The organism is Streptomyces sp. NPDC041124 (genome assembly GCF_055592385.1).
Window position 1 is genome coordinate 286,128 of record NZ_JBVIYR010000007.1, and the last position, 56,120, is coordinate 342,247.

Here is a 56,120-nt window from a genome sequence, read left to right on the forward strand (position 1 = left end):
CCTGGTGGTCCAGGCCCTCCTCGTGCTCCTGGAAGGAGGCGGAGAGGTGGAAGATCGGCTTGCCGTGCTGGACCGCGACCACGCGCCGCGTGGTGAAGGAGCGGCCGTCCCGGATCCGGTCGACGGTGTAGACGATCGGGGCGCCCGGGTCGCCGATGCGCAGGAAGTACGCGTGCAGCGAGTGGGCGGGCCGGTCCGCCGGGACGGTCCGTCCCGCGGCGACCAGGGCCTGTGCCGCCACCTGCCCGCCGAAGACCCGGGGGACGGCGGAGGCGCGGGACTGGCCGCGGAAGATGTTCTCCTCGATCTGCTCGAGGTCGAGCAGATCGAGGAGTTCCTGAAGTGCCTGACTCATGGAATCAGTTGTATACGGCAGGGATTTCCGGGACCTTACAGGCCCATGTCCTTGGCGATGATCGACTTCATGATCTCGCTGGTGCCGCCGTAGATGCGGTTGACGCGGTTGTCCGCGTACAGACGGGCGATCGGGTACTCGTTCATGTAGCCGTAGCCGCCGTGCAGCTGGAGGCAGCGGTCGATGACACGGTGGGCGACCTCGGTGCAGAACAGCTTCGCGGAGGCGGCCTCGGCGGGGGTGAGCTCGCCGGCGTCCAGGGCCTCGGTGGCGCGGTCGGCGACGGCCTCGGCGGCGTCCACCTCGGCCTGGCAGGCGGCCAGCTCGAACTTGGTGTTCTGGAAGTGGGCGACCGGCTTGCCGAAGACGGTGCGCTCCTGCACGTAACTCTTGGCGAACCGGACGGCGGCCTTGGCCTGCGCGTAGGCGCCGAAGGCGATGCCCCAGCGCTCGGAGGCCAGGTTGTGGCCGAGGTAGTAGAAGCCCTTGTTCTCCTCGCCGAGCAGGTCCTCGACGGGCACCTTGACGTCGACGAAGGCCAGCTCGGCGGTGTCGGAGGTCTTCAGACCGAGCTTGTCGAGCTTGCGGCCGACGGAGTAGCCCTCGGACTTGGTGTCGACGGCGAACAGGGAGATGCCGTGACGGCGGTCCTCGGCCGTGGGGGCGGCGGTGCGGGCGCAGACGATCACCTTGTCGGCGTGGACGCCGCCGGTGATGAAGGTCTTGGCGCCGTTGAGGACGTAGTGGGTGCCGTCCTCGCTGAGCTTGGCGGTGGTCTTCATGCCCGCGAGGTCGGAGCCGGTGCCCGGCTCGGTCATCGCGATGGCCCACATCTCCTCGCCGGAGACGAACTTCGGCAGGAAGCGCTTCTTCTGCTCGTCGGTGGCGAGCATCTTGATGTACGGCAGGGCGAGCAGCACGTGCACGCCGGAGCCGCCGAACTGGACGCCCGCGCGGGCGGTCTCCTCGTAGAGGACCGCCTCGAACTTGTGGGTGTCCAGGCCCGCACCGCCGAACTCCTCCGGCACGCTGATGCCGAAGATGCCCAGCTCACCGAGCTTGTAGTAGAAGTCGCGCGGCGCCTGGCCCGCCGCGAACCACTCGTCGTAGACGGGCACGACCTCGGCCTCGATGAAGGCCCGGATGGTCTCCCGGAACGCCTCGTGATCCTCGTTGAAAACCGTACGGCGCACCGCCGCCACCTCCGCGTACCCTAGGCATGTCTAAGCGCTTGCTCAGACAAAGATACCGGCGAGTATCCACAGGCGTCCAGAGTGCGGCCCCCGCGACCCCCGTAACGCTCGTCACGCTCGTCACGCCGCGGGCGCCGCCCCCGCCGCGTCGAACGCGCCCCGCGCCATCCGGTGCAGCAGCCCGGCCGTCGTCGCCCGGCCGGGGAGGGCGCCCGGGCGGGCCAGGTGCGGGGTGGAGTTGAGCAGGCCGAACACCGAGTGCACGGCCGAGCGGGCGGCCGGTTCGGCCAGCTGCGGATAGAGCGCGCGGACCACCTCCACCCACAGCTCCACGTACTGCCGCTGCAGCTGGCGGACCAGCTTGCGGTCGCTGTCCCGGAGGCGGTCCAGCTCACGGTCGTGCAGGGTGATCAGGGGACGGTCGTCGAGCGCGAAGTCGATGTGCCCCTCGATCAGCGAGTCGAGGACCGCCTCCGGGGCCGGCCCGTCCCCGGCCTCCTTCAGGCGCTGCTTCGCGCCGGTCAGCAGCTGGCCGCTGATCCCCACCAGCAACTCCGCGAGCATCGCGTCCTTGCCCGCGAAGTGCCGGTAGAGCCCGGGCCCGCTGATGCCGACCGCCGCGCCTATCTCGTCGACCCCGACGCCGTGGAAGCCGCGCTCGGCGAAGAGCCGGGCGGCCTCCTTGAGGATCTGTTCGCGGCGGGTGGGGGCGTCGGTTCTGGTGGCCATGAAGACGATTCTAGACAGGGAGGTTAGCGGTCGTTAACCTGGAGGAAATGCGTTAACGCTCATTAACAAGGTGAGGGGACCCGCAGGATGCACGAGGCACCGGAGCTTCACAGCGCGGCAGATCCCGCGTCGGAGTCCTTTCGGGCCAACGAGGAGGCGCACCGCGCCCTCGTCGGGGAGCTGCGCGGCAAGCTGGCCGCGGCGGCGCTCGGCGGCGGCGAGCGGGCGCGGGCACGGCACACGGCGCGCGGGAAACTGCTCCCGCGCGACCGCGTGGACACGCTCCTCGACCCCGGCTCGCCCTTCCTGGAGCTGGCCCCGCTGGCGGCCGACGGGATGTACGAGGGGCAGGCCCCGGCGGCCGGGGTGATCGCCGGGATCGGCCGGGTCTCCGGCCGGGAGTGCGTGGTCGTGGCCAACGACGCCACCGTCAAGGGCGGCACGTACTACCCGATGACGGTGAAGAAGCACCTGCGCGCGCAGGAGGTGGCCCTCGACAACCGGCTGCCCTGTGTCTACCTGGTGGACTCGGGCGGCGCGTTCCTGCCGATGCAGGACGAGGTGTTCCCGGACCGGGACCACTTCGGGCGGATCTTCTACAACCAGGCCCGGATGTCCGGCGCCGGCATCCCGCAGATCGCGGCGGTCCTCGGCTCCTGCACGGCGGGCGGGGCGTACGTCCCGGCGATGAGCGACGAGGCGGTGATCGTCCGGAACCAGGGCACCATCTTCCTCGGCGGCCCGCCGCTGGTGAAGGCCGCCACCGGTGAGGTGGTGACGGCGGAGGAGCTGGGCGGCGGCGAGGTCCACTCCCGGGTCTCCGGCGTGACCGACCACCTCGCGGAGGACGACGCGCACGCGCTCAGGATCGTGCGCACCATCGTCTCCACCCTCCCCGCGCGGGGTTCCCTCCCCTGGAGCGTCGGGCCGGCCGTCGAGCCCAAGGTGGACGCGGCGGGGCTGTACGGGGCGGTGCCGGTCGACTCCCGCACCCCCTACGACGTGCGGGAGATCATCGCGCGGATCACCGACGGCTCCCGCTTCGCCGAGTTCAAGCCGGAGTTCGGGCAGACCCTGGTCACCGGCTTCGCGCGGATCCACGGCCACCCGGTGGGGATCGTCGCCAACAACGGCATCCTGTTCTCCGAGTCCGCCCAGAAGGGCGCCCACTTCATCGAGCTGTGCGACCAGCGCGGCATCCCGCTGCTGTTCCTGCAGAACATCTCGGGCTTCATGGTCGGCCGGGACTACGAGGCGGGCGGCATCGCCAAGCACGGCGCCAAGATGGTCACCGCGGTCGCCTGCACCCGCGTGCCGAAGCTGACGGTGGTGGTCGGCGGGTCCTACGGGGCGGGCAACTACTCGATGTGCGGGCGGGCGTACTCGCCGCGCTTCCTGTGGATGTGGCCCAACGCGAAGATCTCCGTGATGGGCGGCGAGCAGGCCGCCTCCGTCCTCGCCACCGTCAAACGGGACCAGCTCGAAGGGCGCGGCGAGGAGTGGCCGGCCGAGGACGAGGACGCCTTCAAGGCCCCGATCCGCGCCCAGTACGAGCGTCAGGGGAACGCCTACTACGCGACGGCCCGCCTCTGGGACGACGGCGTGATCGACCCGATGGACACCCGGCAGGTGCTGGGCCTGGCCCTGACCGCGTGCGCCAACGCGCCCCTGGGTGACCCCCAGTTCGGCGTCTTCCGGATGTGAGGGGACCCCTGACGATGACAGAGCAGATGTTCGAGACGGTGCTGGTGGCCAACCGGGGCGAGATCGCGGTCCGCGTCATCCGCACCCTGCGGTCGATGGGCGTGCGCTCGGTGGCCGTGTACTCCGACGCGGACGCCGACGCCCGGCACGTACGGGAGGCCGACACGGCGGTGCGGATCGGGCCCGCGGCCGCCTCCGAGAGCTACCTGTCGGTGGAGCGGCTGCTGGAGGCCGCCGCCCGCACCGGCGCGCAGGCGGTCCACCCCGGGTACGGCTTCCTGGCCGAGAACGCGGGCTTCGCGCGGGCGTGCGCCGAGGCGGGGCTGGTGTTCATCGGGCCCCCGGCGGACGCCATCGCGCTGATGGGCGACAAGATCCGCGCCAAGGAGACGGTGAAGGCGGCCGGCGTGCCGGTCGTGCCCGGCTCCAGCGGCAGCGGACTGACCGACGAGCAGCTCGCCGAGGCCGCCCGGGAGATCGGCGTGCCGGTGCTGCTGAAGCCGTCCGCGGGCGGTGGCGGCAAGGGCATGCGGCTGGTGCGGGACGCCTCGCTGCTGGCCGACGAGATCGCCGCCGCGCGCCGCGAGGCCCGCGCCTCCTTCGGTGACGACACGCTGCTCGTCGAGCGGTGGATCGACCGGCCCCGGCACATCGAGATCCAGGTGCTGGCCGACGGGCACGGGGGCGTGGTCCACCTCGGCGAGCGCGAGTGCTCCCTCCAGCGGCGCCACCAGAAGATCATCGAGGAGGCGCCCAGTGTGCTCCTCGACGAGGAGACCCGGGCCGCGATGGGCGAGGCGGCGGTCCAGGCGGCCCGCTCCTGCGGCTACCGGGGCGCGGGCACGGTGGAGTTCATCGTCCCGGGCAACGACCCCTCCTCGTACTACTTCATGGAGATGAACACCCGCCTCCAGGTGGAACACCCGGTCACCGAACTGGTCACGGGACTCGACCTGGTGGAGTGGCAGCTGCGGGTGGCGGCGGGCGAGCCGCTGGCGTTCGGGCAGGACGACGTCCGGCTCACCGGGCACGCGGTCGAGGCCCGCATCTGCGCCGAGGACCCGGCCCGGGGCTTCCTCCCCTCCGGGGGCACGGTGCTGAGACTGCGCGAGCCGCAGGGCGACGGGGTGCGCACCGACTCCGGGCTGAGCGAGGGCACGGAGGTCGGCAGCCTCTACGACCCGATGCTCTCCAAGGTGATCGCGTACGGACCCGACCGGGCGACCGCGCTGCGCAAGCTCCGGGCGGCCCTGGCGGAGACGGTCACGCTGGGCGTGCAGACCAACGCGGGGTTCCTGCGGCGGCTGCTGGCCCATCCGGCGGTGGTGAGCGGCGACATGGACACCGGGCTGGTGGAGCGCGAGGCGCAGGGCCTGGTGCCGGCCGAGGTCCCCGGCGAGGTGTACGAGGCCGCGGCGGCCGTGCGCCTGGAGGCGCTGCGTCCGCGCGGCGACGGCTGGACGGACCCCTTCTCGGTGCCGGACGGCTGGCGCATGGGCGGCACCCCGAAACCGGCCGCCTTCCACCTGCGCGTCACGGACCCGGTGGAGCACATCCCGTGCGGCGCCCACACGGTCACCGACGACCAGGTGGCGGTGACGCTGGACGGCGTCCGGCACACCTTCCACCGCGCCGCCGACTGGATCGGCCGGGACGGCGACGCCTGGCACGTGCGGGACCACGACCCGGTCGCCGCGTCCCTCACCCGGGCGGGCCAGGCGGGCGCCGACTCGCTGACCGCGCCGATGCCGGGCACCGTGACGGTGGTGAAGGTGGCCGTCGGCGACGAGGTGGCCGCCGGACAGAGCCTGCTGGTGGTGGAGGCGATGAAGATGGAGCACGTCATCTCCGCCCCGCACGCCGGCACGGTCACCGAGCTGGACGTGGCCCCGGGCACGACGGTCGCCATGGACCAGGTGCTCGCGGTCATCGCACCCGTGGAGGAGGAGACGGCGTGAACACTCCGGAACCGGGCCTGCCCATGGTCGTACCGGCGGCGGGACTGCCCGCTCGGGTGCGGATCCACGAGGTGGGTGCCCGCGACGGCCTGCAGAACGAGAAGGCGACCGTCCCGACGGCCGTGAAGACGGAGTTCGTCCGCCGTCTGGCCTCCACCGGTCTGACCACCATCGAGGCGACCAGCTTCGTGCACCCCACATGGGTGCCCCAGCTCGCGGACGCCGAGGAGCTGTACCCTTCCGTCGCGGACCTGCCCGTCGAGCTGCCGGTGCTGGTGCCGAACGAGCGGGGACTGGACCGTGCGCTGGCGCTCGGCGCCCGGCGGGTCGCGGTGTTCGCCAGCGCCACGGAGTCCTTCGCCCGGGCCAACCTCAACCGCACGGTGGACGAGGCGCTGGCCATGTTCGAGCCGGTGGTGAGCCGGGCGAAGGCGGCGGACGTGCACGTCCGCGGCTACCTCTCGATGTGCTTCGGCGACCCGTGGGAGGGCGCGGTCCCCGTCCCGCAGGTGGTGCGGGTGTGCCGGGCCCTGCTGGACATGGGCTGCGACGAACTGAGCCTGGGCGACACCATCGGGGTGGCCACCCCGGGCCATGTGACGGCCCTGCTCACCGCGCTTACCGCGGCGGACGTGCCCGTCTCCGCGCTGGGCGTGCACTTCCACGACACCTACGGGCAGGCCCTGTCCAACACGCTGGCCGCGCTCCAGCAGGGCGTCACCACGGTCGACGCCTCCGCCGGCGGTCTGGGCGGCTGCCCGTACGCGAAGTCCGCCACCGGCAATCTCGCCACCGAAGACCTCGTGTGGATGCTGCGTGGCCTCGGCATCGACACCGGGGTCGACCTCGGCCGTCTGGTCGCCACAAGCGTCTGGATGGCCGCCCACCTGGGCCGAACCAGCCCGTCCCGCACCGTCCGAGCCCTCTCCCACCAGGAGTCGTGAACGACCATGGACCACAAGCTCTCCCCCGAACTGGAAGAACTCCGCCGCACGGTCGAGGAGTTCGCCCACGACGTGGTGGCACCGAAGATCGGTGACTTCTACGAGCGGCACGAGTTCCCGTACGAGATAGTGCGGGAGATGGGCCGCATGGGCCTGTTCGGCCTGCCGTTCCCGGAGGAGTACGGCGGCATGGGCGGCGACTACTTCGCCCTCGGCGTGGCCCTGGAGGAACTGGCCCGGGTCGACTCCTCGGTGGCCATCACGCTGGAGGCGGGCGTCTCGCTGGGCGCGATGCCGCTGCACCTGTTCGGCACCGAGGAGCAGAAGCGCGAGTGGCTCCCCCGGCTGTGCTCGGGCGAGATCCTGGGCGCGTTCGGCCTGACCGAGCCGGACGGCGGCAGCGACGCGGGCGCGACCCGTACGACGGCGCGGCTGGACGAGTCGACGAACGAGTGGGTCATCAACGGCACCAAGTGCTTCATCACCAACTCGGGCACCGACATCACGGGCCTGGTCACGGTCACCGCGGTCACCGGCCGCAAGCCGGACGGCAAGCCGCTGATCTCCGCGATCATCGTCCCGTCGGGGACGCCGGGCTTCACGGTCGCGGCGCCGTACTCGAAGGTCGGCTGGAACGCCTCGGACACGCGTGAGCTGTCCTTCGCCGACGTCCGGGTCCCGGCCGCCAACCTGCTCGGCGAAGAGGGCCGCGGCTACGCCCAGTTCCTGCGCATCCTGGACGAGGGCCGGATCGCCATCGCCGCGCTGGGCACGGGCCTGGCGCAGGGCTGTGTCGACGAGTCGGTGAAGTACGCCAAGGAGCGGCACGCGTTCGGGCGGCCGATCGGTGCCAACCAGGCGATCCAGTTCAAGATCGCCGACATGGAGATGAAGGCCCACACGTCCCGCCTCGCCTGGCGGGACGCGGCGAGCCGGCTGGTGGCGGGCGAGCCCTTCAAGAGGGAGGCGGCGCTGGCCAAGCTGTACTCGTCGACGGTCGCCGTGGACAACGCCCGCGACGCCACCCAGATCCATGGCGGCTACGGCTTCATGAACGAGTACCCGGTGGCCCGCATGTGGCGGGACTCCAAGATCCTGGAGATCGGCGAGGGCACGAGCGAGGTCCAGCGCATGCTGATCGCACGGGAGTTGGGCCTGTCGGGCTGAGCCCCGGACGGCCGGCCCGCACCCGCCGCGGGTCGGCCGGCCGTCCGCTCGGCGAGGGCGCCGGACAGGGCCGGTCACACCGTGGATCCGGACGGCCACGGAGCGAGGCCGTCGGTAGGCTGAAGGCATGGACTACACGAGGATGCGCGCGATCGCCGAGCAGCTCGGGGCCCACGCCGAGCAGCTGGAAGGTGCCTGGAGCGTCGAGATCGGCCCATCGGGTCCGATACTGGCCATGATGTGCCCGTCGAAGCGGCACGAGGGCATCGTCCGACGCATCTGCAAGCAGCTGGACGAGCAGCTCCTCACCACCCACCCGGGCTACGCCTGCGCGAACGGCCCCGAGATCGAGCACCCCGCGATCGGTCGCATGCGACGCCCGGACGCCGTCGTCATCCCCGAGTCCGTTCTCGACGAGGAAGGCCTCGCCGTCGACGCGACGCAGGTCCTGGCGGTCATCGAGATCGTCTCCCCGTCCAACCCGAACAACGACTACGGCGACAAGCTCGCCGAGTACCCCGCGATGGGCATCCCCCGCTACCTGATCGTCGATCCCCGCACTGGCACGATCGAGGTGCATTCGGCCCCGTGCGGTAACCGTTACAGCGTCAAGGAGCCGTACATCTTCGGTGATTCGGTCCCGTTCGGCCCGTGGACGGTGGACACCGCCGCCTTCACCCGTTACGGCAGGGACCGGGGCGCCTTCCCTTCGACGTGAAGCGCCGCGTGACCCTGATCACGGTGCGGGAGGGGCCTTCACGGGGGATGCATTCCGGGCGCCCTCTGGACAGATCATGAGGTTAGGCTAACCTAAGGCTGTTTCCGGCCCAGGGAGCCGTCACCGCGCACCCATCGGCTCCGCACGCATGAAAGCAGACCGACCCATGTCGAACGCCAGAACCGCCCGCCTCTCCCGTCGTGGACTGCTCGCCGCCGGCGGCGTCCTCGGACTCGGCGCCGCGCTCGCGGCCTGTGGTGACGACAGCGCGAAAAGCGGCGACTCGGGGTCGAAGGACGGAGCGGCGTCCGGCCCCTGGAGCTTCAAGGACGACCGCGGCACCACGGTGAAGCTGGACAAGAAGCCCGCGAACATCGTCGCGTTCACCGGTGTCGCCGCCGCGCTGTACGACTACGGCGTGCAGGTCAAGGGTGTCTTCGGGCCGACGGAGACCAAGGACGGCAAGGCCGACGTCCAGGCCGGCGACATGGACATCAGCAAGGTGACCATCCTCGGCAACGTCTGGGACCAGTTCAACGTCGAGAAGTACGCGACGCTCGCGCCCGACGTCCTGATCTCCACGATGTTCGACGACGCCGGCACCCTCTGGTACGTCCCCGAGGCGTCCAAGGACAAGATCGCCAAGCTCGCCCCGAGCGTCGGTATCTCCGTCTACGACCGTCAGCTGACCGGCCCGCTCCAGCGGATGTGGGAACTGGCGGAGTCGCTCGGCGCCGACATGAAGGCCGCCAAGGTCACCGACGCCAAGAAGCGCTTCGAGGAGGCCTCGGAGCGGCTGCGCAAGGCCGTCAAGGCCAACCCCGGCATCAAGGTGCTGGTCGGCTCGGCGAGCCCCGAGCTCTTCTACGTCTCCGGCACCAACCTCTCCGTCGACCTGGAGTACTTCAAGGCCCTCGGCGTGGACTTCGTCGAGCCGACCGAGGAGGCCAAGAAGGCCACCGGCGGCTGGTTCGAGAGCCTCAGCTGGGAGAACGTCGACAAGCACAAGGCGGACGTCATCATGATGGACGACCGCACCTCCGCCATCCAGCCCGCCGACATCACCGAGGCGACCTGGAAGGAACTGCCCGCGGTCAAGGCCGGCCAGGTCATCGCCCGGTCCACCGAGCCGATCCTGTCCTACGACAAGTGCGTCGCGCCGGTCGAGGCGCTCGCCGAGGCCATCGAGAAGGCCAAGAAGGTCAGCTGACCCTCCCCGACAGAACCCTCCTGCCCCGGAGCCATACGTGACCACTGCCGTAGCCGCCCCGTTCCGCTTCTTCTCCCTCCAGGTCGCAGCGACGAGGCGGCTCGGCCCGTCCCTGGTCCGGGTCACCTTCACCGGCCCCGAACTGCGCGACTTCCACTCCGACGGGCACGACCAGTCCCTGTCGCTGTTCCTGCCCCACCCGGGGCAGAGCGAGCCGGTCGTGCCGCTCGAACGCGGTGACGACTGGTGGCAGGGCTGGCGTGAACTGCCCGACGACGTCCGGGCGGTGATGCGTTCGTACACCCTGAGGGCGTCGCGCGCCGACGCCCTGGGGTGCACCACCGAGGTCGACATCGACTTCGTGCTGCACGGTGTCGCCGAGGAGGGCGGCACGTCCGCCGAGGCCGGTCCGGCCTCCCGCTGGGCCTCCCGCGCGACGGCCGGTGACCGGGTCCTGCTGCTCGGTCCCGCGATCGGCGACAACCGCGCGATCCGCTTCCGTCCGCCCGAGGACACCGACCTGGTGCTCCTGTGGGCCGACGAGACCGCCCTGCCCGCCACCGCCGCCGTCCTCGAGGCGCTCCCCGCCGGTCTGCGGGCCCGGGTGTGGCTGGAGGTGCCGCACGCGGGTGACGTGCAGGACCTGCCGACCGCCGCCGACGCGGAGATCACCTGGTTCGTCCGGGACGCCGCGGCGGCGGGCGCGGACGCCTCCCCGATGGCGCTGGAGGTCCTGCGCGCCGCCGAACTCCCGCACGCCGAGCGGCCGTACGTCTGGATCGCCGGTGAGTCCGGCTGTGTGAAGCAGCTGCGGCGCCACTTCGTCGGTGAGCGGGGTGTCGACCGCCGGCGCGTGACGTTCGTGGGCTACTGGCGACGCGGTCTGACGGAGGAGCAGTTGCGCGAACAGGGTTGACGTGTAAGGGAGTTGGCGTCACGTCAACCCCGTGACCGAGTGACCACGGTCACGGTCGAACGCGGAATACCTTCACTTGGCTCAGGTTAGGCTAACCTAAGTCACGCACTGGCCCGCTCCCCGCACCGGCCCGTCCCACCGGAGGACCCCCACATGCGCTCGCACCTGCTCAACGACACCACCGCGGAGCACTACCGCCGCTCCGTGACCGAGGGAGTCGAGCGGGTGGCGGCCAAACTCGCCACCGCAGAGAGGCCGTTCACCGGCGTCACGGCCGACGGCCTCGCCCCCCGCATCGACGCGATCGACCTCGACCGGCCCCTGCACGACACCACCGCGGTGCTGGACGAACTGGAGGACGTCTACCTCCGGGACGCGATCTACTTCCACCACCCCCGCTACCTCGCCCACCTCAACTGCCCGGTCGTCATCCCGGCCCTGCTCGGCGAGGCGGTGCTCTCCGCCGTCAACTCCTCCCTGGACACCTGGGACCAGTCGGCCGGCGGCACCCTCATCGAGCGCAAGCTCATCGACTGGACGACCCGCCGCATCGGCCTCGGCTCCGCCGCCGACGGCGTGTTCACCTCCGGCGGCAGCCAGTCCAACCTCCAGGCGCTGCTGCTGGCCCGTGAGGAGGCCAAGACCGACGACCTGGCGAGACTGCGCGTCTTCGCCTCCGAGGTGAGCCACTTCAGCGTGCAGAAGTCCGCGAAACTGCTCGGCCTCGGGCCCGACGCCGTGGTGTCGATCCCCGTCGACCACGACAAGCGGATGCAGACCGTCGCCCTCGCCCGCGAGCTGGAGCGCTGCACCGAGGCGGGCCTGGTCCCCATGTCCGTCGTCGCCACCGCCGGCACCACCGACTTCGGCTCCATCGACCCGCTGCCCGAGATCGCCGCACTGTGCGAGCGGTACGGCGCCTGGATGCACGTCGACGCCGCCTACGGCTGCGGTCTGCTCGCCTCACTGAGGTACCGCGACCGCATCGACGGCATCGAGCGCGCCGACTCCGTCACCGTCGACTACCACAAGTCCTTCTTCCAGCCGGTCAGTTCGTCGGCCGTACTGGTCCGCGACACCGCCACGCTGCGACACGCCACCTACCACGCCGAGTACCTCAACCCGCGCCGCACGGTGGCCGAGCGCATCCCCAACCAGGTCGACAAGTCCCTGCAGACCACCCGCCGCTTCGACGCCCTCAAACTGTGGATGACCCTGCGCGTGATGGGCGCCGACGGCATCGGCCGCCTCTTCGACGAGGTGTGCGACCTGGCCGCGGAGGGCTGGAAGCTGCTCGCCGCCGACCCGCGCTTCGACGTCGTGGTCGCGCCCCGCCTCTCCACCCTCGTCTTCCGCTACGTCCCGGCGGCCGTCACCGACCCCGCCGAGATCGACCGCGCCAACCTCCACGCCCGCAAGGCCCTGTTCGCCTCCGGTGACGCGGTCGTCGCGGGCACCAAGGTGGCCGGACGCCACTACCTGAAGTTCACCCTGCTGAACCCCGAGACCACGACGGCCGACATCTCCGCCGTCCTCGACCTGATCGCCGGCCACGCCGAGCAGTACCTGGGAGAGTCCCTTGACCGCGCTTGCTGAAGCCCCGGACACCACCTACGACTTCGTGGGCATCGGGCTGGGCCCCTTCAATCTCGGCCTCGCCTGCCTCACCGAGCCGATCGCCGAACTGAACGGCGTCTTCCTGGAGTCCAAGCCGGACTTCGCCTGGCACGCCGGGATGTTCCTCGACGGCGCGCACCTCCAGACGCCGTTCATGTCGGACCTGGTCACCCTCGCCGACCCCACGTCCCCCTACTCCTTCCTCAACTACCTGAAGGAGAAGGGCCGCCTGTACTCGTTCTACATACGCGAGAACTTCTACCCGCTGCGGGTGGAGTACGACGACTACTGCCGCTGGGCCGCCGCCAAGCTCGGCAGCATCCGCTTCGGCACGACGGTCACCGAGGTGACGTACGACGAGGCCGACGGCCTGTACGCGGTGGCGACGGCGGCCGGGCGGACGTACCGCGCCCGGCACCTGGTGCTCGGCACCGGCACCGTGCCGTATCTCCCCGAGCCCTGCCGCGGACTGGACGGCGACCTCTTCCACACCGCGCAGTACATGCACCGCAAGGCGGAGCTGCAGAAGAAGAAGTCGGTCACGGTCGTCGGCAGCGGGCAGAGCGCCGCCGAGATCTACTACGAGCTGCTCTCCGAGATCGACGTCCACGGCTACCAGCTCAACTGGGTCACCCGCTCCCCGCGGTTCTTCCCGCTGGAGTACACCAAGCTGACCCTGGAGATGACGTCCCCGGACTACATCGACTACTTCCGTGCCCTGCCCGAGCAGACCCGCTACCGGCTGGAGAAGCAGCAGAAGGGCCTGTTCAAGGGCATCAACTCGGAACTGATCGACGCGATCTTCGACCTGCTGTACCAGAAGGACGTCGAGAGCGGCGACCGGCCGGTCCCCACCAGGCTGCTCACCAACTCGTCCCTGAACACGGCCCGGTACGAGGACGGTGCCTACACGCTCGGCTTCCACCAGGACGAGCAGGACAAGGACTTCGAGATCCGCACCGAGGGCCTGGTCCTGGCCACCGGCTACCACTACGAGCCGCCGGCGTTCCTCGACCCGGTCCGCGACCGGATCCGCTTCGACGGCCACGGCCGCTTCGACGTCGCCCGCAACTACGCCATCGACGTCACCGGCCGGGGCGTCTTCCTGCAGAACGCGGGCGTCCACACCCACAGCGTCACCAGCCCCGACCTGGGCATGGGCCCGTACCGCAACACCTCCATCATCCGTGAGCTGCTGGGCACCGAGTACTACCCGGTCGAGAAGAGCATCGCGTTCCAGGAGTTCTCCGTATGAGCATCGGTACGTTCACCGTCCGCCCCCTGGACCCGCCGAAGGACGCCGGGCTGCTGCACCGCTGGGTCACCGACCCCAAGGCGGCGTACTGGATGATGCAGGACGCGACGCTCCAGGACGTGGAGCGCGAGTACCTGCGCATCGCCGCCGAGGAGCACCACCACGCCTTCATCGGCCTGCACGACGGCGCACCCGCGTTCCTGATGGAGACGTACGACCCCCGGTACGTCGAACTCGCCGGCCTGTACGACCCCGAGCCCGGCGATGTCGGCATGCACTTCCTGGTCGCCCCCACCGACCGCCCCGTCCACGGCTTCACCCGGGCCGTCATCACGGCCGTGATGGAGGAGCTGTTCGCCGACCCCGCCACCCGGCGGGTCGTGGTCGAACCGGACGTCGGCAACAAGGCCGTGCACGCGCTCAACGAGGCCGTGGGCTTCGTCCCCGAACGGGAGATCGACAAGCCGGAGAAGCGCGCGCTGCTGAGCTTCTGCACGCGCGAACAGTTCGAGGCCACCCGAGGAGCATCCGCATGACCCCGTCCGACGCCGTGGCGCACCTGTCCCCCCACCGCTGGGCGCGGGCCAACCGCCTGCTGATCCGCAAGGCACTCGCCGAGTTCGCCCACGAGCGGCTCATCACGCCGCAGGCCGCCGGCGACGGCCGGTACGCCGTCCACAGCGACGACGGCCGGACCCGGTACACCTTCACGGCCACGCGGCGCGCCCTGGACCACTGGGCGGTCGACGCCGACTCGATCACCCGCCACCGCGACGACGCCGAACTCGACCTCGCCGCCCTGGACTTCTTCGTCGAGCTGCGGAAGTCCCTGGGCCTGAGCGACGAGATCCTGCCGGTCTACCTGGAGGAGATCTCCTCCACCCTCTCCGGCACCTGCTACAAGCTCACCAAGCCGCAGGTGCCGGCCGGTGAGCTGATCGACGCGGGCTTCCAGGCCGTCGAGACCGGCATGACCGAGGGCCACCCCTGCTTCGTCGCCAACAACGGGCGGCTCGGCTTCGGCGTCCACGAGTACCACGCGTACGCGCCGGAGACGGCGACCCCGGTGAAGCTGGTGTGGCTGGCCGCCCACCGCTCGCGGGCCGCGTTCACGGCGGGCGTGGGCATCGAGTACGAGTCGTTCGTGCGGCAGGAACTGGGCGAGGAGACCGTCGAGGGGTTCCACGCGATCCTGCGTGCGCAGGACCTCGACCCCGCCGACTACCTCCTCATCCCCGTCCACCCCTGGCAGTGGTGGAACAAGCTGTCCGTCACCTTCGCCGCCGAGGTCGCCCGCCGGCACCTGGTCTGCCTGGGCGAGGGCGACGACGAGTACCTGGCCCAGCAGTCCATCCGCACCTTCTTCAACCGGTCGCACCCCGGGAAGCACTACGTGAAGACGGCCCTGTCCGTCCTCAACATGGGCTTCATGAGGGGCCTGTCCGCCGCCTACATGGAGGCGACCCCGGCGATCAACGACTGGCTGGCACAGCTCGTCGAGAGCGACCCGGTGCTGCGGGCCACGGGTCTGTCGATCATCCGCGAGCGGGCCGCCGTGGGCTACCGGCACCTGGAGTACGAGCAGGCCACGGACCGCTACTCGCCGTACCGCAAGATGCTGGCCGCGCTGTGGCGGGAGAGCCCGGTGCCGTCCCTGGAGGACGGCGAGTCCCTGGCCACCATGGCCTCACTGGTCCACGTCGACCACGAGGGCACCTCCGTCGCGGCGGCGCTGATCGCCCGCTCCGGACTCGCCCCGGCCGAGTGGCTGCGCCACTACCTGCGCGCGTACTACGTGCCGCTGCTGCACAGCTTCTACGCCTACGACCTGGTGTACATGCCGCACGGCGAGAACGTGATCCTCGTGCTGGCGGACGGCGTGGTGCGGCGCGCGATCTACAAGGACATCGCCGAGGAGATCGCGGTGATGGACCCCGACGCGGTGCTGCCGCCGGAGGTCGCCCGCATCCGGGTGGAGGTGCCGGACGACACGAAGCTGCTGTCGGTCTTCACGGACGTCTTCGACTGCTTCTTCCGCTTCCTGGCCGCGAACCTGGCCGAGGAGGGCGTCCTGGACGAGGACGGCTTCTGGCGCACGGTCGCGGAGGTCACCCGCGAGTACCAGGCGTCGGTGCCCGGACTGGCCGACAAGTTCGCCCGGTACGACATGTTCGCGCCGGAGTTCGCCCTGTCCTGCCTGAACCGCCTCCAGCTGCGCGACAACAGGCAGATGGTCGACCTGGCGGACCCCTCCGGCGCCCTCCAGCTGATCGGCACCCTGAAGAACCCCCTCGCCCGGTTCTGACCCACGAACGCGCGGGCACCCCGGAGTACGGTCCTCCGGGGTGCCCGCCGCTGTGCGCACCCCAAAGCCCCGCGGTCCGGTGGAACAATCACCCCATGGCGGAAATCATCCAGAAGGACGGTACGTGGACCTTCGACGGGGAGGCACTGCGGCTGACTCCCGGCCGGGACAAGAACGTCGGCCTGCTGCGCAGGACCCTGGGTGAACTGGTGCTGCCCCTCGCCGCGTTATCGGGGATATCGTTCGAACAGGGCAAGAAGGCGGGGCGGCTCAGGCTGCGGCTGCGCGACGGCGCCGACCCGCTGCTGCAGGCGACGGGCGGCCGGCTCACCGAGCCGCACGATCCCTACCAGCTGATCGTCGACTCCGACCGGTACGGCGTGGCCGAGTACTTCACGGAGGAGGTCCGCACCGCCCTGCTGCTGGACCAGGTCCCCTCCGACCCGGTCGCCGAGTACCTGCTGCCCGGCCCGTCCGTGCCGCTGTCCGTCTCCGCCGGGGACGGCACGGTGAGCTTCGACGGCGAGCGGGTCCGGCTGGAGTGGAACTGGAAGACGGAGGACGCCAAGGCCGCCGCCGGCAGCCGCACCCTGGCGGTGACGGACCTGACCGCCGTGGAGTGGCAGCCCGCGGCCGGACTGGAGAACGGGCACCTGCGCTTCCATGTGCGGCACGCCCCGACCAAGGCCCCGGCCAAGTACGACCCCCACTCGGTGGAGCTGTGGGGCTTCAAGAAGGACCCGCTGATGGCGCTGGTCGCCGCCGCCGTCCAGGCCCGCCTGCCGCACCCGGCCGGCCCCGCCGGCGAACCGGAACCGGAGGCCGGTCGGCAGCCGGCCCCCCGCCCCGCGGGGGACGACCACGACGCGCTGCTGCGGCGGCTGCGGGAGCTGGGTGAACTGCACCGGTCGGGGGTCCTCACGGACGAGGAGTTCACCCTCGCCAAACAGGCGATCCTCAAGCGCCTGTAGCACCCGACCGCCCCGGCCTGCCCGATATCGGGCACGATTCTTGCGCATCGGCCTCCGGAACCTCAAAATCATCGGGTGCACGAGGAACTTGTCGATCATCTGGCGCGCTCCACGCCCCTCAGCCGGGGCGAGGCGCTGCGGGTGATCCAGGACGTGCTCGCCTACTTCGACGAGACGACCGAGGAATACGTCCGTCGCCGCCACCGCGAGCTCCAGGCCCAGGGCCTGGTGAACGCGACGATCTTCGAACGGATCGAGGCGGACCTCAGATACCGAGCGGTGGCGCCGCCCGAGCTCTCGCTCCGGCAGCTGCGCCGCATCGTCTACGGCTAGGAACATACCCACATGTGCGGAATCGTCGGATACATCGGCAGGCGTGAGGTCGCGCCCCTGCTGCTCGAGGGCCTGCAGCGCCTGGAGTACCGCGGCTACGACTCGGCGGGCATCGCCGTCACGTCCCCGAAGACGGCCGGCCTGAAGATGGTCAAGGCCAAGGGCCGGGTGCGCGACCTGGAGGCCAAGGTCCCCGCGCGCTTCAAGGGCACGACCGGCATCGCCCACACCCGCTGGGCCACCCACGGCGCCCCCTCCGACGTGAACGCCCACCCGCACCTGGACGCCGGCGGCAAGGTCGCCGTCGTCCACAACGGCATCATCGACAACGCCGGCGACCTGCGCCGCAAGCTGGAGGCGGACGGCGTCGAGTTCCTCTCCGAGACGGACACCGAGGTCCTCACCCACCTCATCGCCCGTTCGCAGGCGGAGAAGCTCGAGGACAAGGTCCGCGAGACCGTGCGCCTCATCGAGGGCACCTACGGCATCGCCGTGCTGCACGCCGACTTCCCCGACCGCATCGTCGTGGCCCGCAACGGCTCGCCGGTCGTCCTCGGCATCGGCGAGAAGGAGATGTTCGTCGCCTCCGACATCGCCGCGCTGGTCGCCCACACCCGGCAGATAGTCACGCTGGACGACGGCGAGATGGCCACCCTCAAGGCGGACGACTTCCGCACCTACACCACCGAGGGCACCCGTACGACCGCCGAGCCGACCACCGTGGAGTGGGAGGCGGCCTCGTACGACATGGGCGGCCACGACACCTACATGCACAAGGAGATCCACGAGCAGGCCGAGGCCGTGGACCGCGTGCTGCGCGGCCGGATCGACGACCGCTTCTCCACCGTGCACCTCGGCGGCCTCAACCTGGACGCCCGCGAGGCGCGCCGGATCCGCCGCGTGAAGATCCTCGGCTGCGGCACCTCGTACCACGCCGGCATGATCGGCGCGCAGATGATCGAGGAGCTGGCGCGCATCCCCGCCGACGCCGAACCGGCCTCGGAGTTCCGCTACCGCAACGCGGTCGTCGACCCCGACACCCTCTACGTCGCGGTCTCGCAGTCCGGTGAGACGTACGACGTGCTGGCGGCCGTGCAGGAGCTGAAGCGCAAGGGCGCGCGGGTGCTGGGCGTGGTCAACGTGGTCGGCTCCGCCATCGCCCGCGAGGCGGACGGCGGCGTCTACGTGCACGCCGGTCCCGAGGTGTGCGTGGTGTCCACCAAGTGCTTCACCAACACCACGGTCGCCTTCGCCCTGCTCGCCCTGCACCTGGGCCGCACCCGCGACCTGTCGGTCAGCGACGGCAAGCGGATCATCGAGGGCCTGCGCCGCCTCCCGGGTCAGATCGCCGAGATCATGGAGCAGGAGGAGGAGATCAAGAAGCTGGCCCAGCAGTACGCCGACGCCCGCTCGATGCTCTTCATCGGCCGCGTCCGGGGTTACCCGGTGGCGCGCGAGGCCTCCCTGAAGCTCAAGGAGGTCTCCTACATCCACGCCGAGGCCTACCCCGCCTCCGAGCTCAAGCACGGCCCGCTGGCCCTGATCGAGCCGGCCCTGCCCACGGTCGCCATCGTCCCGGACGACGACCTGCTGGAGAAGAACCGCGCGGCCCTGGAGGAGATCAAGGCCCGCAGCGGCCAGATCCTCGCCGTCGCCCACCAGCACCAGGAGAAGGCCGACCACACGCTCCTCGTCCCCAAGAACGAGGACGAGCTCGACCCCATCCTGATGGGCATCCCCCTCCAACTCCTCGCCTACCACACGGCGCTGGCCCTCGGCAGGGACATCGACAAGCCCCGCAACCTCGCCAAGTCGGTGACGGTGGAGTAGCCCCCGGGGACCCACGCTGCTCCGCTCCGGCACGGGGCGGAGCGGCTCCTCCGCGGACACCGCGCCGTACCGGCATGCGGCTCCGCCGCCCGGTGAACACCGGGCGGCGGACACACCTCGGGGGCGCGGGGAACTGCGCGACAAGCCCCCACCCACCCGCACGGGCCGTGCCACCGGAACGGGCCCCCCGTGTCGCCGGTCGACACGGGGGGCCCGCACCCATCAGCTCACGGAATGACCACGACCGGCCGCTGCGCCCGCTTCGCCAGCCTCCCGGCGACGGAGCCGAAGAGCCGCCCCACGAGCCCGTGGGTGGAGCCCACGACGATCGCGTCGGCTTCGTACTCCCGCCCCACCTCTTCGAGTTCGTGGCAGATGTCCCCGCCACGCTCGACCAGGATCCACGGGACCTCGCTCAGATAGTCCGCACAGGCGAGCTCCAGCCCGAGCACCTCCGTGCGGTGGTCCGGGACGTCCACGAAGACCGGGGGCTCACAGCCCGCCCAGACCGTCGTGGGCAGCCGGTTGGCGACGTGGACGATGATCAGGCCCGAGCCGGAGCGCCGCGCCATGCCGATGGCGTACGCGAGGGCCCGTTCGCTTGAGGTGGACCCGTCGAAGCCGACGACGACCCCGTGCCGGAACGCCGGGTCGCAGGGATGACGTGAGTCCTCCGCCGCCAGGGGTTCGGCCGCCGTGGGGTCGGCGACCGGCCGCTTGCGGTCCGCGGGTTCGAAGAATTCGTGACCGGCCATGGCTGTCTCGGAGTGGTGATCCTTCTGGGGGACGACAGTGTGCGGCGGAGCTGTGTCCGGGAATGGTCTTCCCGACCCCATACCCCCAAGGGTACGGCGGCACGCCTCCTTGGCCCAGACCCCGCGCATACCGGCAGGCGGGTTCCCCGGAGCATGCACGAGGGGGCGTGGGTCACGCAATGGTTGCTGCCCTGTACAGCTGGTTTGCGCGGGCCTCACCGGGCAGGGAGAGTGGGGGGCTTCCGGGCCGGCGCCCCGCAGCCCGCGGGGCCGTCCGGCCCGTCCCGCGGTGACCGGGGGGCGGGCCACGCGTTGACCCCGTGAGCCACACACAGGGAGCACCTCATGTCCGGAGCCGGTCCCAGCCCCGCCCGGGACCGTGCGGCGCCGCCCGCCCGGGACCCCGCGGGGGACGTGGTGCGCCGGGCGGCGTTCAGCTGCCTGCTCGTGCCGGTGGTCCTGCTGTGGTGCGGCTCCTCCCCGGCGGAGGCGGCCGGTGTGGCGTTCGGCCTGGCGGCCGTCACGGGCGCCTGCGGGCTGCTGATGCGCCGCTCCCGGCGGATCGCCGCGCCGCGGCCGGCCGGGGAGCCGGGGCGGGCGGCGCCGCGCCCGTGCCGGGTCCCGGGCGGGCCGGGCGGGGCATGGCGCGGACACACCGGTCGGCTGACCGGTTTCCGCGCCCGCGACCGCATCTTTTCAGCCAACTTCCGGACGGGGTACGCCCCCTGTCCTGCCCACCCCCCATCCCCCGTCCGACCTGCGTGAAAGGGCTCCCACGAGCCGCGCGCGCCCTACGGGGATTGGCCACCGCGACGAGGCGCACTTCCCTGCACGCTCCGCGAGTGCAACCCTTCGTGATCGAATGCTTCACGCCAAGTTGCCAAGTCGACAATCTGCCGGGTGGCGAACCGGCCACCCGGGCGCAACTGGACGCAGTAGATTCGATCTTGACTGTCGTACGGCGGGGGACTCGTGCAGGACCGAGGGGAAACGTGCAGGAGCGACACAACCGAGGAGCCGCGACCACCGAGGGGGGCTTAGCAGTAATGAGCCACGACGCCACCGCCGCGCCGGAAGCCGCGGCCCGGAAACTGTCCGGGCGACGCCGCAAGGAGATCGTCGCGGTGCTGCTGTTCAGCGGCGGCCCCATCTTCGAGAGTTCCATACCGCTGTCGGTGTTCGGGGTTGACCGCCAGGACGCCGGCGTACCGCGGTACCGCCTCCTGGTGTGCGGAGGCGAGGACGGCCCGCTGCGGACCACAGGGGGCCTGGAACTCACCGCGCCACATGGCCTGGAGGCGATATCCCGGGCGGGCACCGTCGTGGTGCCGGCCTGGCGTTCCATCACCTCGCCCCCACCGCAGGACGCGCTCGACGCGCTGCGCCGGGCCCACGAGGAGGGCGCCCGCATCGTCGGGCTGTGCACCGGCGCCTTCGTCCTCGCGGCGGCGGGCCTGCTGGACGGCCGCCCGGCCACCACCCACTGGATGTACGCGCCGACGCTGGCGAAACGCTACCCGTCGGTGCACGTCGATCCGCGGGAACTCTTCGTGGACGACGGCGACGTGCTGACGTCGGCGGGCACCGCGGCCGGCATCGACCTGTGCCTGCACATCGTGCGCACGGACCACGGCAACGAGGCGGCCGGCGCCCTCGCCCGGCGCCTGGTGGTCCCCCCGCGCCGCAGCGGCGGCCAGGAGCGCTACCTCGACCGGTCTTTACCGGAGGAGATCGGCGCCGACCCGCTCGCCGAGGTCGTCGCCTGGGCGCTGGAGCACCTCCACGAGCAGTTCGACGTGGAGACGCTGGCGGCACGCGCGTACATGAGCCGCCGTACGTTCGACCGCCGTTTCCGCTCGCTGACCGGCAGCGCTCCGCTGCAGTGGCTGATCACCCAGCGGGTGCTCCAGGCGCAGCGGCTGCTGGAGACGTCGGACTACTCGGTGGACGAGGTGGCCGGCCGCTGCGGTTTCCGCTCGCCGGTGGCCCTGCGCGGCCACTTCCGGCGCCAGCTGGGCTCGTCCCCGGCCGCCTACCGGGCCGCCTACCGGGCGCGGCGCCCCCAGGCCGAACGGAACCACGACAGCGAGGCCGCCGCGCACGGCCAGGGGCCCGTCCCCTCCGGCCAGCCGGGACACGCCGGGAGTGCGGTGCCGCCGGCACCGCACCAGGACAGTCCGCTGCCGCACCAGTCCCGTCGCCCGGCGGCGGTCGGCGTGGGTGCGTCCCTGACGGCCCCCGCCTTCCCGGGCCAGCGCAGCGCGCCGTGAGCTGACGACCGGCGGCGGACGGGCCGGAGGCCACCGGTGGCCTCCGGCCCGTCCCGCCCCCACGGGCAGGCGCTTCACCACCGGGTCCCGGGCCGCACCGCGCCCCGTATGGTGAGACACATGAACGATCGCATGGTGTGGATCGACTGCGAGATGACCGGCCTCTCGCTGTCGGACGACGCGCTCATCGAAGTGGCCGCCCTCGTCACCGACTCCGAGCTGAACGTGCTCGGCGAGGGCGTGGACATCGTCATCCGCCCGCCGGAGCGGGCCCTGGAGACGATGCCGGAGGTGGTGCGGGAGATGCACACCGCGTCCGGTCTGCTCGCCGAACTGGAGGGCGGCACGACGCTGGAGGACGCCGAGCAGCGGGTCCTCGCCTATGTGCGGGAGCACGTCAAGGAGCCCGGCAAGGCGCCCCTGTGCGGCAACTCCGTCGGCACCGACCGCGGTTTCCTGCTGCGGGACATGCCGACCCTGGAGGACTACCTGCACTACCGCATCGTGGACGTCTCCAGCATCAAGGAGCTGGCCCGCCGCTGGTACCCGAGGGCGTACTTCAACAGCCCCGAGAAGAACGGCAACCACCGCGCGCTCGCCGACATCCGCGAGTCCATCGCGGAACTGCGCTACTACCGCGAGGCCGTCTTCGTACCGCAGCCGGGACCCGACTCGGACACCGCGAAGAAGATCGCCGCCAAGCACGTCCTGCCTGCTCAGTAGGGCACCGGGGGGTCCCGGGAGGCCCCCGCCGAAAGGTGTGCGCGAGCACCCCTTCGGACCCTGTACACTTTTTCTCGGCCGGTCGGAGAAGTCACTGACCTCGACCGACAAGGCCATGGTGGGTGTAGCTCAGCTGGTAGAGCACCTGGTTGTGGTCCAGGATGTCGCGGGTTCAAGTCCCGTCACTCACCCTCACCAGTCAGCCGGTGATTCCGTACAGGGATCACCGGCTGAACTCGTCTCCGGGGCCGTGCGCGGCGCGCGGGGCCTGCGCCCCGCGCGCACCCTCACGACGAGGCGCGGTCCACCAGTTCCGTGGCCAGCACCATCTGGCGGCGCTCCAGGCCCCGCGACACGGACGGGCGGCGGTCGGCGACCTCGGTGAGCAGCAGGTCGATCATCGCGCGGCCCATCTCCTGTATCGGCTGGCGCACGCTCGTCAGCGGCGGGTCCATGTGACGGGCGATCGCGGAGTCGTCGTACCCGACCAGCGCCACGTCGTCGGGGATACGGCGGCCCGCCTCGCGCAGCGCCTGCCGGGCACCGGCCGCGGTGACGTCCGAGGCGGCGAAGACGGCGTCCAGGTCGGGGCGGCGCTCCAGCAGGGCCGCCATCGCACGCCGGCCGCCCTCCTCGGAGAAGTCCCCCGGCTCGATCAGCAGGTCGTCCACCTCGTGGCCCGCGTCGCGCAGGGCGTCGCGGTACCCGTCGATACGCCGCTGGGCGCCGTACACGTCGAGGCGGCCGGTGATGTGGGCGATGGTGCGCCGGCCCCGGCCGATGAGGTGCTCGACGGCCTGACGGGCGCCGCCGTAGTTGTCGGAGTCCACCGAGGCGAGCGTCTCCGCCGCCGAGCGGGGGCCGCTGATCACCGCGGGGATCTCCAGCTGGGACAGCATGTCGGGCAGCGGGTCGTCGGCGTGCACCGAGACCAGCAGCACCCCGTCCACCCGGTGCGCGGCCAGGTACTGGGCGAGCCGCTGCCGCTCCCGGTCACTGCCGGCGAAGATCAGCAGCAGCTGCATCTCGGTGTCGGCCAGCGCGGCGCCGACACCGCGGAGGATGTCGGAGAAGTACGGCTCGGCGAAGAACCGGGTCTCCGGCTCGGGCACCACCAGGGCGATCGCGTCGGTACGGTTCGCCGCCAGCGCGCGGGCCGCCGTGTTCGGGACGTAACCGAGCTCGGCGACCGCCGCCTCCACGACCGCGCGCGTGGCGTCGCTCACCCGGGGCGAGCCGTTGATCACCCGGGACACCGTGCCCCGACCGACCCCGGCGCGCGCGGCCACCTCTTCGAGGGTGGGCCGGCCGCCGCTCCGGCCCCGCGCTCCGTGGCTTGCCATCGGCCCCGCCTTCCTTCGTCCGTCCCACCGGCCTGGAATCTAACAGCCCCGGCAGTGGCGGTGACGGCCGCGTCGAGGACACTGTGCGGACCGAGCCGTTCCGCGGACGGTCCCCCGGCGTCAAGTTAACGGGCAGATAACTGAACGCACTTTGCCGCGTCTGTTCCCTTGACACCCCCGCCCGGACCCGCGACTCTTCAACACATCACTTGTGGGAGCGCTCCCACGGTACCTGACACATACACAACCCGCACGTTCCCCGCCCGAGCCGCAATGCGTTCAACAAGGGTCCAACAGAGCCGTTGGCCGGGGGGTCGGCACGTCAGGGCAACAGGAGGACGCAATGCGAGCACGTACCCTCCCCCTCTCCCGTCAGCGGTCGGGCGGGGGGAAGCCCATCGCCCGCAAGGCACTGGCCATCGCGGCCGTTGTCTCGCTGGGCACCGGGCTGCTGGCCGGCTGTGCCGACGACGGCGGAGACGACTCCGATTCCTCGTCGGGCGGCGGCGAGGGGAAGACCACGATCACCCTGGGCCTCTTCGGGACCATGGGCTTCAAGGAAGCCGGCCTCTACGCCGAGTACGAGAAGCTCAACCCCGACATCAAGATCGCCGAGAACGTCGTCGAGCGCAACGAGAACTACTACCCGGCGCTCCTGAACCACCTGACCACCAACAGCGGCCTCCAGGACGTCCAGGCCGTCGAAGTCGGCAACATCGCCGAGATCGTGGGCACCCAGGCGGCCAAGCTCGAGGACCTCTCCAAGGCCCCGGGGGTGAAGAAGGAGAACTGGCTGGAGTGGAAGTGGGAGCAGGCCACCACCAAGGACGGCCAGACCGTCGCCCTGGGCACCGACGTCGGCCCGATGGCGATCTGCTACCGCAAGGACCTCTTCGAGAAGGCCGGACTGCCCAGCGACCGCACGGAGGTCGCGAAGCTGTGGGCCGGCGACTGGAAGAAGTTCGTCCAGGTCGGCGAGGACTACAAGAAGAAGGGCCCCAAGGGCACCACCTTCCTCGACTCCCCCGGCGGTCTGATCAACGCGATCCTCAGCAGTGAGGAGGAGAAGTTCTACGACGCCTCCGGCGAGGTCATCTACAAGACCAACCCGGCCGTCAAGAACGCCTTCGACCTGACCGCCGAGGCCGCCGAGAAGGGCCTGGTCGGCGCCCAGACGCAGTTCCAGCCGGCCTGGGACCAGACGATCGCCAACAACAAGTTCGCCGCGATGGCCTGCCCGCCGTGGATGCTCGGCTACATCAAGGGCAAGTCGCAGCCCGACGCCGCCGGCAAGTGGGACGTGGCCGTGGCCCCCAAGTCCGGCAACTGGGGCGGCTCCTTCCTGAGCGTGCCGAAGAACGGCAAGAACGTCGACGAGGCCAAGAAGCTGGTGGCCTGGCTGACCGCGCCCGAGCAGCAGGCGAAGCTGTTCAAGGTGCAGGGCAGCTTCCCCAGCGCCCAGGCCGCGTTCGACAGCCCGGAGGTGACCGGTGCGAAGAACGACATGACCGGTGACGCCCCGATCGGCACGATCTTCTCCGAGGCCGCCCAGCAGATCCCGGTCCAGGTCATCGGCCCGAAGGACCAGATCATCCAGCAGGGCCTGACGGACAACGGCGTCATCCTGGTGACGAAGGGCAAGTCCGCCAAGGAGGCCTGGGAGACGGCCACCAAGACCATCGACAACAACCTGGACAAGTGACCCGCATGGCCACCCGCTCCGACACCGCCGCGTCCCCCGTCAAGGGGGGCGCGGCCCCGGGCCGTCCGCAGGGCGGCTCCTCCACGGACAAGGAAGCCAAGCGCCGGGCCAAGCTGTCCCGCCGCTGGCAGCGTGACGCGCGCTGGAGCCCGTACGCCTTCGTCTCGCCGTTCTTCCTGCTGTTCGCCGCCTTCGGCCTGTTCCCGCTGATCTGGACCGGCTGGGCCTCGCTGCACCAGGTGGAACTGACCGCCCCGACCGACATGAACTGGGTCGGGCTGAAGAACTACACCCGGATCTTCGACGACGACTTCTTCTGGAACGCGGCGCAGAACACACTGACCATCGGCATCATCTCGACCGTGCCGCAGCTGATGATCGCGATGGGCATCGCGCACATCCTCAACTACAAGCTGCGCGCCTCGACCTTCTACCGGGTCGCGATGCTCGCCCCGTACGCCACCTCGATCGCCGCCGCCACCCTGGTGTTCGTGCTGCTCTACGGGCGTGACTACGGCATGATCAACTGGGCGCTGGACGCGGTCGGGATCGACCCGATCGCCTGGCAGGACGACAAGTGGCCCGGCCAGATAGCCGTGTCGACCATCATCATCTGGCGCTGGACCGGCTACAACGCGCTGATCTACCTGGCCGCGATGCAGGCGATCCCGCAGGACCTGTACGAGTCGGCGGCGCTGGACGGTGCCAGCCGCTGGAAGCAGTTCCTCCACGTGACGCTGCCGTCGCTGCGCCCGACGATCCTGTTCACCGTGGTCGTCTCGACGATCGGCGCCAGCCAGGTCTTCGGCGAACCGCTGCTGTTCGACCCCAACAAGGGCGCCTCGGGCGGCGCGGAGCACCAGTTCCAGACGCTCGGCCTCTACCTGTACGAGCAGGGCTGGGTGAACCAGCACCTGGGCCGTGCCTCGGCGATCGCCTGGACGATGTTCGCGATCCTGATCGTCATCGGCATCATCAACCACGTCATCTCGCGCCGGCTGCGCGCCAGCAGTTAAGGAGTTGTGGCCGTGACGACGACTGTGACGCCCCCCGAGACAACACCCGTCCACAAGCAGAAGCAGAAGCGCTCGCGTCTGCCCAAGTCCGCGCGGGCGGGCGGCACGCTGCACGGCGGTCCGATCGCGTACGCGATCCTGATCGTGTTCACGCTCGTGTCGCTGTTCCCGCTGGTCTGGACGGCGATCGCCGCGTCCCGGGACAACCAGCGCCTGGCGCAGACGCCGCCGCCGTTCTGGTTCGGCTCGAACCTGTTCAAGAACCTGGAGATCGCCTGGACCGAGGCCAACCTCGGTGAGGCGTTCCTCAACACCACGATCGTGGCGGGCACCTCCGCGGTGACCATCGTCGTGCTGTCGACGGTCGCCGGGTTCGCCTTCGCCAAGCTGCGCTTCAAGGGCCGCAACGCCCTGATGCTGATCGTCATCGGCACGATGATGATCCCGCCGCAACTCAGCATCATCCCGCTGTACATGATGGTCGCCAAGCTCGACTGGACCGACCAGCTGCAGGCGGTCATCTTCCCGTCGCTGGTGAGCGCGTTCGGCGTGTTCTTCATGCGGCAGTACCTGCTCCAGGCGCTGCCGGACGAGGTCATCGAGGCGGCCAGGGTGGACGGCGCGGGCAGCTGGCGCGTGATCTGGCACGTGGTGTTCCCGGCCGCGCGGCCGGCCATGGCGGTGCTCGGCATGCTGATGTTCGTGCAGGCCTGGAACGACTTCCTGTGGCCGTTCCTGGTGCTGACCCAGACCGGCAGTCCGACCGTGCAGGTCGCGGTCGCGGGCCTGGGCCGCGGCTACACCCCGGACCAGTCCCTGATCATGGCGGGTGCGCTGCTGGGTACGCTGCCCCTGCTGCTGGTCTTCGCGATCTTCGGCAAGCAGATCGTCGGCGGCATCATGCAGGGTGCCGTCAAGGGCTGACGCCCGCGTCCGACCCCTGGGGGCCGGGTCACCGCCGCCTCGGCCCCACTCTCCCCCTCTCCCCCTCCCCCTCTCCCCCTCTGTCTTTCCGTACTCGTCGGTCTTCCACGACCTCCTATGGGAGCGCTTCCATGTCTGACTCCGCAACGCCGGCGACCCCGGTGACCTTTCCGCCCGCCTTCCTCTGGGGCGCCGCGACGTCCGCGTACCAGATCGAGGGAGCGGTGCGGGAGGACGGGCGTACGCCTTCCATCTGGGACACCTTCAGCCACACCCCGGGCAAGACCATCGGCGGCGACACCGGTGACATCGCTGTCGACCACTACCACCGCTACCGCGACGACGTGGCCCTGATGGCTGACCTGAACCTGGGCGCCTACCGCTTCTCCGTGTCCTGGTCCCGGGTGCAGCCGACCGGGCGCGGCCCGGCCGTGCAGCGCGGTCTGGACTTCTACCGCAAGCTGGTCGACGAGCTGCTGGACAAGGGCATCAAGCCGGCCGTCACCCTCTACCACTGGGACCTGCCGCAGGAGCTGGAGGACGCGGGCGGCTGGCCCGAGCGCGACACCGCCTACCGTTTCGCGGAGTACGCGCAGATCGTGGGCGAGGCGCTCGGCGACCGCGTGGAGAACTGGATCACGCTGAACGAGCCGTGGTGCAGCGCCTTCCTGGGCTACGCCTCCGGTGTGCACGCGCCCGGCCGCACCGACCCGGTGGCCGCGCTGAGGGCCGCCCACCACCTGAACCTGGCACACGGCCTGGGCACCAAGGCGCTGCGCTCGGTGATGCCGGCCCGCAACCAGATCTCGCTCAGCCTCAACACCTCGGTCGTGCGGCCCCTTTCGCCGAGCGACCCGGCGGACCGGGCGGCGGCGCGCAAGATCGACGACCTGTCCGGCGGCATCTTCCACGGCCCGATCCTGCACGGCTCCTACCCGGAGACCCTGCTGGAGGCGACCTCCTCGCTCACCGACTGGTCCTTCATCGAGGACGGCGACCTGGACCTGATCCACCAGCCGCTGGACGCGATCGGCCTCAACTACTACACGCCCACCCTGGTGTCGGCGGCGGACCCGGACGACAAGGGCCCGCGGGCCGACGGGCACGGGACGAGCGAGCACTCGCCGTGGCCCGCCGCGGACGACGTCGCCTTCCACCAGTCGCCGGGCGAGCAGACCGAGATGGGCTGGTCCGTCGACCCGACCGGCCTGCACGAGCTGATCATGCGCTACCACCGCGAGGCTCCCGGGCTGCCGATCTACATCACCGAGAACGGCGCGGCCTACGACGACAAGCCGGACGCCGACGGCTCGGTGCACGACCCCGAGCGCGTGGCCTACCTGCACGGCCACCTGACGGCGGTGCGCCGGGCCATCTCCGACGGCGCGGAGGTGCGCGGCTACTACCTGTGGTCGCTGCTGGACAACTTCGAGTGGGCGTACGGCTACGACAAGCGCTTCGGCGCGGTGTACGTCGACTACGTGACGCAGCAGCGCACGCCGAAGTCCAGCGCCCTGTGGTACGCGCGGGCGGCGAAGACGGGAGAGCTTCCGGAGCCCGAGGGCTTCTGACGTGCTCCGGGCCCGGAGTACCTGACCTGCTCCGGGCCCGGGAAGCGGGGGTGCGGGGGGGCGGGGCGCGGTGCACTAGGGGAGTGCCGCGCCCCGTTCGCGTGTCCGGCTGCCACCGGACGCGCGGGCGCCCCGGCCGGGTGGGGGACCGGCCGGCCGGGGCACCCGCTTCCCCGCGCTCGCGGAGGTGCGGCAGGACGCCGGCGACGCGGAACCGGGCGAACCTCCCGATCCGGGAGGCGGCCGGTGATCTCAGGGCGGGCTCAGGGGAGGGATCGGGCGCGGTTGAAGGACGCGCTCAGGCGGCCCGTTCCGCGTCGGCGTACGGTTCCCCGGTGCCCGCGCCGCCGGGGTGCCCGCTCGCGTCCGTCGAGCTGGATCCACACGCGCACCTCGGTCCCGCCGAGCACCGACGAGCCGATCCGTACGTCCCCTCCGGTGCCCTCGGCGAGCCGCCGCACGATGTCCAGGCCGAGCCCGGTCGAGCCGTCGCCGCCGGATCCCCGGCCGCGGGCCATCGCCGCCCCGGGGTCGGGTATGCCGGGGCCCGCGTCGGAGACGAGCACGATCACCGCGTCCTCGGCGTCGTGCACGTCGACCGCGAAGGCGGTGCCCTCGGCGGTGTGCCGGAAGACGTTGCCGAGCAGCGCGTCGAGGGCGGCGGCCAGATCGGTGCGGGCCACGGGTATCCGCACCGGCCGGTCGGCCCCGGCCACCCGCCATGTGCGGCCCTCGTCCTCGGCGAGCGCCGACCAGAACGCCATCCGCTCGCGCACCACTTCGGCCACGTCGCAGCCGGCGCCGGGACCCGCCGCGGCGGCCTGCGGTGTGGCCTCGCGGGCGGTGCGGATGATGGTGTCCACCTCGCGCTCCAGCTGTTCGACGGCCGCCCGGGTCTGCTCGGCGGCCGGACCGTCGCCGAGGGAGGCGGCGTTGAGCCGCAGCACGGTCAGCGGGGTGCGCAGCCGGTGTGACAGGTCCGCGGCCAGCTCCCTCTCGTTGGCGAGGAGCTGGACGACCTGGTCGGCCATGGAGTTGAACGCGGCCGCCGCGAGCCGCAGTTCGGCCGGCCCTTCCTCCGGCACCCGGGCGCCGAGTCTCCCCTCTCCCAGTTCACGGGCTCCCTCCCCCAGCCGCTGCGCGGGCCGCACCATCCGTACGCCGAGCCGGTCGGCGACCGTGACGGAGCCGAGGATCAGTGCGACGCCCACCCCGGCGAGCACCGCCCACGCCGTGCCGACGCCGTTGGTGACCTCGGACTCGGGGACGAACACCTCGACCACGGCGATCTCGCCGGTGCTGAGCGCGACCGGCTGGAGCAGGGTGGACCCGCCGGACACGGTGGAGGTGGAGGCGCGGCCCAGTTCCCGCACCGCCGCGATGTCCCCGGGGGCGGCCCGCCGCTTCCCGATCTCGAGGGCCTCGCTGCCGTCCCCGGCCGGGATGTGCACGGCCATGCCGGTGTCGGAGCCGGTGGAGGCGACGACGCGTTCGAGCTGGTCGCGGTCGGTGGTGATGGACAGGGCCGGGGCGACGGCCGCCGCCTCCCGCTCGGCGCCCGAGAAGGCGCGGTCGCGGGCCATCTCCCGGACGACCAGTCCGAGCGGCACCGCGAAGGCGACCACGACCATGACCGTCACCGCGAGCGACACCTTGACCAGGGCCCATCTCATCGCACCGGCTCCGCTCCGGGCGGCTCCAGCTTCACGCCGACACCGCGCAGGGTGTGCAGGTAGCGGGGCCGGGCGGCGGTCTCCCCCAGTTTCCGGCGCAGCCAGGACAGGTGGACGTCGATGGTCTGGTCGTCGCCGTAGGACTGCTGCCACACCTGCGCGAGCAGTTCCCTGCGGGCGACGACCACGCCGGGCCGGCCGGCGAGGAAGGCGAGCAGGTCGAACTCGCGGCGGGTCAGGTCGAGTCGTGCGCCGTCCAGTTCGGCCTGGCGGCGCAGCGGGTCGACGGTCAGTCCGCCGACCCGGAGCACCGGCGAGGGCGCGTCCCCGCCCGTGCCGGAGCGGGCGCGGCGCAGCACGGCCGCCATACGGGCCGAGAGGTGTTCCACCGAGAAGGGCTTGGTCAGGTAGTCGTCCGCGCCGGCGTTCAGCAGCCGTACGACCTCGGTCTCGTCGTCCCGGGCGGTGGCGACGATCACGGGCACGTCGGTGATGCCGCGCAGCATCTTCAGGGCCTCGGAGCCGTCGAGGTCGGGCAGCCCGAGGTCCAGGACCACCACGTCGAACCGGAAGTGGGCGACCTCGCGCAGCGCCTCCAGTGCCGTGCCCACGCTGCGCACGGTGTGCGAGGCATCGGTCAGCTGACGGATCAGCGCCGAGCGGACGAACGGGTCGTCCTCGACCACGAGAACACTTGCCATGGGCGGCACCGTACGCCATGCCCGGCGGCCCCCGTCGGGGCCTGTGGACGACTGCGGGCGCCCTCCCGGGGCGCGACACCCGCGGGGCTCGTGGGGCAGTATGGGCCGACGATGCGCAGAGGACTCGTACACGTACTGGCCTGGCTGCTCGCCACGGGCGCGGCGGTCACGCTGTCGTGGTGGGGTGTCAGCACCGTGATGGAGGGCACCGCATACGACCCGCCCCGTGCCCTGCCCGTCGCGGCGGCCGGTCCGGACGGGGGGACGTCGCCGCGGGCGGTGTCGTCGACGCGGCGGCCGTCCGCGCCGCCGTCGAAGGACGCCCGGGAGGACGCCGGCCGGTCCCGCGGGCCGTCGGCCGCGCCCTCCTCCCGGCGTCCCGGGCCCGCACCTCCGACGACCGTCACGCCGCCCAAGTCCCCCGTCCCGCCCCCCGCGACGGCCTCCGGTGAGGTCAGGGGCTATGACACCCAGGGCGGCCGGGCGGTCTTCGACCTGGGGGAGACGTCCGCGTCGCTGGTGTCGGCGACACCGGGGGCCGGGTGGTCGATGCAGGTGTGGAAGACGGAGACCTGGATCCGGGTGGAGTTCTCCTCGGGAGCGGACCGGGTGACGGTGTTCTGCACCTGGCACGACGGCCCGCCGCGGGTGGAGATCGGCACGTACTGAGGCACCGTCACCGCCCGTGTCCGTTCGCGGTGTCAGCGGAAGACGGAGGCGGGCGGTGCCGGTGAGGCGACGGCCGCGAGGTCGGTCACGGGGACGGCCCCGCCGGTGAAGTCCAGCAGTTCGCGGCCGTGCTGGACCCGGCCCGGGTGGGGGTCGGAGGCGGCCCGGCGGGTCAGTTCGGCGAGCGGGAGAGGGGCGTCGGAGGCCACCAGGACGGCGTTGCCGAACCGTTTGCCGCGCAGGACGGCGGCGTCCGCGATCAGCGCGAGTTCGGCGAACCGGGCCGCCGCGGTGGCGATCTGGCCCCGCAGGTGGGCGAGCGGCGGCCCGTCGGCCAGGTTGGCGGCGTAGACCCCGCCGGGGGCGAGGGCCCTGCGGACGTCGTCGAGGAACTCGGTGGAGGTCAGATGGGCGGGGGTGCGTGCCCCGCTGAAGACGTCGGCGACGACCAGCCCGGCCCAGCCGTCCGGCACCTTGGCGAGCCCTTCGCGGGCGTCCGCCGCGCGCACCCGTATCCGGGCCCTGGCGTCCAGCGGCAGTTCACGCCGGACCAGGCGCACCAGCGCCGCGTCGCGTTCGACGACCTGCTGGGTGGAGCGGGGGCGGGTGGCCGCGACGTACCGGGCCAGGGTGAACGCGCCGCCGCCGAGGTGGACGGCGTGCAGGGGCTTGCCGGGCGGGGCGGCCAGGTCGACGACGTGGCCGAAGCGGCGCTGGTAATCGAAGGCGAGGTGCGACGGGTCGTCCAGGTCGACGTGCGACTGCGGGGCCCCGTCGATCAGCAGCGTCCAGGCCCGTGTCCGGTCCCGGTCGGGAACGAGCCGGGCGACTCCGCCGTCGACGTCCTCGGTGACGGCCTGCGCACCGCCGGCCTGCCCGCGTCCACCGCTCCTCGCCCTGCCCATGGCCTCATTGTCCCAGGCGCCCGCGGCCGGCGGGGGCGGGAGGGTGCCCGCCCCGGCTGCCGCACGCGGTCAGGAGCAGCCGTCGGCGGCCTCGATCAGCCGCTGCGCCTCACCCAGGGCCTCGCGCAGCACGGCGGGGTCCGTCGCCAGGTCCGCTTCACCGGGTGGCAGCAGCCAGTCCGAACCCTCCACCGGCGGCTCGGGGGTCAGCCGCAGTCCGCGGCCCTCGGTCTCCGTGCAGACGCTGCCCGGCACGTCCCACGCGGCGGCCGTCCCTGGCGGCACCAGGAATCCGAGGGTGGCACCGCCGTCGTCGTGCAGCACCGGTCCCATCGCGTCGCCGGCTCCGCGCCGGAGGATGTCGACCGCCTCCAGGCCCTGCCGGGCCGGCACCGTGACCACGTCGCAGCCCGCGCTCAGCGGCGTGAGCGGTGCGAGTGGTTCGAGTGGTTCTAAAGGATCGTCACTTCGGATGGTCGTCATCATCCCGGCCTCCACCACACATATCCCTGGCTTGGACAAGCGGTCGGGAGTCGGGGGCTCCCGGTCCACAGAGCCCAACGAGCCGGACGTCAACAGGTACCGCGAAAGTGCGCCGCAAAGGATGGCAGTTCATGGCGGATCGCGGAGGACATATCCGTTTTGTAGCCAAACTCCGCGTGGCGGCTTCGTCACAGCAGGTACGTTCAAGCCCGCCGGAAGCAGGGCGGCACTCGGACAACTCGCCCGATTCCGGCATGGTTCGACGGTTCGCAGAGAGGACCCGGCCATGGCGTCGTCAACGGTGCCCTCGTCCACACCCGATCGGCCGCCGCGGCCGAACCTCGTCTTCCGGCGACTGCGCGGTGCGCGTTCGCCGGCCGAGTTCGCCGCGGCGGTGCGGCGGGCCGCCCGCGAGATCGGCGAGCGGGTCGCCTGCGACGCGCGGTACGTGCACAGGGTCGAGGCGGGCGAGATCCGCTGCCCCAACTACGCCTACGAGCGGGTGTTCCTGCACATGTTTCCCGGCCGCACGCTGACCGACCTGGGCTTCGCGCCCCGCTCGTCGGTCCGCGGCCGCCGGGCCCGGGCCGCCGGGGACGTCCCGGCGGCCCGCACCGGAAGACCGGCGAACGCCACGGGTGAGAACAGCGGGGCGTACGAGCCGTATGAGACGCAGGACCGGTACGACACGTACGACCCGCACGACCACGAGGAGAGCGACGTGCTGCGTCGCGCATTCATGACCGGCGGTGGCGCCACGGTGGCCGCCGCCTCGCTGAGCCCTTACGGGTTCGCCTCCGACGCCTCGGCGGCGCAGCGCGCCGTGCGCCGCGCGGGGGCGAGCGACGCGGGCGCGCTGGAGGACGCCGTCCGCCACATCCGGCTGCTGGACGACCGGCACGGGGCGGACGGGCTCTACCGCCGCGCGGTGGCACCCCTGCGTGCCGCGTACGCGCTGCTGGACGCGGGGATGACCCGGCAGCGGACGGCGGACCGGCTGTACTCGGGCGCCGGTGAACTGGCCATCTCGGTGGGCTGGCTGGCGCACGACTCGGGCCGCTTCGACGACGCCCGCTCGCACTACGCGGAGGCGCTGGCGACCGCGCGGGTGACCGGCGATCCGGGGCTGGAGGCGCACGCCTTCTGCAACACGGCGTTCCTCGCGCGGGACGCGGGCCGGCCCCGGGAGGCGGTGCGGGCGGCGCAGGCGGCGCAGCGGGCGGCACGGTCGCTGGGCTCGCCCCGGCTGATGTCGCTGCTGGCGCTGCGCGAGGCGGGCGGCTGGGCGGGGCTCGCCGACCGCTCGGGGTGCGAGCAGGCGCTGGTCAGGGCGGGTGCCTACTTCGAGCGCGGCTCCGCGGAGGCGGACCCGGAGTGGATGAGCTTCTACGGGGAGGCGGAGCTGGAGGGTCTCGAGGCCCAGTGCTGGTCGACGCTGGGCGACTGGCCGCGGGCGGCCCGGCACGCGCGCCGGGCGGCGGAACTCCAGGATCCGCACTTCACCCGGAACATCGCCCTGTACACGGCGGAGCTGGCCGACGACCTGGCGCGCGGCGGCCTCCCGGACGAGGCGGCGGCGGCGGGGATGCGGGTGCTGGACCTGCTGGCCGAGGTGCAGTCCTCGCGCGTGCGGACGATGCTGGCGGGGACGTCCCGGGTGCTCCTCCCGCATCGCCGGGCGGCCGGTGTCTCCGCCTTCCTCGACCGCCACGCGGCGCTGCCGCGAGCCGTCTGACCACCCACCCCCGCCGCCCCGCCGCGGGCAGTCGCGCCTCCCCCAGTGCCTCACGGGCCTGGGCGGTACCGCAGGAGGCGGCCCACGCCGAGCGCGCAGCGCCCCAGTGCCTCACGGCCTGGGAGGTACCCCCCCCCGGGGGCGGCACGGATTGGCGCTGGGGGCGCCCCCTCCGGGGGAGGCGCCCCGTGACCGCCGGGCTGCACCACACCCCCGGCCCGGCACCCACCCGGCGCACACCGCACGGCACCGGCCGCACAACCGGCCCCGCGTCAGCCCACCAGGTGTCCCACGTCGTTCCACGACTCGATCGCAGGCTCCCCGTACGCCCATCCCAGCACCGACAGCGACGTCGGGTTCAGCCGCACCCGCGCCGCGAAGTCCAGCGGCAGCCCCAGCCACCGCGCGCCGATGGACCGCAGGATGTGCCCGTGCGCGAACACCAGCACGTCCCGGTCGGCGGACCGCGCCCACGCCACCACCTCGTCCGCACGGGCGGTCACCTCGGCCAGGGTCTCGCCGTCGGGGACCCCGTCCCGCCAGATCAGCCACCCCGGCCGGGACGCCTGTATCTCCGCCGGGGTCATCCCCTCGTACGCCCCGTAGTCCCACTCCATGAGCGTGTCCCAGTTCTCCGCCCGCTCCGCGAAGCCGGCCAGCTCGCACGTCTCGCGCGCCCGCACCAGCGGACTGGTGCGCACCTCGACACCGGCCAGTCCCGCGAAGGGCGCCTGCCGCAGCCGCTCCCCCAGCAGCCCGGCCCCCCGCCGCCCCTCGTCCAGAAGCGGAACGTCGGTCCTGCCGGTGTGCCTGCCGGACAGCGACCACTCGGTCTGTCCGTGCCTGGCCAGCAGGATGCGTGGTGCCATGGGAGACCTTCCTGACCATCACAGAAATCGCAAGCGGAACCCCTCCATCTTCGCGCACCCCGGTCGGGGGCAACCCGGCGGGAGATCTCTGCGTCTCTCAGGGCCGAGGGCGTCTCACGGGGGGACGCGAGGACACCGTAGAGTGACTGGCCGCCGAACGAGCGGCGCATCAGGACCGAGGGGGAGCGATCGGATGGCGCATACCGAGACACCGGGCACCGAGGCGGTCCCGGCGACCCGGCTGCGCTGGTGGACGGAGCTCCCGCTCATCCTCCTCGTGTACGCCTGCTACTCGGCGGGGCGGCTGGTCGTGCGGGGCGACGTCGCCGACGCCGTGGACCACGGCCTGGCGATCCTGCGCGTCGAGCAGGCGCTGTTCCTCAACGCCGAGCACCCGCTGAACCGTCTCTTCACCCGGGAACCCTGGATCGGCATACCCGCCGACTTCTGGTACGCCTCCCTGCACTACCTGGTGACCCCGGTGGTCCTGGTCTGGCTGTTCCGGTCGCACGCGGTGCGCTACCGCGCGGCCCGCACCTGGCTGATGACGTCGACGTTCATCGGCCTGATCGGCTTCACCCTGCTGCCCACCTGCCCGCCCCGGCTGCTCGACGCGAGCCACGGCTTCGTGGACACGATGGCGTACTACAGCTCGTACGGCTGGTGGGGCGGCGAGGCGAGCGCCCCGCGGGGCCTGGGCGGGATGACCAACCAGTACGCGGCGATGCCGAGCCTGCACGTGGGCTGGGCGCTGTGGTGCGGCGTGATCCTGTGGAAGTACGGCGGGACGCGTCTGACGAGGACGGCCGCCGTCGTCTATCCGCTGGTCACCACGATCGTGGTGATGGGCACCGCGAACCACTACTTCCTCGACGCGGTCGCGGGCGCCGCCGTCATGGGCGCCGGCCTGCTGCTCGCCCCCCACGTGATGCGGTACGCCGACCTGGCGAAGGCCCGGTTCCTGCCCCGGTTCGCACCCGCCCCGGCAACCCCGCCCGCCCCGCGTTCCCCGATTGTCAGTGCCGGATGCCAGACTTCCGCGGGTGAGCGAATTCCACGGCAGCGGTACCCCGAGTCGCCGTACGGACCAGGAACCGAACCGGGTGCCTCCCCCTCGGACGCGGGAGAGAGCGCTCCGGCACCGGCTCGCTGAGCTGCGCGGCCCGGAGGTGACGGCCAGGGCGCTGGACGCCCGCGCCCTGGCGGCCCTCGCCGCCAACCCGGGCTGCAGACGGCGCGCGATCCTCGACGGCGCCGGGGTGAACAAGGCGGCGCTGGCCGGCGCGCTGGGCTCCCCCTCGGCCTTCGGCCAGTCGCAGTTCGCGCTGGTGCGGGGCAACGCGTTCGAGGCGAAGGTCAAGGCCGACGGCGGTACGGAGCTGCTGCGCCTCGCCCACGAGAAGCTGGACCGCGCGGCCGAGCCGCCCGCCGGCGTCCGCGTGCCCGACCTCAGCGCACAGGGCCCCTGGGGGCGCACGGCCCGCACGGAGCTGGCGCTGCGCGAGGCCGCCGAGGCCCCCGGCGCGTGGACGCTGCTCGACCACCCGATGCTCGCGCTCGACGTCGCGGGCTCGCCCGCGTTCCTGGAGCCGGACGCGGTCGTGGTGCACCCGGACGGCAGCTGGACGGTCGTGGAGATCAAGTCGTTCCCCATGCTGGACGGCGCCGCGGACCCGGCGAAGGTCGGCGCGGCGGCCCGCCAGGCGGCGGTGTACGTGCTGGCCCTGGAAGAGGTCGCCGCACGCGTCGACCCCGCCCCGCGCGTACGGCACCGCGTCCTCCTGGTGTGTCCGAAGGACTTCTCCAACCTGCCGACCGCGTCCGCCGTGGACGTGCGCAAGCAGCGCGCCGTGACCGCCCGCCAGCTGGCCCGGCTGACCCGCATCGAGGAGATCGCCGACGCGCTCCCCGAGGGCGTCTGCTTCTCGCCGGAGCTGCCCGCCGAGGAGCTGACGCGGGCCGTGGAGTCGGTCCCGGCGGCCTACGCGCCGGAGTGCCTGTCCGCGTGCGAGCTGGCCTTCCACTGCCGGGACCGCTCCCGCGCGGACGGCGCGGTGACTTCCCTGGGCCGTCCGGTGCGGGCGGAGCTGGGCGGTCTGACGACGGTCGCGGACGTCCTGGCGGCGGCCCGCGGGGAGGCCGGTGACCCCGACGACCCGGCGGTGGCGGCACTGCGCAGGGCGGCGGCCCTGCGCGCGGAGGCACTGGGGACGGCCGCGCGTGAGGTGGCCCCTTGTCCCTGATCGCCACGCTCGCCCGCCTCGAGGCCGTCAGCACCGGCCGCGCCCAGCCCGCCGCCACCGTCCGGCACCGGCACCTGTCGACGCGCCCCCTGGTGTTCGTCCCGCTCATCACCGCCGGTGAGGCGGGCGCCCCGCTCGGCGCGCTGGTGGGCACCGACCGGGACGCCCCGCGCCTGCTGGCCGTACCGCAGCCGCGCGACCGCGACCTGCGGTTCGCGTTCCTGGCCGAGCTGGCCGACGTGGTGCTGCCGTACGTCGACGACTTCGCCGGCGCCGTGGAGCCCGCCGAGCGGTCCGAGACCGATCCGGAGACCGGCAAGCGCGTCAAGGTCGAGGTGGAGCTGTGCGCGGACGCGCCCCAGCTGATCGTGCCGAGCCGGGCCGGCATCGACCTCGTACGCCTGCTCGGCCGCTCGACACGCTTCCGGCGCACTGCGGAGCAGGACCCGGAGGCCCCGTTCCCGGCGCCGCCCCGGGTCCCCCTGCTCGGCCGCTGGCTGACGCACTTCGGGGAGCGCGCCCGCGTCCCCGGCTCCTCCCTCCTGCTGGCCATGACGGACGTCCTGAGCCGGCACTGGGCGACGGGCCAGTCCACGCTGGAGGACCAGCACCTGGGCGCGCTGCTCGCCTGGATCGCCCCGCCCGAGGGCCGCTCCGGCGCGGAGGCCGCCGAGGAGGCGGAGCTCGCGCGGGACGCGGCCGGCCAGTTGCTGTGCCCGCCCGCGGGGCCCGCGACCGACCCCGCGTTCGACAACAAGCTCCTCGCCCCGGCGATCGAGCGCTACGACCGTGCCCGCACGGCGCTGGCGGCGGCGGAGGACGGCCTGGAGGCCGACGACCGCCTGGGTGCCCTGACCGCCGCCGAGCGGGAGATCCGCGCACTGGTGGAGAGCCGCACCCGGCCCACGTGGGACGCGGTGTGGCGGGGGCTGGACCTCCTCCGGGAGCTTCCGGAGGGGGCGCGCGTCGAGGAGCGCTGGACCCGCGACCGCTGGTCCTTCACCGGCCACCGGGACCGGGTCGCCTCCGGCGAACCGCCCCAGCCGCGCCGCGACGACGCGGTCACCGCCGCCAACAAGCTCGCCGCGCGCGAGCGCGAACAGTCCCGTCTGGAGGCCCAGGAGGCGCTCGACGACCCGCTGGTGATGGCGGCCCGGCGGCTGTCCGGTGAGGCGTTCGCGGGCGAGGTGGTGGACGTGGTGATGGCGTACAGCGAGAGCAAGCGTCCGAGCCCCCGCCCGCTGGTCACCGTCCGCACGGACGACGGCCCGCACCTCGGCGAGCGGGCGCGCGCCTACCGCTCCCTGGGCGGGAAGCCGCAGACGGTGGAGTTCGTGGGGTACGAGGACGGCCCCGAGGGCGACCTGCTGGTGCTGCGCGTCCTGGACAGGATGGGCCGGGGCAAGGAGCCGGAGGCGGGCTCGGTCCCCGAGAGGGGCGACCGGCTGTGCTTCACCCTCTTCGAGCACGAACCGCGCGGCGGCGCGAAGCTCCCCGACCCGGAGGAGACCCCGTGGACCCATGGCGGCCCGCCCGGTGAGGAGCCCGTGCCCGAGCCCGCCGACCAGGTGACCGAGGAGGACATCCTGTGACCGCCCCCGTCTTCCCGGCCGTGTCCGACCCGGGCGCCGAAGCCGCCCGGGCCACCGACGCGATCCTCCACGACACGCTGCACGGCACCGCCCGCGGTGTCGTCGTCGACTCCCCGCCCGGCGCCGGCAAGTCCACGCTGGTGGTGCGCGCGGCGCTGGAGCTGGCCGAGGCGGGCCGCCCGCTGATGGTGGTGGCCCAGACCAACGCCCAGGTCGACGACCTCGTCCTGCGCCTCGCCGAGAAGAACCCCGACCTCCCCGTGGGCCGCCTGCACAGCAGCGACACCGACCCGTACGACAAGGCGCTCGACTCCCTCGACCACGTCCGCACGTCGGCGAAGGCCGCCGACCTCGCCGGACTGCCCGTCGTCATCTCCACAGCCGCCAAGTGGGCCCACGTCAAGGGCGTGGAGCCCTGGCGGCACGCGATCGTCGACGAGGCGTACCAGATGCGCTCGGACGCGCTCCTCGCCGTGGCCGGTCTCTTCGAGCGGGCCCTGTTCGTGGGCGACCCGGGCCAGTTGGACCCCTTCTCCATCGTCGGCGCCGAACAGTGGGCGGGCCTGTCCTACGACCCCTCCGGCTCCGCCGTCACCACCCTCCTCGCCCACAACCCCGGCCTCCCCCAGCACCGCCTCCCGGTCTCCTGGCGCCTCCCGGCCTCGGCGGCGCCCCTGGTCTCCGACGCCTTCTACCCGTACACGCCGTTCCGCAGCGGCACGGACCACGGCGACCGCGAGCTCACCTTCTCCGTCCCGTCCGACGCCTCCGCCCCGGACCGTGTGATCGACGAGGCCGCGGAATCCGGCTGGGGCCTCCTCCAGCTCCCCGCCCGCCACACGCCCCGCACGGATCCGGAGGCGGTCCGCGCGGTGGCCCTGGTCGTCCGCCGCCTCCTGGACCGCGAGGGCGCGTCGACGTCCGAGCGTTCCCCCGCCCCCACTCCTCTCACCGCCGACCGCATCGCCGTCGGCACCGCCCACCGCGACCAGGCGGCGGCGATCCGCGCCGCCCTCGCGGAACTCGGCGTGACGGACGTGGTGGTCGACACCGCGAACCGCCTCCAGGGCCGCGAGTACGACGTCACCGTCGTCCTCCACCCCCTCTCCGGCCGCCCCGACGCCACCGCCTTCCACCTGGAGACCGGCCGCCTCTGCGTCCTGGCCTCCCGCCACCGCCACGCCTGCATCGTCGTCTGCCGCGAGGGAGTCACCGGCCTCCTGGACGACTACCCCTCCACGGAACCCGTCCAGCTCGGTACCCTCGTCAAGTTTCCTGACGGTTGGGAGGCCAACCACGCGGTCCTCGCCCACCTGTCCGAACACCGGGTGGCCTGGCGGCCCTGAACGTCCACGGGGCCGACCGACTCAGGGACAACGCGCCTGTCCGACAGGGCAGTTGAGTAGGCGTACTCATGCCGGGGTGTCAGGGCGCGTCGAGGATGGCCGTACGCCCCGGGCGGCCGGACGGCCGGACAGTCGGGGGGCCTTGGACCCGAGGAGCCACTGATGCCGTCCTTCCCCGCGCCCGCCGGATCACCGGCCGGCACCCTGTCCGTCCCGGACCGTGGCGGCCGTCGGCTGCCCGCCGTACTCGCGCTCCTCGTCGTGGTGGCGCTCGTGGTGTCGGCGTTCGGCGCCAAGGACCCGACGACCTGGGTGCTGGAAACGGTGTGGGTGATGGTGGGCCTGCCACTGGCGGTCCTGCTGCGCCGCCGGTTCCCGCTGAGCGGTCTGCTCTGCGGTCTCCTGGCCGTCCACGCCGTCGTGCTCATCGTCGGCGGGCACTACACGTACGCGGACGTTCCGGCCGGTGACTGGGTGCGCGACCGGTTCGGACTGGAGCGCAACCCCTACGACCGCTTCGGGCACCTCGTGCAGGGCTTCGTCCCGGCGATCCTGGTCCGGGAGCTCCTCGTGCGGACCTCGCCCCTGCGCGGCAGCCGCTGGCTCGCCCCGCTGGCGGTCTGCGCCTGTCTCGCCTTCAGTGCCACCTTCGAGATGCTGGAGTGGCTGGCGGCCGTGATCGGAGGACAGGCGGCCGACGCGTTCCTGGGGACGCAGGGCGACGTCTGGGACACCCAGTGGGACATGTTCTGCGCACTGATCGGCGCCACCGCCTCACTCCTCCTCCTCAGCCGCCCCCACGACCGCAGCCTCGCCCGCCTGGGGGCCACCAGGAAGGGCTGAACGGGTGCGACCCCCTCATTGGCCGCCGTGCCCCTGCTCCCCGGCGAGCGCGCGGATCGCGACGTGTGTCGACGCCCTCTTGCGCGGGCGCGGGACAATGGACGGTGGCCCGCCTACCGGGGGCCGATCGTCGTACGTGAAGGAGATCTCATGGCGGAGCAGGCGCCGCGTCGGGAGCAGCCGCGGCTACGCCCCGCGCCCTTGCTGTTCGAGCCCGCGGCGGCGGCCTCGGATCCGGAGCACTTCTTCGACCTGGAGTCGATCGAGGATCCGCGCGCCCTGCTGGAGCGGGCGACCGAGCTGACGCTCGCGTTCCGTGCCGCGGCGGACCGGGCGACGGAGTTCCAGGCGATGGCGGCGGCCCAGCTCGCCGACCCGCGGCGTTTCGACCGGCTGACGGCGGCGGACATCGCCGAGCGCGCCGAGTGGACCGAGGACTACGCGAAGAAGATGGTCGAGTTCGGCCGGGATCTGATGCGGAGCGGGGAAGGGCCGGGGCGCGCCGATCCCACCTGAGCCGCGGGACCCTCGAACGGGCGTGGCATATGCCGGCTGGGCACGATACCTCCTCCCCCGCGCCCGCGTCCCCGGTTCACCCAACTCTGCGGAACCGTTCCCTCACGGACGGTAGACGTATCCCCCATGAGCAGCCCACGGAAGGTCTCCGACGTCAGCGGTGTCACCCCGGACGGTGCCGCCTGGCTCGCCTCGGCCGGAACGTATCCGCGCAGCACGCTCTCGCACTGGCGGGAGCGGCCGGACGCGCCGGTCGTGCTGCCCTGCGGTGTGGTCTTCGACGTGGTGAGCGTGCCGTCGCTGTTCGGTCGCCGGATGCTGGACCGGATGTGGGAGGAGGGGCCGGGCTCCGGTCCCGTGGCCGAGTTCCGCGGGCGGACGCTGCTCTTCGCCGCTCCCGGCACGGCTCAGCGGCTGCCGGTCCTCCTGGAGTGGGAGGAGTGGGCTGCGCGCGGCGCACGGACGGACGGGGTGCCGCCGCTGCTGTGCCACGGCGCCGGCGACGCGGTGACCGTCCCCGCGCCGGTGCCCGCGAGCCCCGCGTCCGCCGCCCGCTGGCTGGTCGCCCCCGACACGCGTCGTCCCTGGCTGCCGGGCCCGGAGGTGCTGCTGTGGGCGGCCGTGCGGGCGGCCCGCGCGGCCGTGCGGATATCGATTTTTCCTCCCGCGGATCGTGGTGCTAATGTCTACGACGTCAGCAGGCGCCGCTAGCTCAGTTGGTTAGAGCAGCTGACTCTTAATCAGCGGGTCCGGGGTTCGAGTCCCTGGCGGCGCACGACATGGGTGAGGCCCCTCGCATCAGCGAGGGGCCTCACCCATGTCCGGAAGACGCCGCGAACGCCCGGCTACCGCGTACTGATCTTCACCGTCCACGCCCCGGACGCCGTGCGCCCCTCCGCCTCCACCCGTACGGTCGTCCCCGGCACCGTGAAGGTCTCGCCGAGGGCGACCGGCGCGTCCGCGAGGGGCGGGTAGACGGAGTCCTCCCCGCAGGCCTCGGTGTGCGGGTGTGCGTCGACGACCTCGACGGGGCCGCGTCCGGAGCGGGTGCCGGCGCTGACCCGGTAGACCAGCACCCCCTGCCGGCAGGCCGCCGTGTCGTTGCCGGCCTGCCCGCGCACCTCGAAGGCGAGCGCGGTGTCGGCGCCGGTGCGCACGACGGCGAGCTTGGTGCCCCGCCCGAGGCCGAAGGACGGCGCCCCCGCCGCTCCCGCCACCGGCGTCCCGGGCCCCGCCGCGAGCGGCTCCAGCGTCAGCCGCACCGGCCCCGCGTCCTGCACGCACCGCACCTGCCGGGGTTCCAGCCAGCCCAGCTTCCACTTGTGCCAGGCGAAGAGATCGGGTGCGAGGGCGAACTGGCTGCCCATCAGGTCCCAGTCGCCGACGTAGGTGTCCCAGTCGCCCTTGCCGTCCACCGGCCGGTGGTAGAGGTCGGGCAGGTCGAAGACGTGTCCGGTCTCGTGGGCGAGGACGAGCCGGTCCGGTGGATGGTTCTCGAACACGGTGACGACCCGGTGGATGTCGGTGCCGTCGGCGCGCAGCGGACGGTCCAGGTTGACGACCTTGGTGGCGTCGGAGTCCACGCCGGGCGCGTCCGGGTCGGCGACGAAGTAGACGACGTCGTAGCGGGCGTAGTCGACGTGCCGGTCGGTGACGGCGAGCGCGTCGCGCAGGTAGGCCGCGCGGTGGGCCACGGTCCAGTCGCGCTGTATGGCGTACGCGGTGGAGGGGCGCGGCATGCGGATCCACTGCCGCAGGGGGTGCGGGCGCAGGGTGAACTTGCCGTAGGAGGCCTGCCGGAAGAAGCGGCTGGTGGCGGGGAAGTGGTCGGCGGTGAGTTCGGCCGGGGTGGTCAGGGGGTGGGAGTCGGGGAAGGAGAGGAACACCATCACCGCGTCCAGGGACCGGGAGGGGCGGGGGTAGGCGGCGTTCCAGGTGTCCAGACCCTCGGAGTGGTGGGCGTCGGTGCGGGTGAGGGCGCAGGGTGCCGCGGAGAACGGTTCGGGGTCGGAGGGGACGCTGACCATGGAGGTCGCCGCGAGCGCCGACATGGTGGTGCACATCGCCGCGGTCGTGCGCAGCCGGGGCCGTACGCCCGGCCGGCCGGGCTGGGACCGTGCACCTGGCCGGCCGAGCAGGGACCGTACACCCGATCGGCTGAACCGGTCGCGCAGTGCCTCACGACCGAGTCGTCCCGGGGTGAGCTGACGCGGCACGGGGACCTCCGGGAGACGGTTCGCGGGACACCGCACCCCAGACTGTGGTGATTTGTCGTACTGCGCCCTGTTCAGCTGCACCGGACGGGTGAGAACAGGGGAGATCCGAACGGAGCCGTACGGAGTCGACACCCCGTTCCCTCACGGAACGTCACAACTGGTCGGAGGTCCGCATAAGCCGTCCACCCGTGGGCAGAAACGATCGGGCGGAGATGCGGATCCGTGCGGAAGACCGGACAGTGGCTGGAAGGCCCCGGCTCGGGCCTCTATGATCGGCACACTTCCTTGGTACTGAGAGACTTTCCTGCACGGACAGCGGCGGACAGCGATCGAGTGCACTGCGGGAGCGAGTGGTGAGCGGAACGTCCGAAGGGCCGGCGCCCGCGACGGAACTCGACCGGCCGGTCGTCACGGAGAGTGAGATCATCACCTCTGCCGGTACGGATCCCCCCGTCGTGCGGGCCCTCGCGCCCTCTCCCCCGTCCTACCGCTCCGTCTTCACCGCCGCGCCGCTGGCGATGGCCGTGGTCGACCGCGACGGCCTGGTGACCGGCGCCAACGCGGCGCTGGCCGGCCTGCTGGGCCGCGACCAGGACACCCTGGCCGGGACGGTCGCCGCCGACCTGGTGGACCTGACCTCCGACGCCCGCTCCTGGCACGCCTACCGCGAGATGCTGCGCGGACGGCGGGCCCGGCTGCGCTGCACGCGCCGGCTGAAGCATCCCGAGGGACACGCGCTGTGGGTGCGGGTGACGGTCGCCCCGCTGCCCGCCGACGACGGGGGCGTCCTGCTGTCGGTCGCCGACATCAGCGACCACCGCGAACTCCAGGAGCGCCTGCGGCACGTCCGCATGCACGACCCGGTGACGCGGCTGCCCAACCGCACCCTGTTCTTCGAGCGGCTGACCAAAGCGCTGGAGGCGGAGTCGTACGAGGAGAGCGGCACGGGCCGGATCGGGCTGTGCTACCTCGACCTGGACGGGTTCAAGGCCGTCAACGACACCCTGGGCCACCACGTCGGCGACCAGCTGCTGACCGCCGTCGCCGAACGGCTCACCCGCTGCGCGAAGGACGCGGCCAGGACCGGCACGCCGCTGGTGGCCCGGCTCGGCGGGGACGAGTTCGCGCTGCTCGTCGAGGACTCCACCGGCACCGAACAGCTCGCCGACCTCGCCGAGTCGCTGCTCGACGCGATCCAGGCGCCGTTCGACCTGTCGGGCCGGAGGCTGTCGGTCTCCGCGTCGATCGGGGTGGTGGAGCGGCACGCCGCCGGGACCACCCCCACCGCGCTGATGCAGGCCGCCGACACGACGCTGTACTGGGCGAAGGCCGACGGCAAGGCCCGCTGGACCCTCTTCGACCCGGAGCGCAACGCCCACCGGGTGACCCGCCAGGCGCTCGCCTCCACGCTCCGTCCGGCCATCGACCGGGGCGAGTTCGCACTGGAGTACCAGCCGCTGGTGGGCATGGAGGACGACCGGGTGCACGGGGTGGAGGCGCTGGTCCGCTGGCACCACCCGCGCTTCGGCACCCTCACGCCGAATCGGTTCATCCCCCTGGCGGAGGAGGACGGCTCCATCGTGCCGCTCGGCCGCTGGGTGCTGCGCACCGCCTGCCGGCAGGCCCGCGCATGGCAGGTGGGGCACCCGGACGGGCCGCCGATCTTCGTCAGCGTGAACGTGGCGGTCCGTCAGGTGTGGGACTCCGACCTGGTGGCGGACGTCGCGGACATCCTTCAGGAGACGGGCCTCGCGCCGCGGCTGCTCCAGCTGGAGCTGACCGAGTCGGCGGTGATGGGCTCCTCCGGCCGGCCGATCCAGACTCTGAAGGCGCTCAGCGACATGGGCGTGCGCATCGCCATCGACGACTTCGGCACCGGCTACTCGAACCTGGCCTACCTCAGCCGGCTCCCGGTGTCGGTGCTGAAACTGGACGGCTCCTTCGTGCGGGGCTTCCAGATCGAGGACCGCAACGCCAAGGCCAGCCCGGCGGACGAGGTCATCGTCGAGGCGATGGTGCAGCTCGCCCACCGGCTCGGTCTGACCGTCACCGCGGAGTGCGTGGAGACCTCGGCGCAGGCGACCCGGCTGCGCCGGATCGGCTGCGACACCGGTCAGGGCTGGCTGTACTCCCGGCCGGTGTCGCCGGACCGCATCTCCGAGCTGCTGGACACGCCCGGGGTTCAGGCGGGCGTGGGCAATCCGTAGACGTCGGCGATCAGCTCGTAGGAGCGCAGCCGTACGTCACCGCCGTGGGCGTTGGCGGTGAGCATCAGCTCGTCGGCGCCGGTGCGCCGGCGCAGCTCGTCCAGGCCCGCGCGGACCTCGTCCGCGGTGCCGTGCACCACGTTGGCGTTCCAGGAGTCGACGAACTCCCGCTCCGCCGGGGAGAAGTCGTACGCCTCCGCCTCCTCGGGCGTGGGGACGAGCCCGGGGCGCCCGGTGCGCAGCCGGACCATGTTGAGCGCGGCGGCCAGCACCTGACGGCGGGCCTCCTTCTCGTCGTCCGCGGCCAGCGCGGAGACGCCGATCAGGGCGTAGGGGGCGTCCAGGACCTCGCTGGGGCGGAAGGACTCGCGGTAGAGGTCGAGCGCCGGGATCGTGTTGTGCGCCGAGAAGTGGTGGGCGAAGGCGAACGGCAGGCCGAGCATGCCGGCCAGCCGGGCGCTGAAGCCGGAGGAGCCGAGCAGCCAGACGGGCGGGCGGTGCGGGGACTGCACACCGCCGGGCGAGGTCGCCTGCACCGGGCCGGGCACGGCGTGGATCCGGGCGTAGGGGTGGCCGTCGGGGAAGTCGTCGTCGAGGAAGCGGGTGAGCTCGGCGAGCTGCTGGGGGAAGTCGTCGGCGCCCTCGTTCAGCCGGTCGGTGCGGCGCAGGGCGGCCGCGGTGGCCCCGTCGGTGCCGGGGGCGCGGCCGAGACCGAGGTCGATCCGGCCCGGGGCCAGGGCCTCCAGGGTGCCGAACTGTTCGGCGATCACCAGCGGCGCGTGGTTGGGCAGCATCACCCCGCCGGAACCGAGGCGGATGCGCTCGGTGTGCGCGGCGAGGTGGGCCAGGATGACCGCCGGGGAGGAGGACGCCACGCCCGGCATGGAGTGGTGCTCGGCGACCCAGTGGCGGTGGAAGCCGCGGGACTCCGCCAGGCGGGCCAGCCCCACGCTGGTCCGCAGCGCGTCGGTGGCGGTGCTGCCCGCGCCCACGGTGACCAGGTCGAGGACCGAGAGCGGGACGGGCGCGTCCCCGTGCGCGGTGCCTCGTATGCCGTCGGCTGCGGTGTCGTCTGCGGCCACGGTGGGGTGCCTCCTGTGTGTCGCCGTGCGCTGTCCCCGGTGGCCAACAGGCGCGGCACCCCTTCTATTCCGTGGCCGCCCCGGACGAGGTCCCCCTCACACCTGGACGATCGGCTCCCGGGTGAACAGCGCGCCCAGCTCGGGGGCGTTCACCCGGCGGTCCGCCAGGCGCAGGCACTCCCAGGCGGTGACCTGGTTGGCGGTGAGGACCGGCTTGCCCAGTTGCTTCTCCAGGGTGGGGATGTGGGCGACGGTGTGCAGGGCCGTGCCGGGCAGGAGCACCGCGTCGGCGTCGGGGGTGTCGGCCGCGCGGGCCAGCGCGGACAGTTCCTCCTCGCCCCAGGTGCCGACCTCGGCGGCGACGATCCCGGAGCTGTGCACGCCGGTGACCTCGGCGCCGCCGGCCCGCAGGAAGTCGGCGAAGAGCGCCGCCACGTCGTCCGGGTAGGTGGCGCCGACGGCGACCCGCCGCGCCTCGATCTCGCGCAGCGCGTGCACGAAGGCGAAGGACGTGGACGAGGCGGGCATGCCGGCCGCCAGGGCGAGGCTGCGCACCTGCTCGTGGGCGCCGTCCCAGCCGTGCACGAAACCGCCGCTGGTGCAGGCCCACACCACCGCGTCCGCACCGGACAGGCGCAGCTGCTGCAGACCCGCCTCCAGACGTTCCGGCGCGCCCATCTGGAGCAGCGCGTCCACCCGGTGCGCGTCCTCACCGATGTCGGTGTGCACCAGGTCCACCCGGACGTCGCTGCCCAGCAACTGCTCGATGCGCGGATAGTCGTCCTCTGCGGAGTGGCCCGGATAGAGGAATCCCAGTGCGGTCATGTCCAGCCTTCCTGCTGCTTCTCTTCCGGCGCGTCCGGCAGTACCGGGCCGGGCGTCCGGCCCGGCAGTACGGTCCCGGAGCGTGCCGACACGTCGATCAGCGCCTGATACGGTCCCACCGCTCGGGTACCCCATCGGCGCAGCGCCGCCCACATGGCCACCTGGTTGGCCGAGATGACCGGTATGCGCAGTTCCGCCTCCAGCTGGGGGATGACGTCGCAGGCCGGCAGGTTGGTGCAGGACAGGAACAGCGCGTCGGCCGCGCCGAGCCGCCCGACGTGCAGGCGGCGGGCCTCGGGCGTGACGGTCGGGTTCTCCAGGGGCGGCTCGGTGTCCGCGAAGGGCGGGAAGAGGGCGTAGATCTCGTTGCGGGCGTATGTGGCGTGGTGGACGTCACCGCCGAGGGGCAGCGCGTCCCGGACGGCCGCGCAGGTGACCGGGGCCCGGTCGTCCAGCAGCCGGGCCGTGCAGGTGACGCCGCGTGTGGCCGGCGAGACTTCGAGGTATCGGTCAACCATGTTCCCCATGGCAGTGTCCGGCGGCCCCGCGGTCAAGGGCGCCCGGCCGGGTACCGGACTGAAAAAGGTCGGCATAACCGGTCGGGCTTCGGGTAGCTGCGCGCCCATGGCTCCACCACACAGAACCCCTCCGGGGGGCATATCCGACCGAAGGTTCCAGACAGCCGGGCCCACTCGCCGGTCGCTGCTCGCGGGGGTGGCGGCGCTCGGCGCCCTGGGGGCCGCCGGCTGCTCGCGGGTGGCCACCGCCTCCGACGTCGAGGGCGGCGACCTCCTCGACCGGCTGCGGGCGCAGGGCGTGGCCCGGCTCGGCATCGCGGGCGAGATCCCCTTCGGCTACATCGACAGGAACGGTGAGCTGACCGGTGAGGCCCCGGAGCTCGCGAAGGTCATCTTCAAGCGGCTCGGAGTGGACCGGGTGCAGCCGGTGCCGACGGAGTTCGGCTCCCTCATCCCGGGTCTGGCGTCGCAGCAGTTCGACGTGGTGGCGGCCGGGATGTACATCAACCCCGAACGCTGCCAGCAGGTCATCTTCTCCGACCCCGACTACCAGATGCTCGACGCCTTCATCGTGCGCAAGGGCAACCCGCTCGGGCTGCGCGACTACAAGGACGTCGTGGAGAAGAAGGCCAAGTTCGCGACCGGAACCGGGTACGCCGAGATCGCCTACGCGGTGGAGGCCGGGTTCAAGGAGAGCGACATCCTCATCGTGCCCGACCAGGTGGCCGGCCTGAACGCCGTCGAGGCCGGGCGCGTGGACGTCTTCGCGGGCACGGCGCTGACCGTCCGCGAGGTGGTCAAGAAGTCGGCGAGGACCGAGGCGACGGAGGCGTTCCAGCCCATCGTCGACGGCGAGCCGCACACCGACGGCGGCGGTTTCGCCTTCCGCCCGAACGAGACCAACCTGCGGGACGCCTTCAACGCCGAGCTGCACAAGCTCAAGAAGAGCGGCGAGCTGCTGCGCATCCTCAAGCCGTTCGGTTTCACCGAGGACGAGATGACCGATCTGACCGCGAAGGAGTTGTGCGGCGGATGACATCCGGACTGTGGGAACTGGTACTCGAGGGCGTCTGGGTCACGATCCAGCTGCTGGTCTTCAGCTCGCTGCTGGCGACGGCCGTCTCCTTCGTGGTCGGTGTCGCGCGCACCCACCGCCTGTGGATCGTCCGCTTCCTCGCGGGCCTCTACACCGAGGTGTTCCGCGGCACCTCCGCGCTGGTGATGATCTTCTGGGTGTTCTTCGTGCTGCCGCCGGCCTTCGGCTGGCAGCTCGTGCCGATGTGGGCGGGCACCCTGGCGCTGGGCCTGACCTACGGGGCGTACGGCTCCGAGATCGTGCGCGGGGCGCTCGCGGCGGTCGACCCGGCGCAGAAGGAGGGCGGCATCGCGCTCAGCTTCACGCCCTGGCAGCGGATGCGGCTGATCCTGCTGCCGCAGGCGGTGCCGGAGATGATCCCGCCGTTCTCCAACCTGCTGATCGAGCTGCTCAAGGGCACCGCCCTGGTGTCGATCATGGGCATGGGTGACCTGGCGTTCAGCGGCAACCTGGTGCGCCTGGCGCTGCAGGAGAGCGCGGAGATCTACACGTACGTCCTGCTGATCTACTTCGTGATCGCGTTCCTGCTGACGCGGGTGATGCGCGGGCTGGAGAAGAAGCTGAAGGCGGGCATGGGGAAGGCACCGGTGCGCGAGCCCGACACGGAGCTGAAGCGGCCCGAGACGAGCAACGTGGGGGGTGCCGCCTGATGGAGTGGGACTGGAGCGCGGTCTCCGACTTCATGCCGCACTTCTGGGACGGTCTGCTGGTCACCCTGCAGATCCTCGTCCTGGGGTCACTGCTGTCGTTCGTCCTCGGCCTGGTGTGGGCGCTGCTGATGCGGGTGCCGTCGCGCTGGGTCACCTGGCCCGTCGGGGCGGTCACGGAGTTCGTCCGCAACACCCCGCTGCTGGTGCAGCTGTTCTTCCTCTTCTACGTGCTGCCCGAGTGGAACGTGACGTTCTCGGCGCTGACCACCGGTGTGGTCGCCATCGGGCTGCACTACTCGACGTACACGATGCAGGTCTACCGGGCCGGTATCGAGGCGGTTCCGGCCGGTCAGTGGGAGGCCGCGACGGCGCTCAACCTGCCGGTGCGGCGGACCTGGACGGCCGTGGTGCTGCCGCAGGCGATCCGCCGTGTGGTCCCCGCCCTCGGCAACTACGTGATCTCCATGCTGAAGGACACGCCGCTGCTGATGGCGATCACGGTGCTGGAGATGCTCGGCGAGGCACGTCTGTTCTCGCAGCAGAACTTCCAGTTCACCGAGCCCCTGACGGTGATCGGCGTGGCCTTCGTCATCGTCTCCTACCTGGCCTCCCTTGCCCTGCGAGCCCTGGAGCGACGCCTTGCCCACTGACACCCTTCCCAACCCCGAGAAGAGCCCCGAGCGCAGCTCCGGTGAGCTGATCCGCCTGGAGCAGGTCACCAAGCGGTTCGGGGAGAACACCGTCCTGGACCACCTGGACTTCTCCGTCGACGCCGGCAAGCACGTCACCCTGATCGGCCCGTCGGGGTCGGGCAAGACGACGATCCTGCGGCTGCTGATGACGCTGCTCAAGCCCGACGAGGGCACGATCACGGTGGACGGGCAGAAGCTGTTCCCGGCGTCCGAGAAGGAGCGGCGGGAGGTGCGCAAGCAGATCGGGATGGTGTTCCAGCAGTTCAACCTGTTCCCGAACATGAGCGTGCTGCGCAACATCACCGAGGCTCCGGTCACCGTGCTCGGCATGTCCAAGGACGAGGCGGTGGAGCGGGCCAAGGGCCTGCTGGACATGGTGGGCCTGGCCGACAAGTGCGACGCCCGCCCGTCCCAGCTCTCCGGTGGCCAGCAGCAGCGCGTGGCGATCGCACGGGCGCTGGCGATGCGGCCGAAGGTGCTCCTCCTCGACGAGGTGACCTCGGCGCTGGACCCGGAGCTGGTCGCGGGCGTCCTCGACCTGCTGCGGGAGATCGCCCGCACCACCGACATCACCATGCTCTGTGTGACGCACGAGATGAACTTCGCCCGGGACATCTCCGACCAGGTACTGATGTTCGACGCGGGCCGGGTCATCGAGACGGGGCCGCCGGAGAAGATCTTCAACGAGCCGGAGAACGACCGGACGCGGGAGTTCCTCAGCGCGGTTTTGTAGTCACGGACCATTACGCGGACGCCGCCCGAGGTCCACGCCCTGGGTCGCCCCGCTGGCATGTGCCAGCGGGCCGGTGTCGCAGTCGAGAGGGCCGCAATCTCGTCAACACCCGCTTCCCGCACGCCGCTTGACGGCTATCGTGGAGGGGGTTGGCTGACCGGATCGCGGCCCCTGGCCGTGGCCGGGCAGACGGGGACGTGACGAGAGGACCCACGAGCGAGCGCAGGGGGAAACCGTGGCGCCGAGGCAGGATCCGAGCGCGTCGTACCACCCGGTCCAGGACGCCCTGCGCGTCCTGGAGACCGTGGCGCGGCGCGGCACGGGAGTCAACGACACCGAACTCGCCCGCGAGACCGGCATCCCCGCGGAGCGGCTGACCACGCTGCTGCGGATGCTGCGCCGCGAGGCCTACGTCGAGCGGATCGCCGACGGGGCGTACGTCACCGGGGCGGCCTTCGGCCGGCTCGGTTCCGCCGAGGGGCACGAGCAGGCACTGCGCGACCAGCTCCAGCACACCCTGGACCGGCTGCGCGACTCGGTGGGCGCCGCCGTCTACATCACCCGGTACGTCGACGGCGAGGTGGAGGTCGCCCAGTACGCCGACGGCCCGGCCACCCCGAAGGTCAACGAGTGGGTGGACTTCCGCTCCTCGGCGCACGCCACCGCGATGGGCAAGAGCCTGCTCACCCAGCTCGACCACGACGGCCGGCGCGACCACCTCGCCCGGCACCGGATGGCCCGGCTCACCTCGCACACCATCACCAGCGACCGGCTGCTGCTGTCCCGGCTCGCCTCGCAGCCGCCCACGGTGCCGGTCCTGGACCTCCAGGAGTACGCGGTGGGCACGGTCTGCGCGGCCGTCCCGATCACGGCCGGTTCCTCGGTGGGCTGCCTGGCGCTGTCCCTCCCGGTCGAGCACGCCCACCGGCTGCGCCAGGCCGCCGACACCCTCAGCCGCAACGCGGCGCCGGTGCTGCTCTCGCTGACGATCTAGCCGCGTCCGGCGCCCGGGAGGGTGGTCGGGACCACCCCCCGGGACCGGGTATTATTTTTCTGTCGCCGGACGCGGAAGCGGACGGCGGGAGTCATGCGCCGCTAGCTCAGTTGGTTAGAGCAGCTGACTCTTAATCAGCGGGTCCGGGGTTCGAGTCCCTGGCGGCGCACCTGGAAGGGCCTCTCGTGGGAGCGAGAGGCCCTTTGACGTGCTCGGGCGGGGTCAGAACGTGACGTCGGAGCAGGCGTAGAACGCGTTGCCCGTGTCGTGGACCGTCCACACCGCGAGGATCACGTGGTGGCCGCTGAGCCCGGACGGCAGCCGGCCGCTGTGCGACAGGGTCTCCGGCGGACGCTGACCGTTGTAGGGCACCGTCAGGAACGGTGTGAGGTTGAGGTCGGACCGGGCCAGGTTGTGGTTCTGGTTCCAGCCCGGCTTGGTGACGTAGTACCTGAAGTCGGTGGTGGCGTGCCTGGCCGTGAACTGCCACCGGAAGGTGTAGCTCTGGCCGCCCGACACCCGGGTGGTGGGCCAGGCCCCGCCCGACGGGGTCCGCGGGCTGTCGAGCTGGGCGAACGGCGCGTTGCCCGCCGAGCAGATCCGCCCGTCGGCGGGACCGGAGGCGGGGAAGCCCTTCGGTCCCTCGACGCTCTGCGGTTCCCACTGGATGGATCCGCAGTTGGCGACCGTGCCGTTCTGGCAGAGCTTCTGCCTGCTGACCGGCAGGTCGGTGTAGCCGTGGCCGCTGGCACCGCCGGAGGAGAACACGAGCGCTCCGGTCGTGGCCAGTCCCACCGCGGCTGCGTACAGCTTGGTCCGTGTGCGCATGCTGCCGCTCCTGGAGAACGTGGGGGAGTTTCGGTGAGCCGTGCGAGTAGGTCTAGACCAAGTTCAGATTATGGGCGCCCATTGAACATGTCCAGACCAATCGCAGGGCCGGTTCCCCGCCCGTTCACACCCCCGTCTCCCCCCGGCCCGCGCAGAACGCCACCGTCAGGTCCTTCACCAGCACCTTGCGTTCGTGGTCGTCGAGCTCCACCAGCCCCCGCGTCGTCAGCCGGGTCACCGTGTCCTCCACCGAATCCACGACCGAGCTGAGCACGCTCGCCCTGTGCTGGGCGTCCAGCGCGGCGATCCGGCGCCGGTGCATCGCGGCGGCCACCTCCGGCACGTACTCCACCCGCACCGGCCGCACCGCCGGCACCTCCAGCCCCACCGGCCCGACGTCCGCCGCCACCAGCCGGGTCAACGCGGCCCGCGTCGCCTCCACCTCGGCCCGCCCCGCCCCCGGCGGCGCCACCGGGACGCGCAGCAGCGCCGACTCCACGCACTCACGGAGGTAGCGCTCGTGGTCCTCGACGCCCAGCGTGGCCCGCGCGGTGTCCCGCACCCGCCACACCACCTGCACGGCCACCCGCAGCGCGACCCCGCCCCGGTCGGCCGCCGGCATCTCCTCGCCCCGCCAGTGCCGCAGCCGTACGTCGACCCGGCGCCGCAGCAGCAGCGGGTTGACCCACATCAGGCCGGTCCGCCGCACCGTCCCCCGGTAGCGGCCGAACAGACCGAGCACCCACGCCCGCCCGGTGTTCCCGCGGGCCAGCCCGCCGAACCCGAACAGCCCGAGCGTCCCGGCGCCCGCGAACGCCGCCCACTCCGCGGGCCCGGGTCCCGCCGCACCGGTCCGCGCCGTGCCCCCCAGCGCCTCCGCGGCGAACGGCGGCGTCACGCCCGCCCACCAGGCGGCGGCCGCGCACCCGGCCGTCCCGACCAGCCCGGCGACCACCCCCACGGCACCGGGCAGCACCCGGGCCGGCCGCTCCGCCAGCCCGGGATCGACCTGGGCGACGACCGGGCGGGGCCGCTCCCCCTTGTCCCGCCCCGCGCCCGGCCGGTGCGCGACGACCGCGGGCCGCACCCGCACCGGGCCCGGCCCGGAGTCGTCGTGACCGCCCCGGTCGTCACGGAACAGCAGGTGGAGGGGGATCTCGGTGGTGGACTCGGTGTGGATGAGCCGGACCGGCCG

Annotated in this window: 52 protein-coding genes and 3 tRNA genes (2 of these 55 cut by a window edge); 39 read left to right on the forward strand and 16 right to left on the reverse strand. The window is 72.1% G+C overall.

Annotated features, from left to right (window positions below; translation table 11 throughout):
• The 3 genes from tesB to ACZ6A9_RS20885 all read right to left on the reverse strand — a co-directional run.
• Positions 1-355: the 5' end (the start) of an acyl-CoA thioesterase II gene (gene tesB, locus ACZ6A9_RS20875; RefSeq protein WP_468987531.1), read on the reverse strand. The gene continues 521 nt to the left of window position 1, outside the view; the window shows 355 of its 876 coding nt (coding positions 1-355); the start codon lies at positions 353-355; the stop codon falls past the left edge of the window.
• Positions 356-390: 35 nt separating this feature from the next.
• Complete coding sequence (locus ACZ6A9_RS20880) at positions 391-1,548, reverse strand: acyl-CoA dehydrogenase family protein (RefSeq protein WP_468987532.1); 1,158 nt, start codon at positions 1,546-1,548, stop codon at positions 391-393.
• 120 nt (positions 1,549-1,668) lie between these two features.
• On the reverse strand, positions 1,669-2,277 hold the full coding sequence (locus ACZ6A9_RS20885; protein ID WP_468987534.1) for an SACE_7040 family transcriptional regulator: 609 nt from the start codon (positions 2,275-2,277) through the stop codon (positions 1,669-1,671).
• Between the two features lie 87 nt (positions 2,278-2,364).
• Here ACZ6A9_RS20885 and ACZ6A9_RS20890 point away from each other — a divergent pair, with 87 nt between their 5' ends.
• From ACZ6A9_RS20890 to glmS, 14 genes are all read left to right on the forward strand, one after another.
• A complete protein-coding gene (locus tag ACZ6A9_RS20890) occupies positions 2,365-3,981 on the forward strand; it encodes a carboxyl transferase domain-containing protein (RefSeq protein WP_468987536.1) in 1,617 nt (538 codons plus the stop codon).
• A 26-nt stretch (positions 3,982-4,007) separates the two neighbouring features.
• Entirely contained in the window at positions 4,008-5,939 is a 1,932-nt protein-coding gene (locus ACZ6A9_RS20895; protein WP_468987815.1) for an acetyl/propionyl/methylcrotonyl-CoA carboxylase subunit alpha, read from the forward strand.
• Positions 5,936-6,883 carry a hydroxymethylglutaryl-CoA lyase gene (locus ACZ6A9_RS20900; RefSeq protein WP_468987537.1) on the forward strand — a complete coding sequence of 316 codons (948 nt, stop codon included), beginning with the start codon at positions 5,936-5,938 and terminating at the stop codon, positions 6,881-6,883. The genes ACZ6A9_RS20895 and ACZ6A9_RS20900 overlap by 4 nt, the downstream gene beginning before the upstream one ends.
• A gap of 6 nt (positions 6,884-6,889) precedes the next feature.
• Complete coding sequence (locus ACZ6A9_RS20905) at positions 6,890-8,050, forward strand: acyl-CoA dehydrogenase family protein (RefSeq protein ID WP_468987538.1); 1,161 nt, start codon at positions 6,890-6,892, stop codon at positions 8,048-8,050.
• A gap of 127 nt (positions 8,051-8,177) precedes the next feature.
• Entirely contained in the window at positions 8,178-8,768 is a 591-nt protein-coding gene (locus tag ACZ6A9_RS20910; RefSeq protein WP_468987539.1) for a Uma2 family endonuclease, read from the forward strand.
• A gap of 166 nt (positions 8,769-8,934) precedes the next feature.
• The gene (locus tag ACZ6A9_RS20915) at positions 8,935-9,978 is read left to right on the forward strand and encodes an ABC transporter substrate-binding protein (RefSeq protein WP_468987541.1); all 1,044 of its coding nucleotides are present in this window, start codon (positions 8,935-8,937) and stop codon (positions 9,976-9,978) included.
• A 37-nt stretch (positions 9,979-10,015) separates the two neighbouring features.
• Positions 10,016-10,894 carry a siderophore-interacting protein gene (locus ACZ6A9_RS20920; protein ID WP_468987543.1) on the forward strand — a complete coding sequence of 293 codons (879 nt, stop codon included), beginning with the start codon at positions 10,016-10,018 and terminating at the stop codon, positions 10,892-10,894.
• Between the two features lie 153 nt (positions 10,895-11,047).
• Positions 11,048-12,490 (forward strand): lysine decarboxylase DesA, encoded by a 1,443-nt coding sequence (gene desA, locus ACZ6A9_RS20925; protein WP_468987544.1) that lies wholly within the window; start codon positions 11,048-11,050, stop codon positions 12,488-12,490.
• The gene (locus ACZ6A9_RS20930) at positions 12,474-13,766 is read left to right on the forward strand and encodes a lysine N(6)-hydroxylase/L-ornithine N(5)-oxygenase family protein (RefSeq protein ID WP_468987545.1); all 1,293 of its coding nucleotides are present in this window, start codon (positions 12,474-12,476) and stop codon (positions 13,764-13,766) included. Before desA ends, ACZ6A9_RS20930 begins: the two co-directional genes overlap by 17 nt.
• Entirely contained in the window at positions 13,763-14,302 is a 540-nt protein-coding gene (locus ACZ6A9_RS20935) for a GNAT family N-acetyltransferase (RefSeq protein ID WP_468987546.1), read from the forward strand. Before ACZ6A9_RS20930 ends, ACZ6A9_RS20935 begins: the two co-directional genes overlap by 4 nt.
• Positions 14,299-16,071 carry an IucA/IucC family protein gene (locus tag ACZ6A9_RS20940; RefSeq protein WP_468987547.1) on the forward strand — a complete coding sequence of 591 codons (1,773 nt, stop codon included), beginning with the start codon at positions 14,299-14,301 and terminating at the stop codon, positions 16,069-16,071. Before ACZ6A9_RS20935 ends, ACZ6A9_RS20940 begins: the two co-directional genes overlap by 4 nt.
• A 95-nt stretch (positions 16,072-16,166) precedes the next feature.
• Positions 16,167-17,042: a DUF4429 domain-containing protein gene (locus ACZ6A9_RS20945; protein ID WP_468987548.1), complete on the forward strand. Its 876-nt coding sequence runs from the start codon at positions 16,167-16,169 to the stop codon at positions 17,040-17,042.
• Between the two features lie 75 nt (positions 17,043-17,117).
• Positions 17,118-17,375: a hypothetical protein gene (locus ACZ6A9_RS20950; RefSeq protein WP_189555975.1), complete on the forward strand. Its 258-nt coding sequence runs from the start codon at positions 17,118-17,120 to the stop codon at positions 17,373-17,375.
• 12 nt (positions 17,376-17,387) lie between these two features.
• Positions 17,388-19,205 carry a glutamine--fructose-6-phosphate transaminase (isomerizing) gene (gene glmS / locus ACZ6A9_RS20955; RefSeq protein WP_468987550.1) on the forward strand — a complete coding sequence of 606 codons (1,818 nt, stop codon included), beginning with the start codon at positions 17,388-17,390 and terminating at the stop codon, positions 19,203-19,205.
• Between the two features lie 227 nt (positions 19,206-19,432).
• Here glmS and ACZ6A9_RS20960 read toward each other — a convergent pair whose 3' ends face one another.
• The gene (locus ACZ6A9_RS20960) at positions 19,433-19,960 is read right to left on the reverse strand and encodes a universal stress protein (protein ID WP_468987551.1); all 528 of its coding nucleotides are present in this window, start codon (positions 19,958-19,960) and stop codon (positions 19,433-19,435) included.
• A gap of 345 nt (positions 19,961-20,305) precedes the next feature.
• Between ACZ6A9_RS20960 and ACZ6A9_RS20965 the strand changes: the two genes are divergently transcribed.
• The 4 genes from ACZ6A9_RS20965 (at position 20,306) to ACZ6A9_RS20980 (ending at position 23,144) form a co-directional block, all read left to right on the forward strand.
• Positions 20,306-20,725, forward strand: coding sequence for a hypothetical protein (locus tag ACZ6A9_RS20965; protein ID WP_468987552.1), 420 nt, complete (start codon positions 20,306-20,308; stop codon positions 20,723-20,725).
• 281 nt (positions 20,726-21,006) lie between these two features.
• The gene (locus tag ACZ6A9_RS20970; RefSeq protein WP_468987553.1) at positions 21,007-22,230 is read left to right on the forward strand and encodes a helix-turn-helix domain-containing protein; all 1,224 of its coding nucleotides are present in this window, start codon (positions 21,007-21,009) and stop codon (positions 22,228-22,230) included.
• A gap of 120 nt (positions 22,231-22,350) precedes the next feature.
• A complete protein-coding gene (gene orn, locus ACZ6A9_RS20975) occupies positions 22,351-22,953 on the forward strand; it encodes an oligoribonuclease (RefSeq protein ID WP_468987554.1) in 603 nt (200 codons plus the stop codon).
• 118 nt (positions 22,954-23,071) lie between these two features.
• Positions 23,072-23,144: transfer RNA gene (locus ACZ6A9_RS20980), tRNA-His, on the forward strand.
• Positions 23,145-23,240: 96 nt separating this feature from the next.
• Here the strand turns inward: ACZ6A9_RS20980 and ACZ6A9_RS20985 are convergent.
• A complete protein-coding gene (locus ACZ6A9_RS20985) occupies positions 23,241-24,296 on the reverse strand; it encodes a LacI family DNA-binding transcriptional regulator (RefSeq protein ID WP_468987556.1) in 1,056 nt (351 codons plus the stop codon).
• A 343-nt stretch (positions 24,297-24,639) separates the two neighbouring features.
• Between ACZ6A9_RS20985 and ACZ6A9_RS20990 the strand changes: the two genes are divergently transcribed.
• From ACZ6A9_RS20990 to ACZ6A9_RS21005, 4 genes are all read left to right on the forward strand, one after another.
• Positions 24,640-25,998: an ABC transporter substrate-binding protein gene (locus ACZ6A9_RS20990; protein ID WP_468987559.1), complete on the forward strand. Its 1,359-nt coding sequence runs from the start codon at positions 24,640-24,642 to the stop codon at positions 25,996-25,998.
• Positions 25,999-26,003: 5 nt separating this feature from the next.
• The gene (locus tag ACZ6A9_RS20995; protein WP_468987817.1) at positions 26,004-27,014 is read left to right on the forward strand and encodes a carbohydrate ABC transporter permease; all 1,011 of its coding nucleotides are present in this window, start codon (positions 26,004-26,006) and stop codon (positions 27,012-27,014) included.
• A gap of 12 nt (positions 27,015-27,026) precedes the next feature.
• Positions 27,027-27,938, forward strand: a complete 912-nt coding sequence (locus ACZ6A9_RS21000; protein ID WP_468987561.1) for a carbohydrate ABC transporter permease — start codon at positions 27,027-27,029, stop codon at positions 27,936-27,938.
• Between the two features lie 131 nt (positions 27,939-28,069).
• Positions 28,070-29,509: a GH1 family beta-glucosidase gene (locus tag ACZ6A9_RS21005; RefSeq protein ID WP_228966771.1), complete on the forward strand. Its 1,440-nt coding sequence runs from the start codon at positions 28,070-28,072 to the stop codon at positions 29,507-29,509.
• Between the two features lie 263 nt (positions 29,510-29,772).
• Here ACZ6A9_RS21005 and ACZ6A9_RS21010 read toward each other — a convergent pair whose 3' ends face one another.
• Both ACZ6A9_RS21010 and ACZ6A9_RS21015 read right to left on the reverse strand, forming a co-directional pair.
• Positions 29,773-31,182, reverse strand: a complete 1,410-nt coding sequence (locus tag ACZ6A9_RS21010) for a sensor histidine kinase (RefSeq protein ID WP_468987562.1) — start codon at positions 31,180-31,182, stop codon at positions 29,773-29,775.
• Positions 31,179-31,883 (reverse strand): response regulator transcription factor, encoded by a 705-nt coding sequence (locus tag ACZ6A9_RS21015; protein ID WP_468987563.1) that lies wholly within the window; start codon positions 31,881-31,883, stop codon positions 31,179-31,181. The genes ACZ6A9_RS21010 and ACZ6A9_RS21015 overlap by 4 nt, the downstream gene beginning before the upstream one ends.
• A gap of 111 nt (positions 31,884-31,994) precedes the next feature.
• Here ACZ6A9_RS21015 and ACZ6A9_RS21020 point away from each other — a divergent pair, with 111 nt between their 5' ends.
• The gene (locus ACZ6A9_RS21020) at positions 31,995-32,552 is read left to right on the forward strand and encodes a hypothetical protein (RefSeq protein ID WP_468987564.1); all 558 of its coding nucleotides are present in this window, start codon (positions 31,995-31,997) and stop codon (positions 32,550-32,552) included.
• Positions 32,553-32,584: 32 nt separating this feature from the next.
• On the opposite strand, the gene ACZ6A9_RS21025 is transcribed toward ACZ6A9_RS21020, so the two are convergent.
• Both ACZ6A9_RS21025 and ACZ6A9_RS21030 read right to left on the reverse strand, forming a co-directional pair.
• Positions 32,585-33,457, reverse strand: a complete 873-nt coding sequence (locus ACZ6A9_RS21025; RefSeq protein ID WP_468987565.1) for a spermidine synthase — start codon at positions 33,455-33,457, stop codon at positions 32,585-32,587.
• A gap of 69 nt (positions 33,458-33,526) precedes the next feature.
• A complete protein-coding gene (locus tag ACZ6A9_RS21030) occupies positions 33,527-33,940 on the reverse strand; it encodes a hypothetical protein (protein WP_468987567.1) in 414 nt (137 codons plus the stop codon).
• A 286-nt stretch (positions 33,941-34,226) separates the two neighbouring features.
• Here ACZ6A9_RS21030 and ACZ6A9_RS21035 point away from each other — a divergent pair, with 286 nt between their 5' ends.
• Positions 34,227-35,675: a hypothetical protein gene (locus tag ACZ6A9_RS21035; protein ID WP_468987568.1), complete on the forward strand. Its 1,449-nt coding sequence runs from the start codon at positions 34,227-34,229 to the stop codon at positions 35,673-35,675.
• 272 nt (positions 35,676-35,947) lie between these two features.
• Here ACZ6A9_RS21035 and ACZ6A9_RS21040 read toward each other — a convergent pair whose 3' ends face one another.
• Positions 35,948-36,544, reverse strand: a complete 597-nt coding sequence (locus ACZ6A9_RS21040; RefSeq protein ID WP_468987569.1) for a histidine phosphatase family protein — start codon at positions 36,542-36,544, stop codon at positions 35,948-35,950.
• Positions 36,545-36,737: 193 nt separating this feature from the next.
• On the opposite strand from ACZ6A9_RS21040, the gene ACZ6A9_RS21045 reads away from it, so the two are divergent.
• From ACZ6A9_RS21045 to ACZ6A9_RS21080, 8 genes are all read left to right on the forward strand, one after another.
• A complete protein-coding gene (locus tag ACZ6A9_RS21045; protein ID WP_468987570.1) occupies positions 36,738-37,697 on the forward strand; it encodes a phosphatase PAP2 family protein in 960 nt (319 codons plus the stop codon).
• Positions 37,648-38,787, forward strand: a complete 1,140-nt coding sequence (locus ACZ6A9_RS21050; protein WP_468987572.1) for a hypothetical protein — start codon at positions 37,648-37,650, stop codon at positions 38,785-38,787. The genes ACZ6A9_RS21045 and ACZ6A9_RS21050 overlap by 50 nt, the downstream gene beginning before the upstream one ends.
• Positions 38,778-40,379, forward strand: coding sequence for a hypothetical protein (locus ACZ6A9_RS21055; protein WP_468987573.1), 1,602 nt, complete (start codon positions 38,778-38,780; stop codon positions 40,377-40,379). The genes ACZ6A9_RS21050 and ACZ6A9_RS21055 overlap by 10 nt, the downstream gene beginning before the upstream one ends.
• Positions 40,376-41,725: an AAA domain-containing protein gene (locus tag ACZ6A9_RS21060; protein WP_468987574.1), complete on the forward strand. Its 1,350-nt coding sequence runs from the start codon at positions 40,376-40,378 to the stop codon at positions 41,723-41,725. Before ACZ6A9_RS21055 ends, ACZ6A9_RS21060 begins: the two co-directional genes overlap by 4 nt.
• A 162-nt stretch (positions 41,726-41,887) precedes the next feature.
• Positions 41,888-42,568: a DUF2238 domain-containing protein gene (locus ACZ6A9_RS21065; RefSeq protein WP_468987576.1), complete on the forward strand. Its 681-nt coding sequence runs from the start codon at positions 41,888-41,890 to the stop codon at positions 42,566-42,568.
• 150 nt (positions 42,569-42,718) lie between these two features.
• Positions 42,719-43,084, forward strand: a complete 366-nt coding sequence (locus ACZ6A9_RS21070) for a hypothetical protein (RefSeq protein ID WP_468987578.1) — start codon at positions 42,719-42,721, stop codon at positions 43,082-43,084.
• 126 nt (positions 43,085-43,210) lie between these two features.
• A complete protein-coding gene (locus ACZ6A9_RS21075; protein ID WP_468987579.1) occupies positions 43,211-43,795 on the forward strand; it encodes a bifunctional DNA primase/polymerase in 585 nt (194 codons plus the stop codon).
• Positions 43,786-43,859: transfer RNA gene (locus ACZ6A9_RS21080), tRNA-Lys, on the forward strand. The genes ACZ6A9_RS21075 and ACZ6A9_RS21080 overlap by 10 nt, the downstream gene beginning before the upstream one ends.
• Positions 43,860-43,929: 70 nt before the next feature.
• Here ACZ6A9_RS21080 and ACZ6A9_RS21085 read toward each other — a convergent pair.
• On the reverse strand, positions 43,930-45,147 hold the full coding sequence (locus ACZ6A9_RS21085) for a M6 family metalloprotease domain-containing protein (protein ID WP_468987581.1): 1,218 nt from the start codon (positions 45,145-45,147) through the stop codon (positions 43,930-43,932).
• Positions 45,148-45,653: 506 nt separating this feature from the next.
• Between ACZ6A9_RS21085 and ACZ6A9_RS21090 the strand changes: the two genes are divergently transcribed.
• On the forward strand, positions 45,654-47,507 hold the full coding sequence (locus ACZ6A9_RS21090) for a putative bifunctional diguanylate cyclase/phosphodiesterase (protein ID WP_468987585.1): 1,854 nt from the start codon (positions 45,654-45,656) through the stop codon (positions 47,505-47,507).
• Here ACZ6A9_RS21090 and ACZ6A9_RS21095 read toward each other — a convergent pair.
• The 3 genes from ACZ6A9_RS21095 to ACZ6A9_RS21105 form a co-directional block, all read right to left on the reverse strand.
• Complete coding sequence (locus ACZ6A9_RS21095) at positions 47,483-48,589, reverse strand: LLM class flavin-dependent oxidoreductase (protein WP_468987587.1); 1,107 nt, start codon at positions 48,587-48,589, stop codon at positions 47,483-47,485. The two genes, ACZ6A9_RS21090 and ACZ6A9_RS21095, sit on opposite strands and share 25 nt — an antisense overlap.
• Positions 48,590-48,685: 96 nt before the next feature.
• A complete protein-coding gene (locus ACZ6A9_RS21100; RefSeq protein ID WP_468987589.1) occupies positions 48,686-49,414 on the reverse strand; it encodes a maleate cis-trans isomerase family protein in 729 nt (242 codons plus the stop codon).
• Positions 49,411-49,932 (reverse strand): DUF3830 family protein, encoded by a 522-nt coding sequence (locus tag ACZ6A9_RS21105; RefSeq protein WP_468987591.1) that lies wholly within the window; start codon positions 49,930-49,932, stop codon positions 49,411-49,413. The genes ACZ6A9_RS21100 and ACZ6A9_RS21105 overlap by 4 nt, the downstream gene beginning before the upstream one ends.
• A gap of 106 nt (positions 49,933-50,038) precedes the next feature.
• Here ACZ6A9_RS21105 and ehuB point away from each other — a divergent pair, with 106 nt between their 5' ends.
• From ehuB to ACZ6A9_RS21135, 6 genes are all read left to right on the forward strand, one after another.
• Positions 50,039-50,968 carry an ectoine/hydroxyectoine ABC transporter substrate-binding protein EhuB gene (gene ehuB / locus ACZ6A9_RS21110; protein WP_468987592.1) on the forward strand — a complete coding sequence of 310 codons (930 nt, stop codon included), beginning with the start codon at positions 50,039-50,041 and terminating at the stop codon, positions 50,966-50,968.
• Positions 50,965-51,678, forward strand: coding sequence for an ectoine/hydroxyectoine ABC transporter permease subunit EhuC (ehuC, locus tag ACZ6A9_RS21115; RefSeq protein ID WP_468987595.1), 714 nt, complete (start codon positions 50,965-50,967; stop codon positions 51,676-51,678). The genes ehuB and ehuC overlap by 4 nt, the downstream gene beginning before the upstream one ends.
• Positions 51,678-52,328, forward strand: coding sequence for an ectoine/hydroxyectoine ABC transporter permease subunit EhuD (ehuD, locus tag ACZ6A9_RS21120; protein ID WP_228966748.1), 651 nt, complete (start codon positions 51,678-51,680; stop codon positions 52,326-52,328). The genes ehuC and ehuD overlap by 1 nt, the downstream gene beginning before the upstream one ends.
• Positions 52,318-53,103, forward strand: a complete 786-nt coding sequence (gene ehuA / locus ACZ6A9_RS21125) for an ectoine/hydroxyectoine ABC transporter ATP-binding protein EhuA (protein WP_468987597.1) — start codon at positions 52,318-52,320, stop codon at positions 53,101-53,103. Before ehuD ends, ehuA begins: the two co-directional genes overlap by 11 nt.
• Positions 53,104-53,338: 235 nt before the next feature.
• Entirely contained in the window at positions 53,339-54,097 is a 759-nt protein-coding gene (locus tag ACZ6A9_RS21130) for an IclR family transcriptional regulator (protein ID WP_468987598.1), read from the forward strand.
• 95 nt (positions 54,098-54,192) lie between these two features.
• Positions 54,193-54,266: transfer RNA gene (locus ACZ6A9_RS21135), tRNA-Lys, on the forward strand.
• A gap of 53 nt (positions 54,267-54,319) precedes the next feature.
• Here ACZ6A9_RS21135 and ACZ6A9_RS21140 read toward each other — a convergent pair.
• Together ACZ6A9_RS21140 and ACZ6A9_RS21145 are read right to left on the reverse strand one after the other, a co-directional pair.
• On the reverse strand, positions 54,320-54,925 hold the full coding sequence (locus tag ACZ6A9_RS21140) for a lytic polysaccharide monooxygenase auxiliary activity family 9 protein (protein ID WP_468987600.1): 606 nt from the start codon (positions 54,923-54,925) through the stop codon (positions 54,320-54,322).
• 124 nt (positions 54,926-55,049) lie between these two features.
• Positions 55,050-56,120, reverse strand: the 3' portion of a protein-coding gene (locus ACZ6A9_RS21145; RefSeq protein ID WP_468987601.1) for an SPFH domain-containing protein. It continues 126 nt past the right edge of the window; only the last 1,071 of its 1,197 coding nucleotides appear in the window; its start codon lies off the right edge, out of view; it ends in the stop codon at positions 55,050-55,052.

Coding starts and splice junctions, on each gene's coding strand:
- ACZ6A9_RS20885 (WP_468987534.1), bottom strand. CDS start 2,277: ATGGCCACCAGAACCGACGCCCCCACCCGCCGCGAACAGATCCTCAAG.
- ACZ6A9_RS20890 (WP_468987536.1), top strand. CDS start 2,365: ATGCACGAGGCACCGGAGCTTCACAGCGCGGCAGATCCCGCGTCGGAG.
- ACZ6A9_RS20895 (WP_468987815.1), top strand. CDS start 4,008: ATGTTCGAGACGGTGCTGGTGGCCAACCGGGGCGAGATCGCGGTCCGC.
- ACZ6A9_RS20905 (WP_468987538.1), top strand. CDS start 6,890: ATGGACCACAAGCTCTCCCCCGAACTGGAAGAACTCCGCCGCACGGTC.
- ACZ6A9_RS20910 (WP_468987539.1), top strand. CDS start 8,178: ATGGACTACACGAGGATGCGCGCGATCGCCGAGCAGCTCGGGGCCCAC.
- ACZ6A9_RS20915 (WP_468987541.1), top strand. CDS start 8,935: ATGTCGAACGCCAGAACCGCCCGCCTCTCCCGTCGTGGACTGCTCGCC.
- desA (WP_468987544.1), top strand. CDS start 11,048: ATGCGCTCGCACCTGCTCAACGACACCACCGCGGAGCACTACCGCCGC.
- ACZ6A9_RS20935 (WP_468987546.1), top strand. CDS start 13,763: ATGAGCATCGGTACGTTCACCGTCCGCCCCCTGGACCCGCCGAAGGAC.
- ACZ6A9_RS20940 (WP_468987547.1), top strand. CDS start 14,299: ATGACCCCGTCCGACGCCGTGGCGCACCTGTCCCCCCACCGCTGGGCG.
- ACZ6A9_RS20945 (WP_468987548.1), top strand. CDS start 16,167: ATGGCGGAAATCATCCAGAAGGACGGTACGTGGACCTTCGACGGGGAG.
- glmS (WP_468987550.1), top strand. CDS start 17,388: ATGTGCGGAATCGTCGGATACATCGGCAGGCGTGAGGTCGCGCCCCTG.
- ACZ6A9_RS20960 (WP_468987551.1), bottom strand. CDS start 19,960: ATGGCCGGTCACGAATTCTTCGAACCCGCGGACCGCAAGCGGCCGGTC.
- ACZ6A9_RS20965 (WP_468987552.1), top strand. CDS start 20,306: ATGTCCGGAGCCGGTCCCAGCCCCGCCCGGGACCGTGCGGCGCCGCCC.
- ACZ6A9_RS20970 (WP_468987553.1), top strand. CDS start 21,007: ATGAGCCACGACGCCACCGCCGCGCCGGAAGCCGCGGCCCGGAAACTG.
- orn (WP_468987554.1), top strand. CDS start 22,351: ATGAACGATCGCATGGTGTGGATCGACTGCGAGATGACCGGCCTCTCG.
- ACZ6A9_RS20985 (WP_468987556.1), bottom strand. CDS start 24,296: ATGGCAAGCCACGGAGCGCGGGGCCGGAGCGGCGGCCGGCCCACCCTC.
- ACZ6A9_RS20990 (WP_468987559.1), top strand. CDS start 24,640: ATGCGAGCACGTACCCTCCCCCTCTCCCGTCAGCGGTCGGGCGGGGGG.
- ACZ6A9_RS20995 (WP_468987817.1), top strand. CDS start 26,004: ATGGCCACCCGCTCCGACACCGCCGCGTCCCCCGTCAAGGGGGGCGCG.
- ACZ6A9_RS21005 (WP_228966771.1), top strand. CDS start 28,070: ATGTCTGACTCCGCAACGCCGGCGACCCCGGTGACCTTTCCGCCCGCC.
- ACZ6A9_RS21010 (WP_468987562.1), bottom strand. CDS start 31,182: ATGAGATGGGCCCTGGTCAAGGTGTCGCTCGCGGTGACGGTCATGGTC.
- ACZ6A9_RS21015 (WP_468987563.1), bottom strand. CDS start 31,883: ATGGCAAGTGTTCTCGTGGTCGAGGACGACCCGTTCGTCCGCTCGGCG.
- ACZ6A9_RS21020 (WP_468987564.1), top strand. CDS start 31,995: ATGCGCAGAGGACTCGTACACGTACTGGCCTGGCTGCTCGCCACGGGC.
- ACZ6A9_RS21025 (WP_468987565.1), bottom strand. CDS start 33,457: ATGGGCAGGGCGAGGAGCGGTGGACGCGGGCAGGCCGGCGGTGCGCAG.
- ACZ6A9_RS21030 (WP_468987567.1), bottom strand. CDS start 33,940: ATGACGACCATCCGAAGTGACGATCCTTTAGAACCACTCGAACCACTC.
- ACZ6A9_RS21035 (WP_468987568.1), top strand. CDS start 34,227: ATGGCGTCGTCAACGGTGCCCTCGTCCACACCCGATCGGCCGCCGCGG.
- ACZ6A9_RS21040 (WP_468987569.1), bottom strand. CDS start 36,544: ATGGCACCACGCATCCTGCTGGCCAGGCACGGACAGACCGAGTGGTCG.
- ACZ6A9_RS21045 (WP_468987570.1), top strand. CDS start 36,738: ATGGCGCATACCGAGACACCGGGCACCGAGGCGGTCCCGGCGACCCGG.
- ACZ6A9_RS21065 (WP_468987576.1), top strand. CDS start 41,888: ATGCCGTCCTTCCCCGCGCCCGCCGGATCACCGGCCGGCACCCTGTCC.
- ACZ6A9_RS21070 (WP_468987578.1), top strand. CDS start 42,719: ATGGCGGAGCAGGCGCCGCGTCGGGAGCAGCCGCGGCTACGCCCCGCG.
- ACZ6A9_RS21075 (WP_468987579.1), top strand. CDS start 43,211: ATGAGCAGCCCACGGAAGGTCTCCGACGTCAGCGGTGTCACCCCGGAC.
- ACZ6A9_RS21085 (WP_468987581.1), bottom strand. CDS start 45,147: ATGTGCACCACCATGTCGGCGCTCGCGGCGACCTCCATGGTCAGCGTC.
- ACZ6A9_RS21100 (WP_468987589.1), bottom strand. CDS start 49,414: ATGACCGCACTGGGATTCCTCTATCCGGGCCACTCCGCAGAGGACGAC.
- ACZ6A9_RS21105 (WP_468987591.1), bottom strand. CDS start 49,932: ATGGTTGACCGATACCTCGAAGTCTCGCCGGCCACACGCGGCGTCACC.
- ehuB (WP_468987592.1), top strand. CDS start 50,039: ATGGCTCCACCACACAGAACCCCTCCGGGGGGCATATCCGACCGAAGG.
- ehuC (WP_468987595.1), top strand. CDS start 50,965: ATGACATCCGGACTGTGGGAACTGGTACTCGAGGGCGTCTGGGTCACG.
- ehuD (WP_228966748.1), top strand. CDS start 51,678: ATGGAGTGGGACTGGAGCGCGGTCTCCGACTTCATGCCGCACTTCTGG.
- ACZ6A9_RS21140 (WP_468987600.1), bottom strand. CDS start 54,925: ATGCGCACACGGACCAAGCTGTACGCAGCCGCGGTGGGACTGGCCACG.